General features: G+C 59.0%; 49 protein-coding genes, 2 tRNA genes and 1 pseudogene (1 of these 52 cut by a window edge). 19 read left to right on the top strand and 33 right to left on the bottom strand.

Annotated elements, in window-relative coordinates:
• Positions 1-185 precede the first annotated feature (185 nt).
• Both ACQ4OB_RS17830 and ACQ4OB_RS17835 read right to left on the bottom strand, forming a co-directional pair.
• Positions 186-491 (bottom strand): chaperone modulator CbpM, encoded by a 306-nt coding sequence (locus ACQ4OB_RS17830; protein ID WP_074873330.1) that lies wholly within the window; start codon positions 489-491, stop codon positions 186-188.
• Between the two features lie 23 nt (positions 492-514).
• A complete protein-coding gene (locus ACQ4OB_RS17835; RefSeq protein ID WP_074873327.1) occupies positions 515-1,462 on the bottom strand; it encodes a DnaJ C-terminal domain-containing protein in 948 nt (315 codons plus the stop codon).
• Between the two features lie 289 nt (positions 1,463-1,751).
• On the opposite strand from ACQ4OB_RS17835, the gene ACQ4OB_RS17840 reads away from it, so the two are divergent.
• Complete coding sequence (locus ACQ4OB_RS17840) at positions 1,752-3,026, top strand: Hsp70 family protein (RefSeq protein ID WP_430956143.1); 1,275 nt, start codon at positions 1,752-1,754, stop codon at positions 3,024-3,026.
• Positions 3,027-3,165: 139 nt separating this feature from the next.
• Here ACQ4OB_RS17840 and ACQ4OB_RS17845 read toward each other — a convergent pair whose 3' ends face one another.
• The 3 genes from ACQ4OB_RS17845 to ACQ4OB_RS17855 all read right to left on the bottom strand — a co-directional run bounded on the left by ACQ4OB_RS17845 (position 3,166) and on the right by ACQ4OB_RS17855 (position 5,579).
• Entirely contained in the window at positions 3,166-4,179 is a 1,014-nt protein-coding gene (locus ACQ4OB_RS17845; protein WP_074873320.1) for an AI-2E family transporter, read from the bottom strand.
• Between the two features lie 235 nt (positions 4,180-4,414).
• Entirely contained in the window at positions 4,415-4,720 is a 306-nt protein-coding gene (locus ACQ4OB_RS17850) for a PsiF family protein (protein ID WP_074873318.1), read from the bottom strand.
• A gap of 64 nt (positions 4,721-4,784) precedes the next feature.
• On the bottom strand, positions 4,785-5,579 hold the full coding sequence (locus ACQ4OB_RS17855; RefSeq protein ID WP_174553763.1) for an AraC family transcriptional regulator: 795 nt from the start codon (positions 5,577-5,579) through the stop codon (positions 4,785-4,787).
• Between the two features lie 96 nt (positions 5,580-5,675).
• On the opposite strand from ACQ4OB_RS17855, the gene ACQ4OB_RS17860 reads away from it, so the two are divergent.
• Entirely contained in the window at positions 5,676-6,551 is an 876-nt protein-coding gene (locus ACQ4OB_RS17860) for a DMT family transporter (protein WP_430956144.1), read from the top strand.
• A gap of 116 nt (positions 6,552-6,667) precedes the next feature.
• Here ACQ4OB_RS17860 and ACQ4OB_RS17865 read toward each other — a convergent pair whose 3' ends face one another.
• From ACQ4OB_RS17865 to ACQ4OB_RS17875, 3 genes are all read right to left on the bottom strand, one after another.
• Positions 6,668-7,558: an esterase/lipase family protein gene (locus ACQ4OB_RS17865; protein ID WP_430956145.1), complete on the bottom strand. Its 891-nt coding sequence runs from the start codon at positions 7,556-7,558 to the stop codon at positions 6,668-6,670.
• A 110-nt stretch (positions 7,559-7,668) separates the two neighbouring features.
• The gene (locus ACQ4OB_RS17870; RefSeq protein ID WP_008157366.1) at positions 7,669-7,974 is read right to left on the bottom strand and encodes a DMT family transporter; all 306 of its coding nucleotides are present in this window, start codon (positions 7,972-7,974) and stop codon (positions 7,669-7,671) included.
• A complete protein-coding gene (locus tag ACQ4OB_RS17875; RefSeq protein ID WP_074873310.1) occupies positions 7,975-8,613 on the bottom strand; it encodes an FMN-dependent NADH-azoreductase in 639 nt (212 codons plus the stop codon).
• A 123-nt stretch (positions 8,614-8,736) separates the two neighbouring features.
• On the opposite strand from ACQ4OB_RS17875, the gene ACQ4OB_RS17880 reads away from it, so the two are divergent.
• Entirely contained in the window at positions 8,737-9,660 is a 924-nt protein-coding gene (locus tag ACQ4OB_RS17880; RefSeq protein WP_430956146.1) for a LysR substrate-binding domain-containing protein, read from the top strand.
• 113 nt (positions 9,661-9,773) lie between these two features.
• On the opposite strand, the gene ACQ4OB_RS17885 is transcribed toward ACQ4OB_RS17880, so the two are convergent.
• On the bottom strand, positions 9,774-11,849 hold the full coding sequence (locus ACQ4OB_RS17885) for an AsmA family protein (protein WP_430956147.1): 2,076 nt from the start codon (positions 11,847-11,849) through the stop codon (positions 9,774-9,776).
• A gap of 387 nt (positions 11,850-12,236) precedes the next feature.
• Between ACQ4OB_RS17885 and ACQ4OB_RS17890 the strand changes: the two genes are divergently transcribed.
• The 7 genes from ACQ4OB_RS17890 (at position 12,237) to ACQ4OB_RS17920 (ending at position 17,475) form a co-directional block, all read left to right on the top strand.
• Positions 12,237-12,707 carry a hypothetical protein gene (locus tag ACQ4OB_RS17890; RefSeq protein WP_008157373.1) on the top strand — a complete coding sequence of 157 codons (471 nt, stop codon included), beginning with the start codon at positions 12,237-12,239 and terminating at the stop codon, positions 12,705-12,707.
• A 156-nt stretch (positions 12,708-12,863) separates the two neighbouring features.
• On the top strand, positions 12,864-13,496 hold the full coding sequence (locus tag ACQ4OB_RS17895) for a TetR family transcriptional regulator (protein ID WP_074873302.1): 633 nt from the start codon (positions 12,864-12,866) through the stop codon (positions 13,494-13,496).
• Positions 13,497-13,739: 243 nt separating this feature from the next.
• A complete protein-coding gene (ureE, locus tag ACQ4OB_RS17900; protein WP_430956148.1) occupies positions 13,740-14,240 on the top strand; it encodes an urease accessory protein UreE in 501 nt (166 codons plus the stop codon).
• Positions 14,237-14,911, top strand: a complete 675-nt coding sequence (locus ACQ4OB_RS17905) for an urease accessory protein UreF (RefSeq protein WP_430956149.1) — start codon at positions 14,237-14,239, stop codon at positions 14,909-14,911. The genes ureE and ACQ4OB_RS17905 overlap by 4 nt, the downstream gene beginning before the upstream one ends.
• Positions 14,912-14,948: 37 nt before the next feature.
• Positions 14,949-15,563 carry an urease accessory protein UreG gene (gene ureG, locus ACQ4OB_RS17910; RefSeq protein WP_430956150.1) on the top strand — a complete coding sequence of 205 codons (615 nt, stop codon included), beginning with the start codon at positions 14,949-14,951 and terminating at the stop codon, positions 15,561-15,563.
• A gap of 35 nt (positions 15,564-15,598) precedes the next feature.
• On the top strand, positions 15,599-16,171 hold the full coding sequence (locus tag ACQ4OB_RS17915) for a HupE/UreJ family protein (RefSeq protein ID WP_074873290.1): 573 nt from the start codon (positions 15,599-15,601) through the stop codon (positions 16,169-16,171).
• A gap of 176 nt (positions 16,172-16,347) precedes the next feature.
• Positions 16,348-17,475, top strand: a complete 1,128-nt coding sequence (locus tag ACQ4OB_RS17920) for an AGE family epimerase/isomerase (RefSeq protein WP_430956151.1) — start codon at positions 16,348-16,350, stop codon at positions 17,473-17,475.
• A 36-nt stretch (positions 17,476-17,511) separates the two neighbouring features.
• Here ACQ4OB_RS17920 and ACQ4OB_RS17925 read toward each other — a convergent pair whose 3' ends face one another.
• The 9 genes from ACQ4OB_RS17925 to amaB all read right to left on the bottom strand — a co-directional run bounded on the left by ACQ4OB_RS17925 (position 17,512) and on the right by amaB (position 28,621).
• On the bottom strand, positions 17,512-18,417 hold the full coding sequence (locus tag ACQ4OB_RS17925; protein ID WP_074873282.1) for a cation diffusion facilitator family transporter: 906 nt from the start codon (positions 18,415-18,417) through the stop codon (positions 17,512-17,514).
• A 194-nt stretch (positions 18,418-18,611) separates the two neighbouring features.
• Entirely contained in the window at positions 18,612-19,379 is a 768-nt protein-coding gene (locus ACQ4OB_RS17930) for an SDR family oxidoreductase (RefSeq protein WP_430956152.1), read from the bottom strand.
• An 853-nt stretch (positions 19,380-20,232) separates the two neighbouring features.
• Positions 20,233-20,949, bottom strand: coding sequence for an ABC transporter ATP-binding protein (locus ACQ4OB_RS17935; RefSeq protein WP_074873278.1), 717 nt, complete (start codon positions 20,947-20,949; stop codon positions 20,233-20,235).
• A complete protein-coding gene (locus ACQ4OB_RS17940; protein ID WP_074873276.1) occupies positions 20,946-21,821 on the bottom strand; it encodes an ATP-binding cassette domain-containing protein in 876 nt (291 codons plus the stop codon). The genes ACQ4OB_RS17935 and ACQ4OB_RS17940 overlap by 4 nt, the downstream gene beginning before the upstream one ends.
• Entirely contained in the window at positions 21,818-23,101 is a 1,284-nt protein-coding gene (gene livM / locus ACQ4OB_RS17945; RefSeq protein WP_074873274.1) for a high-affinity branched-chain amino acid ABC transporter permease LivM, read from the bottom strand. Before livM ends, ACQ4OB_RS17940 begins: the two co-directional genes overlap by 4 nt.
• A gap of 3 nt (positions 23,102-23,104) precedes the next feature.
• A complete protein-coding gene (locus ACQ4OB_RS17950) occupies positions 23,105-24,019 on the bottom strand; it encodes an ABC transporter permease subunit (RefSeq protein WP_074873272.1) in 915 nt (304 codons plus the stop codon).
• 170 nt (positions 24,020-24,189) lie between these two features.
• The gene (locus ACQ4OB_RS17955) at positions 24,190-25,323 is read right to left on the bottom strand and encodes an ABC transporter substrate-binding protein (protein WP_074873270.1); all 1,134 of its coding nucleotides are present in this window, start codon (positions 25,321-25,323) and stop codon (positions 24,190-24,192) included.
• A gap of 364 nt (positions 25,324-25,687) precedes the next feature.
• Positions 25,688-26,971, bottom strand: a complete 1,284-nt coding sequence (gene amaA / locus ACQ4OB_RS17960) for an L-pipecolate oxidase (RefSeq protein WP_430956153.1) — start codon at positions 26,969-26,971, stop codon at positions 25,688-25,690.
• Positions 26,972-27,130: 159 nt separating this feature from the next.
• Complete coding sequence (gene amaB, locus ACQ4OB_RS17965; RefSeq protein ID WP_076028846.1) at positions 27,131-28,621, bottom strand: L-piperidine-6-carboxylate dehydrogenase; 1,491 nt, start codon at positions 28,619-28,621, stop codon at positions 27,131-27,133.
• Positions 28,622-28,795: 174 nt separating this feature from the next.
• Between amaB and ACQ4OB_RS17970 the strand changes: the two genes are divergently transcribed.
• The 3 genes from ACQ4OB_RS17970 to nadE all read left to right on the top strand — a co-directional run bounded on the left by ACQ4OB_RS17970 (position 28,796) and on the right by nadE (position 31,995).
• A complete protein-coding gene (locus tag ACQ4OB_RS17970) occupies positions 28,796-29,707 on the top strand; it encodes a LysR family transcriptional regulator (protein WP_074873261.1) in 912 nt (303 codons plus the stop codon).
• A 229-nt stretch (positions 29,708-29,936) separates the two neighbouring features.
• On the top strand, positions 29,937-31,163 hold the full coding sequence (pncB, locus tag ACQ4OB_RS17975; RefSeq protein WP_074873257.1) for a nicotinate phosphoribosyltransferase: 1,227 nt from the start codon (positions 29,937-29,939) through the stop codon (positions 31,161-31,163).
• Between the two features lie 4 nt (positions 31,164-31,167).
• Complete coding sequence (gene nadE / locus ACQ4OB_RS17980; RefSeq protein WP_074873254.1) at positions 31,168-31,995, top strand: ammonia-dependent NAD(+) synthetase; 828 nt, start codon at positions 31,168-31,170, stop codon at positions 31,993-31,995.
• A gap of 238 nt (positions 31,996-32,233) precedes the next feature.
• Here nadE and azu read toward each other — a convergent pair whose 3' ends face one another.
• Positions 32,234-32,680 (bottom strand): azurin, encoded by a 447-nt coding sequence (gene azu, locus ACQ4OB_RS17985; protein WP_046054918.1) that lies wholly within the window; start codon positions 32,678-32,680, stop codon positions 32,234-32,236.
• A 343-nt stretch (positions 32,681-33,023) separates the two neighbouring features.
• Between azu and ACQ4OB_RS17990 the strand changes: the two genes are divergently transcribed.
• Together ACQ4OB_RS17990 and ACQ4OB_RS17995 are read left to right on the top strand one after the other, a co-directional pair.
• Positions 33,024-33,611, top strand: a complete 588-nt coding sequence (locus tag ACQ4OB_RS17990) for a TIGR00730 family Rossman fold protein (protein ID WP_074873251.1) — start codon at positions 33,024-33,026, stop codon at positions 33,609-33,611.
• 68 nt (positions 33,612-33,679) lie between these two features.
• Positions 33,680-33,871 carry a hypothetical protein gene (locus ACQ4OB_RS17995; RefSeq protein ID WP_074873247.1) on the top strand — a complete coding sequence of 64 codons (192 nt, stop codon included), beginning with the start codon at positions 33,680-33,682 and terminating at the stop codon, positions 33,869-33,871.
• A 215-nt stretch (positions 33,872-34,086) separates the two neighbouring features.
• Here the strand turns inward: ACQ4OB_RS17995 and ACQ4OB_RS18000 are convergent, their stop codons facing one another.
• The 6 genes from ACQ4OB_RS18000 to ACQ4OB_RS18025 all read right to left on the bottom strand — a co-directional run bounded on the left by ACQ4OB_RS18000 (position 34,087) and on the right by ACQ4OB_RS18025 (position 44,889).
• Entirely contained in the window at positions 34,087-34,977 is an 891-nt protein-coding gene (locus ACQ4OB_RS18000) for a transglutaminase family protein (RefSeq protein WP_074873245.1), read from the bottom strand.
• Positions 34,977-37,463 carry a circularly permuted type 2 ATP-grasp protein gene (locus ACQ4OB_RS18005; protein ID WP_430956154.1) on the bottom strand — a complete coding sequence of 829 codons (2,487 nt, stop codon included), beginning with the start codon at positions 37,461-37,463 and terminating at the stop codon, positions 34,977-34,979. The genes ACQ4OB_RS18000 and ACQ4OB_RS18005 overlap by 1 nt, the downstream gene beginning before the upstream one ends.
• Positions 37,464-37,551: 88 nt before the next feature.
• On the bottom strand, positions 37,552-40,827 hold the full coding sequence (locus ACQ4OB_RS18010; protein WP_430956155.1) for a DUF2126 domain-containing protein: 3,276 nt from the start codon (positions 40,825-40,827) through the stop codon (positions 37,552-37,554).
• Positions 40,828-41,016: 189 nt separating this feature from the next.
• On the bottom strand, positions 41,017-41,466 hold the full coding sequence (locus ACQ4OB_RS18015; RefSeq protein ID WP_074873235.1) for a hypothetical protein: 450 nt from the start codon (positions 41,464-41,466) through the stop codon (positions 41,017-41,019).
• Complete coding sequence (locus ACQ4OB_RS18020) at positions 41,463-42,383, bottom strand: NAD synthetase (RefSeq protein WP_076028853.1); 921 nt, start codon at positions 42,381-42,383, stop codon at positions 41,463-41,465. Before ACQ4OB_RS18020 ends, ACQ4OB_RS18015 begins: the two co-directional genes overlap by 4 nt.
• A gap of 202 nt (positions 42,384-42,585) precedes the next feature.
• Positions 42,586-44,889, bottom strand: coding sequence for a YgiQ family radical SAM protein (locus ACQ4OB_RS18025; protein WP_223431773.1), 2,304 nt, complete (start codon positions 44,887-44,889; stop codon positions 42,586-42,588).
• 227 nt (positions 44,890-45,116) lie between these two features.
• Between ACQ4OB_RS18025 and ACQ4OB_RS18030 the strand changes: the two genes are divergently transcribed.
• On the top strand, positions 45,117-49,082 hold the full coding sequence (locus ACQ4OB_RS18030) for a dermonecrotic toxin domain-containing protein (protein WP_430956156.1): 3,966 nt from the start codon (positions 45,117-45,119) through the stop codon (positions 49,080-49,082).
• Between the two features lie 30 nt (positions 49,083-49,112).
• Here the strand turns inward: ACQ4OB_RS18030 and dnaB are convergent, their stop codons facing one another.
• The 7 genes from dnaB to rnr all read right to left on the bottom strand — a co-directional run bounded on the left by dnaB (position 49,113) and on the right by rnr (position 56,412).
• On the bottom strand, positions 49,113-50,507 hold the full coding sequence (gene dnaB, locus ACQ4OB_RS18035) for a replicative DNA helicase (protein ID WP_033055553.1): 1,395 nt from the start codon (positions 50,505-50,507) through the stop codon (positions 49,113-49,115).
• Between the two features lie 122 nt (positions 50,508-50,629).
• Positions 50,630-51,076: a 50S ribosomal protein L9 gene (rplI, locus tag ACQ4OB_RS18040; protein ID WP_003197251.1), complete on the bottom strand. Its 447-nt coding sequence runs from the start codon at positions 51,074-51,076 to the stop codon at positions 50,630-50,632.
• A 19-nt stretch (positions 51,077-51,095) separates the two neighbouring features.
• Positions 51,096-51,989 (bottom strand): hypothetical protein, encoded by an 894-nt coding sequence (locus ACQ4OB_RS18045; protein ID WP_074873225.1) that lies wholly within the window; start codon positions 51,987-51,989, stop codon positions 51,096-51,098.
• A 36-nt stretch (positions 51,990-52,025) separates the two neighbouring features.
• A complete protein-coding gene (gene rpsR, locus ACQ4OB_RS18050) occupies positions 52,026-52,256 on the bottom strand; it encodes a 30S ribosomal protein S18 (RefSeq protein ID WP_002551829.1) in 231 nt (76 codons plus the stop codon).
• Positions 52,257-52,284: 28 nt separating this feature from the next.
• A complete protein-coding gene (gene rpsF, locus ACQ4OB_RS18055; protein ID WP_003217491.1) occupies positions 52,285-52,707 on the bottom strand; it encodes a 30S ribosomal protein S6 in 423 nt (140 codons plus the stop codon).
• 310 nt (positions 52,708-53,017) lie between these two features.
• A complete protein-coding gene (rlmB, locus tag ACQ4OB_RS18060; RefSeq protein WP_074873222.1) occupies positions 53,018-53,785 on the bottom strand; it encodes a 23S rRNA (guanosine(2251)-2'-O)-methyltransferase RlmB in 768 nt (255 codons plus the stop codon).
• Positions 53,782-56,412: a ribonuclease R gene (gene rnr / locus ACQ4OB_RS18065; protein WP_074873219.1), complete on the bottom strand. Its 2,631-nt coding sequence runs from the start codon at positions 56,410-56,412 to the stop codon at positions 53,782-53,784. Before rnr ends, rlmB begins: the two co-directional genes overlap by 4 nt.
• A 226-nt stretch (positions 56,413-56,638) precedes the next feature.
• On the opposite strand from rnr, the gene ACQ4OB_RS18070 reads away from it, so the two are divergent.
• The 3 genes and pseudogenes from ACQ4OB_RS18070 to ACQ4OB_RS18080 all read left to right on the top strand — a co-directional run.
• Positions 56,639-56,725 (top strand) — tRNA-Leu (locus ACQ4OB_RS18070).
• A gap of 166 nt (positions 56,726-56,891) precedes the next feature.
• A tRNA-Leu gene (locus tag ACQ4OB_RS18075) sits at positions 56,892-56,978 on the top strand.
• 92 nt (positions 56,979-57,070) lie between these two features.
• Positions 57,071-57,293 (top strand): annotated as a pseudogene (locus ACQ4OB_RS18080) (iron ABC transporter permease); the annotation flags it as partial.
• A 95-nt stretch (positions 57,294-57,388) separates the two neighbouring features.
• On the opposite strand, the gene ACQ4OB_RS18085 reads toward ACQ4OB_RS18080, so the two are convergent.
• Positions 57,389-57,442, bottom strand: partial view of a methyl-accepting chemotaxis protein gene (locus tag ACQ4OB_RS18085; protein ID WP_074873216.1) — the 3' end only. 1,881 nt of this gene lie beyond the right edge of the window; only the last 54 of its 1,935 coding nucleotides appear in the window; its start codon lies off the right edge, out of view; it ends in the stop codon at positions 57,389-57,391.

The raw sequence follows: 57,442 nt of genomic DNA on the forward strand, positions 1-57,442 counted from the left end.
AAAGCCCTCAGCTTAAATCCTGCGCAATAAAACAAAAGACTAAAAACCCGCTGAACTTTGCGGGCAATCGTTGAATAATCATTCGAACATTAAAGAGATGGATATATATAAATACCACCACACCTTGCCGATACATCAACTACCAGAGTATCAATCTCAAAAAGGCCAGATCTTTTGATGTTGAACTACTCGATCACCAACCGGGCCAACCGCTGCTTGAGCATGCGGTTCTCGGCCCGCAGTTGCTGGACCTCTTCCAGCAGGTCCAGCGCCAGGGCGACGCCTTCCCATTCCAGCTCAAGGTCGCGCCGCAGCTTGGCGGCACGTTTGGCCAGCACCAACTCATAATCGGTGAAACGCCAATCCTTGGGCTGCTTGCCCTGAGGTTCGAGGATGCCGTGCTCGACGATTTCGATCACGTAGACGTCCGGCAGGTCGGTCGCCTCGCAGAATTCTGCCAGGTCCAGTTGAACGATCAGGGGGTTGCTCATGATGGGCTACTCCGTCTCTTGGATCAGAAGTTTTCTCTGGGGTTGAAAGCCGCTTTTTTCGCCAGTTCCTGCCACAGCGCCTTGACCTCGTCGTCCGAGGTTTTAGGCATGACTGCCTTGAGCTGTACAAACAGATAACCGCGATGACCGGCCTTGTTCAGCAAACCGTGGCCCTTGGCGCGCATGCGCTGGCCGTTCTGGCTGCCGGCCGGGATCTTGAGGTTGATCTTGCCTGTCAGGGTAGGCACTGCCACCTCAGTCCCTAATGCCAACTCCCACGGCGCCAGCGGCAAGGTAATGATCAGGTTCTCGCCTTCGACGTCGAACTTGGGGTGCGGCGCAAAGCGAATGATCAGGAACAAGTCGCCATTGGCCCCGCCACCCGTGCCCGGAGCCCCCTGGCCCTTGAGGCGGATGCGCTCGCCGTCGGCCACGCCGGCCGGGATCTTCACGTTCAGGCTTTTGCTGGTGTTGCTGACATGCTGGCCGGCAGCGTTGTACTGCGGCACCTGGAAAGTAACCTTCTTCGATTCGCTCGAAAGGGTTTCTTCCAGAAAAATCCCGAGTTCCATTTCCACGTCTTGCCCTCGACGTCCGGCGCTGCGGCCCGACTGTCCACCACCAAAACCAGGGCCACGGTTGCCGAAGATCGAACTGAAGAAGTCCGAAAAATCGCCCGTGTCCTGACCACCACCGAAACCACCTGCGCCACGCCCCTGCCAACCCGGCGGGCCCTGGAACGGTTGGCCGTGCTGGCCGTATTTGCGCAAGTCGTCGTATTCGGCGCGCTTGTCGGCGCTTTTCAGCGCTTCATAGGCTTCCGAGGCGTCCTTGAATTTGGACTCGGCGTCCTTTTCCTTGCTGACATCCGGGTGATATTTACGCGCCAGCTTGCGATAGGCGGCCTTGATCGTCTTATCGTCCGCGGTCGGTTCCACACCGAGAATCTTGTAATAGTCTTTGAAGTCCATCTAAGGATCACCATCCGTTATCGATATCGCGCCACTACCGGCAGCATGCGCTCTTTGGCAGCCGCCAGGTTGATCGATCTCAAGGTGGCAGCGCATCAGAAGTTTTTCGGCAGCAGTGGGCGGTTCTTGCGACCGTCCGAGGGCTGCCAGGGCCAATGCAGACAAGTTTGGGGCATCTGGCCGTCTTATCAAGGCGCTAATCGCTGAGATTTAGCGGATAGTCGGCCTTCGAATCTGCGCCGCACTGACATACACTGCGCGGCCGTTTTTTAACCGGAACTCGATAGACATGAAAAACGCATCTCCAGCCCGTGCCTGTGGTATCGACTTCGGCACGTCCAACTCCACCGTCGGCTGGCTGCGCCCCGGCATGGAAACGCTGATCGCGCTGGAGGACGACAAGATCACCCTGCCTTCGGTGGTCTTCTTCAACATGGAAGAACGCCGCCCGGTGTACGGCCGCCTCGCGCTGCAAGAGTACCTGGAAGGTTATGAAGGCCGGCTGATGCGCTCGCTCAAGAGCCTGCTGGGCTCCAAGCTGATCAAGCACGACACCAGCGTCCTCGGCACGGCAATGCCGTTCAAGGATTTGCTTGGGCTGTTTATCGGCCAACTGAAGAAGCGCGCCGAAACCGCCGCCGGTCGCGAGTTCGATGAAGTGGTGCTCGGTCGTCCGGTGTTTTTCGTCGATGACGATGAATTGGCCGACCAGGAAGCCGAAAACACCTTGGTGGACGTGGCCCGCGCCATCGGCTTCAAGGATGTTTCGTTCCAGTACGAACCGATTGCGGCGGCCTTCGACTATGAGTCGACCATCGAAAAAGAAGAGCTGGTGCTGATCGTCGACATCGGCGGTGGTACCTCGGACTTTTCGCTGGTGCGCCTGTCCCCTGAACGCCGTACCCACGACAACCGCCACGATGACATCCTCGCTACCGGCGGCGTGCACATCGGCGGGACCGATTTCGACAAGCAGCTGAGCCTGCAAGGCCTGATGCCGCTGTTCGGCTACGGCAGCCGGATGAAAAGCGGCGCCTACATGCCGACCAGCCACCACATGAACCTGGCGACCTGGCACACCATCAACTCGGTGTACTCGCAAAAGTCGACCCTGGCGCTGGGCAGCATGCGCTACGACATCGAAGACACCGGCGGCATCGATCGCCTGTTCAAGCTGATCGACCAGCGCGCCGGCCATTGGCTGGCCATGGAAGTGGAAGAAACCAAGATCCAGCTGACCCACGCCGACAGCCGCCATGTGCCGCTGGACCGCATCGAACCGGGGTTGAGCGTGGAACTGAGCCGGGCACTGTTCGAATCGGCCATCGACAACCTGCTTGAGCGCGTGCGTAACAGCGTGACCCAGCTGTTGAACGACGCCAATGTACGAGTCGATCAGGTCGATACGGTGTTTTTCACCGGCGGTTCGAGCGGTATTCCGGCACTGCGCAACAGCGTCTCGGCGATGTTGCCGAACGCGCGGCATGTGGAAGGGAACATCTTCGGCAGCATCGGCAGTGGCTTGGCGATTGAAGCGATGAAGCGCTACGGCAACATGGACTGACCCGAACCCGAGCTAGTGATCGTTCCCACGCTCTGCGTGGGAATGCATCCCGTGACGCTCCGCGTCACAGCCTCAACAGCAGACGCAGAGCGTCCATGGCGGCATTCCCACGCAGAGCGTGGGAACGATCGGGTGGTAATCAAACCATCCCCACCTGCTTCAACTCACTCTTCAGGTACGCGTAATAAATCGGCCCTGCCACCACCCCCGGCAGGCCGAACGCGGCCTCGAACACCAGCATCGCCAGCAGCAACTCCCACGACTTGGCACTGATCTGCCCGCCAACGATGCGCGCGTTGAGAAAGTATTCGAGCTTGTGGATAACAATCAGGTACCCCAACGCCGCCACGGCCACCCAGATCGACAGCGACAGACCGACGATGGTGATCAGGGTGTTCGACATCAGGTTGCCGATCACCGGCAACAAGCCGAGCAGGAACGTCAGCACGATCAGGGTTTTGGTCAGGGGCAGCTTGATCCCGAACATCGGCAGGACCACTGCCAGGAAAATCCCGGTGAAGAAGGTGTTGAGCAGGGAAATCTTGATCTGGGCGAACACGATGTTGCGAAACGCCTGGACCAGCAGGTGCAAGCGGTCGAACAGCGCAGCAGCCAATGGCTTGCGCTTGGTCACGTCCGGCACGCGTTGCAAGGCAATGATCGCCCCCAGCACCATGCCGATCAGCAGCGTCACAAACATGTGCGCCGCATCCTTGCCCACCAGTTGCAAATCGCTGAGATGCTTGCTGACCCATTCGCCAATCGCCACGCGGAACTCGGCGGCGCTGGCGGGCAGATAGGCGTCGATGAACGGCGGCAGTTGCCCGCGTGCCCGATCAACCACGACCATGAATTTGTCGAGAGAAGCGCCGGGATTTTCCGCTTCATGCAGCAGAAAGCTGAAGGCACCGGCAAAGATCAGCGTCAACACACTGACCACTAGCGTCCCCAACAACGCCACCGCCAGCCAGCGCGCACGCCGACCTTCAATCAGCCGCTGCAATTGCGGGGTGAGCATGTTGACCAGTTCGAACACCAACAGGCCGGCCAGCAAACTCGGCAGTAATCGCAGCGGGATCACCAGCAACAAACCGCCGAAAATGATGACCCAACTGATGGCTTGCAAGACTTGGCGTTGAGAAAACGTTGGCATACAGCCTCAAAACGAACGGCGTAAAAGGATTGGCAGTCTGCCAGCGTTCCGGTGCAAGCACTAGGGATTGTGCAGGTTGGCCTAAGTGGGGGCACTGGCGGTTTTTTTCAGTGCCCTTGCCGGCCTCATCGCGAGCAAGCTCGCTCCCACAATGGATCTGTGCCCGCAGGACAAATGTGGGAGTGAGCCTGCTCGCGATGAGGCCCTCCCAGCCCCACAACTTGCGGCCCAATGATTATTTTTTCTTCAGGCATTCGCTCATGAAGGCTTTACGCGCATCGCCTTTCAACGCCTGAGTGGCCGCATCGGCATTACAGGTTTTCATCTTCTCTTGCTGAGGGGTAAGGGGTTTGGCGGCATCGGCGGCGGGCGCCGCTTTGAGGCAATTGCTCATGAAAGCTTTGCGTTCGTCTCCCTTGAGGCTTTTCGCGGTAGCGTCAGCATTGCAGGTGGTCATCTTGTTCTGTTGCTCGGTGGCGGCAAAGCCCTGGGCGCAGAACAGCAGACCGATCATCAACAAAGGGACACGCAACATCTTCATGGAGTTTTCTCCTTGTTGCCGCGCCGACGAGCACGGCCTCGCTCAGGAGTGTAGACAACACCTGTTACACCTTCCTGGCCTCAAGGTGACTGCGTCGATACTGTTCCGGCGTGCACTGCGCCTGGCGTTGAAACATCGCGATAAACGCAGAGCCAGTGCTGTAGCCCATGTCGAATGCGATCTCCTGAATGCTGCGGTGACTGTCCAGCGCTTCGATCGCCGCCAGAAACCGCAACCGCTGCCGCCACTCGCCAAAACTCATGCCCAATTCACGCACGAACCGCCGCGCCAGGGTGCGTTCGCTGACATGGATCTGCGCGGCCCACTCCGCCAAAGGTCGGTTATCACCGGGCTCGGCCTGCAAGGCTTCGAGTATCCCGAACAAGCCAGGGCTGCTGGCGTAGGGCAAATAACACTCCTGCACTGGCGCCTGCTGCAGTTGGTCCACCAACACCTGGGCCAGACGTTGGTCGGCTTCGCGCTCGGGAATCTTCACATCGCGGCTGGCGAAGTCTTTGAGGATCGCTTTAAGGATGTCGCTGATGGCCAGGGTGCAGGCCTGTTGCGGCAGGTCCTGGCACATCGGCGGAGCCAGGCAGACCGCGCGATAGTTGATCGGCTGATGGCTATAGAAGCTGTGTTCGGTCTGCGGCGGCACCCACACCGCGTATTGCGGCGGTGACATGAAGCGGCTGCCACCGATTTCCATGTGCAATACGCCGTGGGCCGAATACTCCAGCGTGCCCCATGGATGACGGTGCGCCGAGGCATAACGATGCGCATCAAAGTCGGCGTAACGGAAGTACACCGGGGCAGGCAGTTCGCTGAAGTCGAGCAGATCGATGTGTTTACTGTTCATGCTGTCCGTCATCAGGGGCAGGTTGTCTGGATCGAAGTATAGGCTGATATCCAGACAGGTGATAATCACCCCTCATTAACGCTCTGGTTTTCTCTGATGCAATACGCTTATCCCCTGCTGGCCATTTTCATTTGGGCCGGCAACACCGTGATCACCAAGATGTCGGCCGGGGCGATCTTCCCCGCCGAGATCGGCTTCTACCGCTGGCTGCTTGCCGGACTGCTGTTCACCCCCTTCATGCTCAAACCGGTGATCGCCCATTGGCCAGCGATCCGCCCGAACCTGGGCAAGATCTTTGTCCTCGGCGTGCTCGGCATGGCGGTTTACCAAAGCCTGGCGTACTTCGCGGCGAGCCTGACCTCGGCCACCAACATGGGCATCATCCTGTCGCTGATGCCTCTGATGTCGCTGGCCATGGCGATCATCAGCCTCGGCCAGCGCCTGACTATCGGCGCACTGGCCGGTGCGGTGCTGTCGTTCGCGGGGGTTTTGGTGGTCGTCTCGTCCGGCAGCCTGGGTGCGTTGCTCGAACACGGGGTGAACCTGGGTGACGCGATGATGCTGATCGCCACCCTGGCCTATGCGATCTACAGCACGCTGCTGAAAAAGTGGCAGCTGCGTTTGCCGCCGCTGGTGTTGCTGTACTTGCAGGTATGGGTGGCGGTGGTGGTGCTGTTTCCGCTGTTTGTCGCCTCGCCAAAGATTGGCCCGACCTTGCAGAATATTCCGCTGGTGCTTTACGCCTGCCTGCTGGCCTCGATGGTTGCGCCATTGGCGTGGATGCAGGCCGTGATCCGCCTGGGGCCGAGCCGGACCACGCTGTTTTTCAATCTGCTACCGTTGATTACTGCGCTAATTGCGGCGGTGGTGCTGCATGAGCAGTTGGCGATGTATCACCTGGTGGGCGGGATGTTGACGTTGGGTGGGGTGATTCTTTCGGAGCGCTGGACCACGGTTCTCGGCCGCGCCTAATCCTTTGTGGCGAGGGAGCTTGCTCCCGCTCGAGCGCGAAGCGGTCGCAATTCGGGGCCGCTTCGCAGCCCAACGGGACGGTGCGGCGTTCCGACAAGCCCCCTCACCACAGGGGTCTAAACCCCAGCCGCTTTCAGCCGCGCCGCATGCTCGACAAACAACCGCACCGGGTCAGCCCCTTTGCCCACCAAACCCAGCGACTGATTGACGATATCGAAGTGATCCATCGGGTACTCATCGCCAATCACCGTCCCCAGATGGGAGCTGTAGCGCCCGACCATCCCGTCGCAATGCCCGACCTCTCGAACGAAGGTCCTGGCAAACAACCGACAACTGCGGTTGGTCCCATCAAACCGGTTTCGCCCGCCATCGGTCTTGCCCGGCTGCAAGGTCCCGGACCAGGAGTAATACCGCACGCCATTGACCTCTTCCGGCCCATGCCCACCCCAGGTTTCAGGCAGGCCCTGTGGATAACGCTGATTGAACAGCGCCACCCCTTCGGTCGTCAGGGAATGATGGGAGGCAGGGATATCCACCGGCAATTTCGGTCCGCGATACCCGGTTTCCAGCAGGCACATCAGCGCACTGATCCAGCGCAGCAAAACGCTGAGCAAACGCCCCTTGGCGCTGTCTCCCGGATAGTGTTTGTGCAGGTAATCCGCCAGTTCCGAACCGTGATTGGGCCCGGCCACCGACGTCACCGACGCCACCTGATCCGGACGCTTGGCAGCGGCGTAACGGGCGGTGAGCGAGCCTTGGCTATGGCCGATCAGGTTGACTTTCTCGGCCCCGGTTTCCCGCAGGATTTCCTCGATCCGCGCCAGCAGCTGCTCGCCACGCACTTCGCTGGAGTTGAGCGGAGAAACCTGTACCGCAAATACCGTCGCCCCACCCCGGCGCAGCGCAGAAATGATCCCGTACCAATACGGATAGATCAGCAGACGGATAAACCCGAGCATTCCCGGGACCAGCACCAACGGATAACGCGTGGCGGAACCTTGCGACATGGGCGAACGTCCTTGTGATCGGTGAGGTGAAGCAAGGCTTGAATGCAAGACATCAGCCAAGCATCGGTATTGAAGATGACAACTCGACGACCAGTCTATGACATCCCGCCCTACTTGAGCCCCACCACCCCCGCAACGATCAATCCGACCGATACCAGTTTGACCGCCGTCAGGCTTTCACCGAGCAACGCAAACCCGAGAAACACCGTGCCCAGCGAGCCGATGGCGGTCCAGATCGGGTAAGCGATGCTCACCGGCAACTCGCGCATGGCCAGGGTCAGGAAGTAGATCCCGCCCACCGCGGCCACCACGGTGATCATCGACGGCCAGAGCCGGGTGAAGCCCTCGGCGTACTTCATGCCCATGGCAAAGGTGACTTCGAAGCCGGCGGCGATCAGCAAAAACAGCCAGGCCATCTAGAACACCCTGGCCAACGCCAGCAAGCGCTGCTCGGCCTCGGCCGCGGAGATCTGGAAGGTGCGTTCCTCGGACTCTTCGCCTTCGGCGGCCACGACCGTGATGTCGGTGATGCCGATGAAGCCCAACGCCGTTCGCAACAACGGATCGGCATGGTTCATCGCCTCAAGTTCCCCACCGGGCCCGAAACCGAACCCGCCGCGACTGGTGACGATCAACGCCTTTTTGCCCTGCACCAGCGGCTCGTATTGAGCGATGCCATTGTCCAGGGTGTGATTGAAGGTCAGCCCCAGCCGCACAATCTGATCGATCCAGGCCTTGAGGCCGCTGGGCACGCTGAAGTTGTGCATCGGCGTGGAAATCACCAACAAATCGTGACCGAGTAACTCGCCCACCAGTTCATCGCTGAACGCCAGGTCGGCCTGCATCGACAGTGGTCGCGCATCGGGTTCGGGGTAAAACGCGGCGGCCACAAACGCCTCGTTGACCGGCGGAATCAACGCCCGACCGACTTCGCGACGGGTCAGGTGCGACTGCGGATTGGCCGCCTGCCAGGCTGAAAGGAACACCTCGGCCAAGCGCCGGGAGTGAGAACGCTCGCCACGGGGGCTGGCATGTACGGCAAGAATTGTGCTCATCTGTATCTCCTGAAGAACTAAACTCAAACTGCTGGTGACTTGCAGCTTGAAGCGCATCGCAGTCTTTCTTCAAATGAGAAAAAATCAGTTTGGATGAATTGATTTCATCCATGGAGCTTTCAAATGTTTGCCTCGCTGCCGCTGACCGCCTTGCGCGCCTTTGAGTCCGCCTCGCGCCTGCTGAGCTTCAAGGCGGCCGCCGAAGAACTCGCGGTGACGCCGACGGCGGTTTCCCATCAGATCCGTTCGCTGGAGACCTGGCTCGGCGTGCCGCTGTTCGAGCGACTGCCGCGGCAAGTGCGCCTGACGGACTGCGGTGAATGGCTGTTCCACAGCTTGCACGGTGCCTTGCTGGAAGTGGCGCAAAGTGTCGATACCTTGCGCCCGCAACGTAGCGGCGCGAGCCTGACAATCTCCACCACCGCCGCTTTCGCCGCGTTGTGGCTGGTGCCACGACTGGGCCGGTTCTACGCCCGGCACCCGAACATCAGCCTGCGGCTCGACACCCATTGTGAAGTCATCGATCTGCATCAGGACGCCAGCGTCGATCTGGTGGTGCGCTACAGCCTCGATGACTACCCGAACCTTTATGGGCTGTGCCTGTTCGACGAATCCTTCGGCGTCTATGGCTCGCCGGAGCAAGTCGCCTTGGCCGCCAGCCGGGCGCCGACGCTGATCAGCGTGCGCTGGCACAACTCCAAGCTGTACGCTCACGGCTGGGAGGCCTGGTGCGCAAAATCCGGCGAAAACTGGCTTGCCGGGCAACCCGCGGTTCGCGAATACGACGAAGAGCACTACGCCCTGCAAGCGGCAATTGCCGGGCAAGGCCTGGTGCTGGCGAGCAATATTCTGGTGTCCGAGAGCGTGGCCAATGGTTTGCTGGTGGCTTACAAGGGTGAAGTTCAGGTCGATGGCGCCGGTTACGCTGCACTGTGCGTGCCGGGGCGCGAACGGCACCCACCGGTGCGGGCATTTTTTGCCTGGTTGCAGGAAGAAGCAGCGTTGTCAGGGTTATTGCCAAGGTCGCAGCTTTCGGCAACTGACTGATCGCTCCCACGCTCTGCGTGGGAATGCAGCCCGGGACGCTCTGCGTCCCATAAAGGCCGAACGCGGAGCGTCCGTAGAGGCATTCCCACGCAGAGCGTGGGAACGATCTGTGGCTACCGGGTGGGTTTGACGGTGACCGGCGCCTTGCCGGCCTTCATCTGTTCCAGCAACGGAGCGCACTGATTCGGTTCGCCAGCGCTCGGCGCTATCAGCGCCAGCAAGCCCGCCGCCGGCGCGGCAAGCACACCCAACGCCACCATTCCCGCCCCACGCAGCATTAGCGGTACAGCCTTCACACCGGCATCAGGCTTGATGAACTTGCCCCGCACATACAGTGGGGAACGCAGCGAAATCACGCGCCAGCCCTTGGATTCCGGGGTGATGGTCAGGTCCAGTTGCTCAGTCGCCATGTTGGCGGTGCCATCAATGTAGACGATCGCGTTTTCGGTATCGAAGACGAACAGGAGCGTAGTCGCCAGACCCGCCTGGATGTCGAAGTCGGCGGCAGCGCAGTTGATCTTCACTTCCTTGTCGCCAAAGATCTTGCCGACCACATAGTTGCCGACGTTCAGCCCGGCCAGCTCCATCAACTCACGGCTGATGGCCCCATCGTTAATCAGCAACTTCAGATTGCCATTGGCAGAGCCCAGCAGTTTGGCCACCGAGTTGCCACGACCGGTGATGTCGGCGTCACCGTTGAGCTCGCCGAAACTGGTTTTCATCAGCTCAAAGGTCGGAAACAACTGCTTGAGTTTGAACTTGCGTGCGGTGAGTTTGGCGCGGCCTTCCAACGGTTCGGTTCGGCCATTGAGGCGAATCTGAGCGTCCAGGTTGCCGCCAGCCACCCCGAAGCGCAGGGGTTCCAGACTGAGTACGCCGTCAGTGAGTATCAGGTGGGTGTAGAGATCGTTGAACGGCAGTTTTTCGCTGTGGACGATGCGCTTGCCGGTGAACTCGACGTCCGCATCCATAACCCGCCAGCGCTCGGTTTTGAACTCTTCGACCGGCAACACCTTGTCGGTCGGCTGCTTGCTTTCGCCGCCACGAGCCTTTTGTTCGGCGTTGGAATCGGCACCGATCAGCGGGGCGAGGTCGGCAAACAGCAATTGGTTGGAAACCAGCGATCCACTCAGTTTCGGGCGCGGCTGACTGGCGACATACACCAGGCTGCCATGGATATCGCTCTGACCGATCTTGCCGTTGAATTCTTCGTAACGAAACACTGCACCGCCCGCTTCCTGCAACTTGGCGATCAAGTGCCCGTCAGTTTCGTACGGCGGTGTGTCCGGCAGGGTTACGCCGATCAGCGGGTAGAGATTGCCCAGGCTGGTACCCGCCAGTTTCAGGCGCAAATCCAGGGCGCCGAGGTTCAGTGGATCGGTGAGGGTGCCCGCCAGTTCCACGCGGGTGTCAGCGATTTTCACCTGTGCCTGAAGCGGGAGCGGTCTGGACGCATCCTGCAACGCCAGCAAGCCGCCGACCTTGCCTTCGCCCGCGAGTGTCTGGCCGTGGTACTGACCTTTGACCTTCAGCGCGAACGCGTAATCCTGCGGCGCGGCGCCCTTTTCCGCGGCGGTTTTCGCGGCTTTGTCACCGACGATGTCACTGAACGGAATCGGTTTACCCAGCGGGTCGATGATCAAGTCGAGCTGAGTCTTGAGGTTCTGGTCGTCGAGGATGACATGGCCTTTGTCGAAGCCGATCGCACCGATGTCCACCACCCAGTTTGAAGGCTCGGCGTTCGGGTCCTTGGGGTCGAACTTGAAGGTCCAGTTAGCACGACCGTCGGCCAGGCGCTGGAGGTCGGCATTCGGTTCGATCAGGTCAATGCGCGGAATGACCAGGCGCTGCGCCAGCAAGGCCAGGGGCGAGATGCGCAGCTCGACGCGTTTGAGGGTGACCATCTGCGGTTTCTTCGACCAGTCCGGGTTACCCAGGCTCAAGTCTTGCGCCACGACATGCGGCCACGGCACCCAGGCGCGCCAGCCGCCCTCCTCGGGCTCACGCTGCCAGATCACCGCCAGGTTGCCGTTGATGGCGAACGGGCGGTGCAGCTCTTCGGAAACCTTGGCGTTAAGCGATGGTTTGATCCGGTTCCAATCGAAGAACGCAATGATCACAACCAATGCAGCCAGCAGGACAACAAGGCTGGCGAGGGTCCAGATAAATGCTTTACGAGTGCGCGTCATTGCACAGGGCTCCTGATACGACTGAGCGCCCTGACTGCGACGCACGTTTGAAACGTTAGGCCAGAACCGGCCTGCCGTTGAGTTTAGGACTTGGAAATGGTGCGCAGGTTTAACCGAAATTCCGCTTAACGTTCAAATAATCGGTCGGCGAGAGGATGCGCCCCGAGTCCAGCGTTACCGGCCCCGCACTTTTGCAATGCGCAGATGAGTGGAAAATACCCATCCCAGCGCAAAAACATCCGCCGGAAACGCCCGATTTAGAGCTGTCTCACGGAACAATCAATTCCGTTGATTATTACCATTGCGTTTATGAACTTTTGTATCGACTTATCGAGAGTAGCATTGCCCTCGTACCCACTTTACCGCCCTCCTACGGAGCACCCGATCATGAAACGCCAATTACTGCTTAGCCTTACCCTCTCGATGCTGGCCAGCACTGCTTTCGCCCTGCCAGCGGCTGACCAAGCAACCCCACAAGTCAAATCCACCCACTCGGTGTTCAGCCAAACCGTTGCCGAAGGTGGCAATGATCGCCTGAAAGAAAAAGGCCTGATCACCCAGGATGGCTCGGACCGCACTCCACAAGGCCAGACCCTGGCTGCTGATGGTTCCGACCGTACCCCACAAGGCCAAACCCTCGCTGCTGACGGTTCCGATCGTACTCCACAAGGTCAGACCCTGGCTGCTGACGGTTCCGATCGCACTCCACAAGGTCAAACCCTTGCTGCTGACGGTTCCGATCGCACTCCACAAGGCCAGACCCTGGCGGCTGACGGTTCCGACCGCACTCCACAAGGTCAGACCCTGGCCGAAGGTGGTGGTGACCGTGTCATCGAACGCAACAGCGCCTTGAGCTGAGCCCATGGCGGCCCTGAAAAAAAGCCCAATCCCCGGATTGGGCTTTTGACGTTATAGAGGCCTCACTTCCCCGCTTGATTCCCTGATAGTCATTCGACGCCGGCAAAGCCGATTTGCTAGAGTGCGCCGCTGTCTTATCCAGAAAACACCCTTGCGATGCTGCCCCGCGCCGAACAGAAACAACAGACCCGCAACGCCCTGATGGACGCTGCCCGCCACTTGATGGAATGCGGCCGAGGATTCGGCAGCCTGAGCCTGCGCGAAGTCGCCAGAACCGCCGGCATCGTGCCCACCGGTTTCTACCGGCATTTTGCCGATATGGATGAACTGGGCCTGGTGCTGGTAAGTGAAGTCGGCCAGACCTTCCGCGAAACCATTCGCCTGGTGCGCCACAACGAGTTCGTCATGGGCGGCATCATCGACGCCTCGGTGCGGATCTTTCTCGACGTGGTCAGCGCCAATCGCTCGCAGTTCCTGTTCCTCGCTCGCGAGCAGTACGGCGGTTCGCTGCCCGTGCGCCAGGCCATTGGCCGATTGCGTGAAGACATCAGCTCGGACCTGGCGGCCGACTTGTCCTTGATGCCGAAGCTGCAACACCTGGACCTCGCCGGCCTGAGTGTCATGGCTGACCTGATTGTCAAAAGCGTGTTCGCGACCTTGCCGGACATCATTGATCCGCCTGCCGAGGCGCTGCCCGAACATCTGACCCCGCAGGCAAAAATCACCCAGCAGTTGCGCTTTATCTTTATCGGCCTCAAACACTGGCAAGGCCTCGGCAGCACCGAGTAAATACCCCCCTGTGGGAGTGAGCCTGCTCGCGATAGCGTCGCAACAGTCAACACTTGATGTGACTGATACTCCGCCATCGCGAGCAGGCTCGCTCCCACATTGGTGCGCGAAAACCCCGCACGCACCAACATGATCCAAAATTCTGAAACATCCACTGAGCTCCGACAGGCATTTCCTACGCATCACCCGATTGGCAAGCCCCTTGCTCTAGCCTAAGCATTGTCCATTGCTGGAAGCCTTCCGATGTTGGTGATTCATCGCAGAATCGACCCTCAACCCGTCTGGGCCGCCGAGTTGCACCTCAACTTCGAAGCCCGGAGCAAAAGCCGTTTGCGCTGTTTCAGTGCCGAGGGTGAAGACGTCGGGCTGTTTTTGGAGCGCGGTCAGCCGCCGCTGCATGACGGTGAATGCCTGCAAGCCGAAGACGGGCGCATCGTGCGCATCTGCGCCCGGGCCGAACAACTGCTGCACGTCACCTGCGCCAATGCTTTCGAACTGACTCGCGCCGCCTATCACCTCGGCAACCGCCACGTCGCCCTGCAAGTCGGCGATGGCTGGTTGCGCCTGCTCGACGACTACGTACTCAAGGCCATGCTCGAGCAGCTTAATGCCAAGGTCGAGAACATCGAAGCGCCGTTCCAGCCGGAACACGGTGCTTATGGCGGCGGCCACCACCATTCCCGTCACGGCGATGAAGACTTCAACTACCCGCCGAAATTGCATCAGTTCGGCGTGCGGCTATGAACCCGGCCTGGGCGTTGTTGCGCCTGGCCAGTCCGCAGTTGCCGATTGGCGGTTACAGCTATTCCCAAGGTCTGGAAATGGCGGTGGATAACGGCCGAGTGAATGATCCTGACAGCGCACGTCGCTGGATCAGCGATCAGTTACTGCTGAACCTGGCGCGTTTCGAAGCGCCGTTGCTGCTCGCCCATTGCGTGGCCGCAGCAGAAGAAAACTGGGGTGAACTGCTGCAACGCTGCGAAGAACATCGCGCCAGTCGGGAAACCCGCGAGCTGCATCAGGAAAGTCGGCAGATGGGTTATTCGTTGCAGCAACTGCTCAACGGTTTGCCAGAACTCGATGTGCCCGCCCGTGCTTTTCTCGAACAACGTCCCGAGCCGCACCTGGCCCTCGGCTGGGCACTGGCCGCTCGCGCCTGGAATATCAGCCCGCAAGACGCCCTGGCCGCATGGCTCTGGAGCTGGCTGGAAAACCAACTGGCAGTACTGATGAAAACCCTGCCGCTGGGCCAGCAAGCCGCGCAACGCCTGACCAGCGAACTGCTGCCGCTGCTGCAACAAGCCCAGCAGAACGCCAGCCGAATCAACCCCGAACACTGTGGCAGCGCCGCTTTCGGCCTGTCCCTGGCGTGCATGGCCCATGAGCGCCAGTACAGTCGTCTATTCCGTTCCTAGGGCCTGTAATTTTGGCCCTGTTATTTTGGAGAAGCACATGAACACACAACCTCTGCGCGTCGGCATCGGCGGCCCGGTCGGTTCCGGCAAAACCGCTTTGACGTTGGCCCTGTGCCTGGCGCTGCGCGACCGCTACAAACTGGCGGTGGTCACCAACGACATCTACACCCGCGAAGACGCCGACTTCCTGGTGCGCAACGAAGCCCTGGCGCCGGAGCGAATCATCGGCGTGGAAACCGGCGGCTGCCCGCACACGGCGATTCGCGAAGACGCCTCGATCAACCTCGAAGCCGTGGACCAATTGAACCGCCGCTTTCCGGGGCTTGACCTGATCCTTGTGGAGTCCGGTGGTGACAACCTGTCCGCCACCTTCAGCCCGGAACTGTCCGACCTGACCATCTACGTGATCGACGTCTCGGCCGGCGACAAGCTGCCGCGCAAGGGTGGGCCAGGGATCTGCAAATCGGATCTGCTGGTGATCAACAAAATCGACCTCGCGCCCTTGGTGGGTGCGTCGCTGGAGCTGATGGACAGCGATACCAAACGCATGCGCAACGGCAAACCGTTCGTTTTCAGCAACCAGAAAACCGGACTCGGCCTGGAAGAAATCATCGCCTTCATCGAACGCCAGGGCCTGCTGATAGCGGCGTGAACACGATCAACTTTTATCAACAAGGAAGCTTATCCATGACACTTAAACGCATTCTGGGCGCCATGGCCCTGCTGCTGGCCCCAGCTATCGCCTTCGCCCACCCGGGGCATGACGATAATGGTTTGATCGCCGGGATCAGCCACCCGATCGGCGGCCTCGACCACTTGTTGGCGATGCTTGCAGTCGGTTTGTGGGCGGCACAACAGAAAGGCGCTGCACGCTGGGCGCTGCCATGCACGTTCGTCGGCATCATGCTGATCGGCGGGTTGCTGGGGTTTGAAGGTCTGAACCTGCCGGCACTTGAGAGCGGCATTGCGGCGTCGGTGCTGGCGCTGGGTCTGGCGGTGGCTTTGGCCGTGCGTCCGCCGTTGAGCCTCGCCGTTGCGGCAACCGCTTTGTTTGCGCTGTTCCATGGGGTGGCGCACGGACTGGAGTTGCCGCAGATGTCGAGCCCTTGGCCGTACGCGGCGGGTTTTGTAGCAGCGACGGCTGCGTTGCATGGATTGGGTTACGCCGTAGTGCGGGTGTTGCCGCAAGCGGCGGCGCCGTTGGTTCGGTTGGCGGGAGCGGCTTCGGCGGCGACTGGCGTGTGGTTGCTGGCGGGCTAGCCGACCATGATCGTTCCCACGCTCCGCGTGGGAATGCCTCATTGGACGCTCCGCGTCCGCTTCGAAAGGGACGCGGAGCGTCCCGGGCTGCATTCCCACGCAGAGCATGGGAACGATCGATGCGTTCACTCTGATAACATGTCGCGCAATCAACCCTGCCGTGACGACGCCAGCCAATGCCGCCTGTTTCCCGCTCCGCCTCCCAGCCTGAATTGACCGCTCTGTTTGCCTCGGTGCAACAGCACTTTTTGGACGTGATCGTGCCGCTCTGGCAAGGGCCCGGCTGGAATGCCGACATGGCGCTGCCCTATGAAGCGCTGGACGCCGAGCATCAACCCTTGCAGCCCCAACGCTACCGGGCCATGGCCTGCGCGCGTCAGCTCTATCTGTTTTCCAGCCTGATCGGCCAGGTACCCGCCGCCGAAGAGCGCGCCGCAGCGCTGTTCCGCTCCTTGCAGCAGTATTTCCACGATGCCGAGCATGGCGGCTGGTTCTACAGCGTCGATCCGCAAGGTGCGCCGCTGGATCAGCGCAAAGACCTCTACACCCACGCCTTCATCCTGTTCGCTTGCGCCCATTATTGGGACAAAGTCCGCGAGCCGCGGGTGGAATCGGTGCTCAACGCCGCATTGGAAGTGGTTGCGCAGCGCTTTGCCACGGGCGACGGCCTGTATGAAGCCAGCCTCGACCGCGACTGGTCCTCGCTAAAATCCGGCCCACTGCAAAATCCCCTGATGCACCTGGCTGAAGCCTTCCTCGCCACGCTGTCGGTGCGCGATGACGTCGCAGTGCAACACGCGCTGGTCGAGTTATGCACAGCCCTGCAGCAACGCTTTATCGATCCGCAATACGGTGTGTTGATGGAACAGCCGTTGGAGGCTGTGGATAACTGGTTTGAACCAGGGCATCAGTTCGAATGGTATTTCCTCCTGGAATCGTCGCCGTTGCTGCGCGGCTCGGCACTGCACACGTCACTGGAACGCGCGTTCGCGTTCACTGAACAACGGGGCGTCGATCCACAGACCGGTGCTGTTCGGGCGATGCTCAAACCGGGTGGCCCTACGAAAGACGCCACCCAACGAATCTGGGCTCAAGCCGAATACCTGCGGGCGCTGACCTTGCGACCCGATAGCGAGGACGCGGTACTGCGCCAACTGCGGGCGTTGCAGCAGCGTTTCCTGCATTCGGGCGGCTGGTATGAGTGCAGGGATCAGAACGGTGACGTGAGCCGACAGGACATGCCGTCGACCACGCCTTATCACTTGGCGACTTGTTATCGCAGCTTGGTCGACTATCTCGGTTGACTGCTCGCGAAGGACCTCAAAGAGGTCACAGGCTGATCACGCAATCCATTTTCGATCACCGGTAAAGCTGATGGTCAGCCATCGCGCCGCATCCGGCTTGCCGAGCTTCGTGGAAATCTCTTCCCGCAGGCTGTCCAGCTGCCCCACGCTCTTCAGCGGATACTCCACCGGCAATACCACATGAATCTCGATAAAACGGGCACGTCCGTGCTTCTGCACGTAGGAAACGTAGTCGTCGAAGCCATGCTCAAGTTTCGCCGCGTCCATCACCTGGCGCACCTTGTCGTCCAGTTGATCCGGCGCAATCCCCAGCACGTCGCGCAAGGCCGGGCCGAGGATTTTGAAGGCCGGTGCAAGCATGCTCAGGGCCAAAAGAATCAGGATCAGCGGGTCGACGTACACCGCCCATTGGCCATAACCCTGCGCCTTGAGCAGCAGCGCGGCGAGAAAACTCACCAGCAAGCCCACCGACAGCATCGCGTCCACCAGCCAGCTGATGTTGTCGAACTGGATCAGCGTTGATTTGAGCCGCCGATTACGGTGGCGGATGTAGAAGAAATACGCGAACTCGACAACGGTAAACACCGCCGCGTAGATGATCACCAGTCCAAGTTCAATCTCGCGTCCGCCATTGATGATGCCGAACACACCGTTGAGAAAGGCGTAGATCGCAATCAAGAACAGAAAGCTGCCTTCGATCAGCAGCACCATCGGCTCCAGGTGCCAGAAGCCGAACTGGAAGCGCTGGTTGCTTTCCTTGGCGATCAGCTTGGCGGTGATCAGCATCAGGACTTTGATAAAGGTCGCGATCAACGAAAAAAAGCCATCGAACAGGATGGATTGGGCACCCGAAACAAAACCGGTGACGATCCCGGCAATCGCCACGGCGAGCATCAGGAGGGTCGATTGTTTGAGCAGCGACTGCTCACCTCGGTTACTCACATAACCTCCTCTGAAAACCTTGAAACCGCGGGGTGCGGTGGGGTTATTGGACGAGGAGTCTAGCTTATGTGTTGTTTTGCCTGTGCCGGCCTCTTCGCGAGCAAGCCCGCTCTCACACTGGAATGCGTTCCCTGTGGGTTCAAAATGCGTTCCCTGTGGGAGTGAGCCTGCTCGCGATTGGCCGTTACGCGGTCTTACGCCTTGGCATTACGCTCAATCGCAAACCCGCTCCACGTCTGGCTCACCGGCATCAGCTCAAGGCTGTTGATGTTGATGTGAGCCGGGGCATTGAGCACCCAGAAAATGGTGTCGGCGATGTCTTGCGGCTGGATCGGCTCGGCACCTGCGTAAGTCGCGTTGAAACGCTCCTGGTCACCGGCGAAACGCACCAGCGAAAACTCGCTTTCGCACAGGCCCGGTTCGATGTTGCTGACCCGCACGCCCGTACCTTGCAGGTCGCAGCGCAGGTTCAGGGAGAACTGTTTGACGAATGCCTTGCTCGCGCCATACACATGGCTGCCCGGGTACGGGTAGTTGCCGGCGATGGAGCCGAGGTTGACGATGCCGGCACCGCGACCGTGAGCAATCAGGCGGGGCAACAACAGACGAGTGCTGTACATCAGGCCTTTGATGTTGGTGTCGACCATGGTGTCCCAGTCGTCGAGGTCGCACTTGGGCGCCGGGTCAACACCCAGGGCCAGGCCAGCGTTGTTGATCAGCCCGCGCAGTTTGGCGAAGGACGGCGGCAGGTTGGCAATCGCCTCCTCCATGGCCTTGCGATCACGCACGTCGAGCACCAGGCCATGGACCTCGGTCTGCTTCGACAACTCGGCGCACAACGCATTGAGGCGCTCTTCACGACGGCCGGTCAGCACCAGTTTCCAGCCGGCTTCGGCAAAACGACGGGCGCAGGCTTCACCAAAACCGGAGGTCGCGCCGGTAATAAACAGGGTGTTGGACATCGTGTTCTCCTTGCTTCGGCTGATCGGCAGCCACGGGAATAGAAAATCAGCAGCCAGCATGCCCGGCCTTGCCCACAGCAGCAACTACCGCAGAAGCTGTACAAAAAACGATCAAACGTCGCAGCGCCTTACCGGCCGTGGCTTCCAGCCATGTGCGCGCACCTTATCCACAGGCCGGTCCACAGTTTCCGGGGGCAAGTGAAAAAGCTGAAAGCCGCTGTGCACAAGGCTTTGCGGGCAAATTGGAAATTTATTTGCTTGACCGTGGAACGCGCGGTGTGTAGCCCATGGCATTTTGCACGATTGACCGGTCATACCGACGATGGCGCCAAGCCAGTAACTACGGCCTTCAGCCGAGTCTTTCCAGAGTTTAACCACAGACTTATCCACAGGCAGCCTGGCCCGGTTTCAGCCCGGTTTCATCGCCAACAAAAAGGTTGACAAAGCCCGCTCGACGCCGCGTAAAAACCCCTGATCAAAAAACAACCACAACTCTGCAAGCCACGGTTTCAAAGGCTTTCAGCCAGCTACTCCCACGTTATTCACAGCCAGCTCCACAGCAAACGGGGACAAGTCAAAACCGTGACAAAACAACTATTTGCAGCGGCTTTATGTCGCGGTTTCAGAGCTTGTGAATATTGTTTTCCACAATTTCCCGAAAGCACACAGAGACACCTGTGGAAGATCCCTGTGGGAGTGAGCCTGCTCGCGATAGCGATAGGTCAGTCGACGTTGAAGTGACTGATCCACCGCTATCGCGAGCAGGCTCACTCCCACATTGATTTGTGATGTTTTGAAGGTGTAAAAAAGCCCCGGCGATTGCGCGCCGGGGCTTGGTGCTACAACAGCGAACTCAGTGCCCGCCGAGATAGGCGTTGCGCACTTCCTCGTTAACCAGCAGCTCCTTGCCGGTGCCCGTGAGGCGGATCTCACCGTTGACCATCACGTACGCCCGATCGGACAGTTTGAGGGCGTGGTTGGCGTTCTGCTCCACCAGGAAGATGGTCATGCCGGTTTTCGCCAGCTCCCGCAGGGTCGCGAAGATCTGTTTCACCACAATCGGCGCCAGACCCAGGCTCGGCTCATCGAGCAATAGCAGTTTCGGCCGGCTCATCAACGCTCGTGCGATGGCGAGCATTTGCTGCTCGCCGCCGGACATGGTCATCGCCCGCTGATTGCGCCGCTCTTCGAGTCGCGGGAACAACTCGAACATGCGTTGCATGTCTTCCTTGGCGTACTTGTCACCGATAGGAATGGTGCCCATTTGCAGGTTTTCCTCGACAGTCATGTCAGGGAACACCCGCCGACCTTCCGGCGATTGAGCGATGCCGTTGGACGCGATGTAGTGGGACGACTTGTGGGTGATATCCACACCCTGATAGATGATCTGCCCGTCCGCCGCCCGTGGCTGACCGAAAATCGACATCAGCAGGGTCGACTTGCCGGCGCCGTTGGAGCCGATCAGACTGACGGTTTCTCCTTCATTGATGTGCAGCGAGACATTCTTCAAGGCCTGGATCGGCCCGTAAAACACATCCAGATCCTTCAGTTCGAGGATGGGTTGGCTCATAGCACCACTTCCTCTTCATCGGCGCCCAGATAGGCCGCAATCACTTTCGGATCGTTACGAATCGCATCAGGCCCGCCCTCGGCGATGACGATGCCGTGGTCCAGCACCACGATGTGGTCGGAAATGCTCATTACCATGCCCATGTCGTGTTCGATCAGCACCACGGTCAGATCGTGCTCGTCGCGCAGCAGCCGGATCATCGCGCTCAGCGCTTCGGTTTCCTGAGGGTTGAGGCCGGCGGCCGGTTCGTCGAGACAGATGATCTGCGGCCGGGTGCACATGGCCCGGGCGATTTCCAGACGACGTTGCTGACCGTAGGACAATTCACCGGCCAGACGGTTGGCGCAGTCCACCAGATCCACCACTTCCAGCCAGTAGAACGCATGGTCCAGCGCATCGCTTTCGGCCTTGCGATACCCCTTGGTGTTGAGAATGCCGGCCAGCAGGTTGCGGTTGACCCACATGTGCTGGGCGACCAGCAGGTTTTCCAGCACCGACATTTCCTTGAACAGGCGAATGTTCTGGAACGTCCGCGCCAGGCCGGCCCGGTTCACCAGGTGGGTGCCGCCGAACATCTTGTAGAACATCCGACTGGCGAAGGATTTCGGCGAAACGAAATCGACCGGTTTGAACGATTCGCCCAGCAGCTTGATGACGTTGGTCTGCTCGCCGCGGATGTTGAGTTCGATCTTGCCGCCCGAGGCCTTGTAGAACCCGGTCAGGCAGTTGAACACGGTGGTCTTGCCAGCGCCGTTGGGGCCGATCAGGGCGAAGATCGAGTTGCGCTTGACCTTCAGGCTGACATCGTTCAACGCCTTGATGCCGCCGAAGTGCATCATCAGCTTCTCGACCGAAAGTACGACTTCGCTCATGGCGCTACTCCTTTACGCGGGGTCACACCGGTACGGCTGATCCGAATCAGGCCGCGCGGTCGCCAGATCATCATCAACACCATCAGGATGCCGAACAGCAGCACGCGGTATTCCGCGAACCCCCGCAGCAGTTCCGGGGCGACGGTCAGCACGAAAGCCGCAATCACCACACCGATGGTCGAGCCCATCCCGCCGAGTACCACGATGGCGAGGATCAATGCCGATTCGAAGAAGGTGAACGAGGTCGGGTTGACGAAACCTTGATAGGTGGCGAAGAACACGCCAGCCAGACCGGCCGTCGAGGCACCGATGGTGAACGCCGAAAGCTTGACCAGTACGTGGTTCAGGCCCATGGAGCGGCAAGCGATTTCGTCTTCACGCAAGGCTTCCCAGGCGCGACCAACCGGCATCTTGACCAGACGATGCTTGATGTACAGCACGGCCAGTACCACCAGGAACAACACCGCGTAGATGAAGTAGTACTTCACGTCCGGGTTATAGGCGATACCGAAAAACTCATGGAACGGAACCCCACCCTCCTTCGCCCGTTTACCGAACTCGAGGCCGAAGAACGTTGGCAATGGAGCCGCCATGCCATTCGGGCCGCCAGTCAGGGACAGCCAGTTATTGAGGATCAACCGGATGATTTCACCGAAGCCCAGAGTCACGATCGCCAGGTAGTCCCCGTGCAGGCGCAGCACCGGAAAACCGAGGATGCAACCAGCAAGTCCCGCGGTGATCGCCGCCAGCGGCAGCACCGTCCAGAAGCCCAGACCGAGGTATTGGTAACCGAGCGCCAGGCCGTAGGCACCGATGGCGTAGAACGCCACGTAACCCAGGTCGAGCAGACCGGCCAGACCGACCACGATGTTCAGCCCCAGGCCCAGCAGCACGTAGATCAGCCCGAGGATGACCACGCCCAGCAGGTAGGAGTTGGAGAAAAACGGGAACACCACGGCAATGACGATCACTAGCGGGATGATCCAGCGCAACCGTGTTTTGTAATCAGGCGGCAGTACATGAACCCCGGAGCCGGTGCTTTCAAAGCCTTCGAGAATTCTCAGACCCTTGGGGGTTTGCAGGAACAGGCTCAAGGCAAAGCGGCCGGCCATGACGATGGCGACAATCCATGCCACCCGGGTCGTTTCCAGGTTGAAGCCGTAGCCGTCGAGGACCACGCCGACAATCGGGCCGAACACAATCAGGGCGACAAGGCCGGCAAGAATCGCGTCAACCAGGCTTCTTTTGAGATCAATGGTTTTTTTAGTGGTTGAAGACATCGCTTACACCTTCGACACAAGAGGACGGCCGAGCAGGCCTTGGGGCCGAAAGACCAGAACGAGAACGAGCAGCGAGAAGCTGAAAACGTCTTTGTAGTCCGAGTTCACCAGACCAGAGAAGAGCGATTCGGAAATCCCCAGAATGATCCCGCCGAGCATGGCACCAGGTAATGAGCCGATTCCGCCGAGTACCGCTGCGGTGAACGCTTTGATCCCGATGATGAAGCCCGCGTAGAAGTCGAATGTGCCGTAGTTCATGGTGATCAGCACGCCGGCCAGGGCCGCCATCGCTGCACCGATGATGAACACGTAGGAAATCACCCGATCGGTGTTGATCCCCAGAATCGAGGCCATCTTGCGATCTTGCTGAGTGGCGCGGCACATGCGGCCGAGCTTGGTGTACTTGATGATGTAGGTCAGCAGGGCCATCCCGGCAAACGCTGCGACCAGAATGAAGATCTTGGTGTAGGTCAACTGCACAAAACCTGTACCGATTTCGACGCGCCAGGCCCCCGTGAGCAAGGTGGGAACACCTTGCTGCTTCGCGCCCTGGGCGATCTGTGCATAGTTTTGCAGGATCAGCGAAATACCGATGGCGCTGATCAGCGGTGCCAGTCGGGTGGAGTTACGCAGGGGTTTATAGGCAACCCGTTCGATGACCCAGCCATACACCGCCGTGACGATGATGGTGAAGATCAGTGTGCCAAGCATCAGCAGAGGGAAGGATTCAATACCGAAGTATGCCAGCAGAGCCAGACTGATCGCCGCGAGGTAAGCAGAGATCATGTAAACCTCGCCGTGGGCGAAGTTGATCATGCCGATGATGCCATAGACCATTGTGTAGCCGATGGCGATCAGGCCATAGACCGACCCGAGGGTCAGGCCGTTGACCAGTTGCTGCAGGAAAATACCATCCATAACGCAATCTCACGCATTTGAGAGACTGCACAGAAGCCGGATGCGACGGACCGGGGTTCAGCCACCGGCGCAACACGGTTGTGTGCAGCTCTACGAGAAAAGACAGGTACTGCACGGACATGTTGATTGATGGCCCGGCGCACGAGGGGCCGAGCCATCAGCAGTTCATATCACTTCTGTTTTTCCAGTTGGTGGTATTTGCCGTCCTTGTCCCACTGGTAAACCACGTAGTCGGAGACTTTCAGGTCGCCCTTGGCGTCCCAGGTCTTCTCGCCCATCACGGTTTTGACCGGGTTCTTCTTCAGCCACGCGGCAGCCTCTTCGCCCTTGTTGGACTTGGCGCCATTGAAAGCAGCTGCCAGGGTCTGAACCGAAGCGTAGGCGTACAGGGTGTAGCCTTCAGGCTCGGTGCCTTTCTTGCGGAACTCGTCCACTACGGTCTTGCTGTCTGGCAGCAGTCGCGGGTCGGCGCCGAAAGTCATCAGCACGCCGTCGACGAATTGCGGACCGCCAGCAGTGGTCACCAGTTCATCGGTCACGATGCCATCATCGGACATGAACTTGACGTCTTTGAGGCCTTGTTCACGAAGTTGACGAACCAGAGGACCGGCTTCCGGGTGCAGACCACCGAAATAGACGACGTCGGCACCAGCGCCGCGGATTTTGGTCACGATGGTGCTGAAGTCTTTTTCACCACGAGTCAGGCCTTCGTACAGCACCGGCTTCACGCCGCGTTTTTCCAGCTGGGCCTTGGTAGCGTCCGCCAGGCCTTGGCCGTAGGTGTCCTTGTCATGCAGGACAACGACTTTTTTGCCCTTGAGCACATCGACGATGTAATCACCGGCCACGATGCCTTGCTGGTCGTCACGCCCGCACATACGGAACATGGCGCTCAGGCCACGCTCGGTAACGGCCGGGTTGGTGGAACCTGGAGTGATCGCGATGATGCCCGCTTCGTCGTAGATCTCCGAAGCCGGGATGGTCGAGGAGGAGCAGAAGTGACCGACTACCCCAGCGACTTTCTGGTTGGTCAGGTCCTTGGCGACCGTCACAGCCTGTTTCGGTTCGCAGGCGTCATCGCCTTTGACCAGTACGATTTTTTCCCCGTTTACGCCGCCCGCTGCGTTGACCGCATCGGCCGCAGCCTGTGCACCCTTCATGTACTGCTCGCCAAATGCCGCGTTGGCGCCTGTCATCGGTCCCGCCACACCGATTTTCACATCAGCCTGTGCAAACGCAGAAACACCCAACGCAGTTGCCACTGCGAGGGCCAAAAAGCCTTTTTTGTAAAACGTCTGGGACATGAGGTGGTGCTCCAAGGTTTTTTTTTAGTTGGCACTGCGACTTCCTGAATGCTCAGAGCAAGGGCCGTGCCATCGGTTTTTTATTCTGAAAAAAGTCGCTGCTTTATTGTTATTTCGACTGTTTCGATCCCATTTTCATTGGGCGTGCAACCGTCTAAACCGCGGAAGGTGAAACCATTTATTTTTAAAGGCGCAACCCGAGCGCGCCATCATTGCAACCGCAGCGCCAAACGACGTGCAACCAGCCTGTAACAACGTGCGTCACCGAAGTGCACACTGCTGGTGCGGAACTGCTACAACCCGCACCTTTTACAGGCTAGCCGCTGCGCGAAAAAGCGCCGCTTTCAGCAACAAATTTCAACAATCAAATAACGATCCGCAAGCACTGGCCTGCGTGATACAGCGAGAATCCGGCCTCGTACAGGCAGCTGCGCAATCCCACGCCCGCCAATGGCTGCATGGGCGCGAAGGGAATCGGCAGCGCCTGAGGATTCCCGTGACACAGATAATCGGCAAAGGCTTTGCCGACGACAGTGCCAGTCGTGACGCCCCGGCCGTTGTAACCGGTGACTGCCACTAAACCGGGCGCCGGCTCGAACAAACGCATCAAATGATCGGGGGTAAAGGCAATGCAACCGGTCCAGGTGCACTCCCATTCCACCGGTTTGAGGTAAGGGAAATAGTGCTGCTGAACCCGATCGGCCCAGGCTTTGAGAAACCAGGTTGGTTTCTGATTGCCATTACCGAGACTGCCGAGCAGCAGACGACCGTCCTTGTCGCGACGAACACTGCTGAGAACCTGGCGGGTGTCCCAGGAACCCTGGCCACCGGGGAGAATTTGCTGCGCCGCCTCTTCGGTCAGTGGGACCGAGGCCACTTGATAGTAATAGCCGGGGAAGAAGTTACGCCGCAATTCCGTCCAGTCACCTTCGGTGTAGGCGTTGGAGGCAATCACGACTTGCTCGGCAAGCACCGAACCCTCAGCGGTTTGTACCGACCAGCGCTGGCCCTGGCGTTCGAGCCGGGTTACCGGGGAATGATCGAACAACTGACCGCCCAGACCGATGGCCGCTTTGGCCAGCCCCGTCGTGTAAGCCATTGGGTTGATCGTGCCGGCTCGACGATCGAGCAACGCAGCGGCGATCTTTTTGGTGCCCGTTGCTTGTTCGCAGGCTTGACCGGTCAGCAGTTCCACCGGCGCGCCGCGACGTTTCCATTGTTCTTCACGGCTGCGCAAGTCCGCTTCGCCACGGGCGTTGTGCGCCATGTGCAGCGTACCTTCGCGACGCAGTTGGCAATCGATCTTGTACTTGTCCACAAGGCTGAACACCAGGGACGGTGCCGCACCGAGCATGCGATTGAGCTGACTGCCGACCGCTTCGCCAAAACCGGCTTCGATCTCGTCCGGTGGAATCCACATCCCGGCGTTGACCAGCCCGACGTTGCGCCCCGATCCGCCATGACCGGCGCGATGGGCTTCCAGCACACAGACGCTTTTGCCTTTTTCCAGCAGATGCACCGCCGCCGACAGACCGGTAAAACCGGCGCCGATGACGCAGACATCCACCGTCACCTCCCCCTTGAGCGCCGCGTTGTCAGGCCTTTGCGGCGTCAGTTTTTCCCACAGACACTCTTCGCGTAACGGCATTGCCAGACTCCAACAGAAACCTAACCAACACACACCATTCATTGTGGGAGCGAGCCTGCTCGCGATTGCTATCTGTCAGCCACATTGATGTCGGCTGACAGGCCCTCATCGCGAGCAAGCTCGCTCCCACAGGGTTCTTTATGGGTTCAAGAACTGTGTTTAATCGAAGGTAATACCCTGAGCCAACGGCAACTCCAGCGAGTAGTTCACGGTGTTGGTCTGACGGCGCATGTAGCCGCGCCATGCATCGGAACCGGACTCACGACCGCCGCCCGTTTCTTTCTCACCGCCAAACGCCCCGCCGATTTCCGCGCCGCTCGGGCCGATGTTGACGTTGGCGATGCCGCAGTCGCTGCCCACCGCCGACATGAACTGTTCGGCTTCACGCACGTCAGTGGTGAAGATGCACGACGACAGGCCTTGTGGCACGGCGTTGTTCAGGCGCAACGCTTCGTCGAAATCCTTGTAACCGACCACGTACAAAATCGGCGCGAAGGTTTCGTTGCAGACCACGTCGCTCTGCTCCGGCATTTCAACGATGGCCGGCGAGACGTAATAAGCATTAGGGAATTTGTCTTCCAGTTGGCGCTTGCCACCGAACACCCGGCCGCCTTCGCTCAAGGCCTGCTCAAGCGCGTCCTGCATGTTTTCGAAGCTGTGTTTATCGATCAACGGACCGATCAGATTGCCTTCCAGTGGATTGCCGATGCGCACTTTGGAGTACGCGGCTTTCAGGCGGGTGACGATTTCTTCTTTCACCGATTCATGGGCAATCAGGCGACGCAACGTGGTGCAACGCTGACCGGCAGTGCCGACGGCGCTGAACAGGATGGCTCTTACGGCCATGTCCAGGTCGGCGCTTGGACCGAGGATCATCGCGTTGTTGCCGCCCAGTTCCAGAATGCTGCGAGCGAAACGTGCGGCGATTTTCGGCGCCACTTCACGGCCCATGCGGGTGCTGCCGGTGGCGCTGATCAGCGCGACACGTGGGTCATCGACCAGGGCTTCACCGGCATCGCGACCGCCGATGATGACTTGGCTCAGGTGTGGCGGCGCATCGCTGAAATTCTTCAGTACACGGTCGAACAGTGCCTGGCAGGCCAGTGCGGTCAGGGGCGTTTTTTCCGATGGCTTCCAGATCACCGGGTTGCCGCAGACCAGCGCCAGCGCAGTGTTCCAGGCCCAAACCGCAACCGGGAAGTTGAACGCGCTGATCACGCCAACGACGCCCAGCGGGTGCCAGGTTTCGCGCATGTGGTGGCCCGGACGCTCGGAAGCGATGGTCAAACCGTACAACTGACGGGACAGGCCGACGGCGAAATCACAGATGTCGATCATTTCCTGAACTTCACCCAGGCCTTCCTGAGTGATCTTGCCGGCTTCCCAGGACACCAGCTCGCCGAGGTCGGCCTTGTATTCACGCAGGATATCGCCCAGTTGGCGGACCAGTTCGCCACGGCGCGGGGCCGGGACCTTGCGCCACAATTCGAACGCATGATCTGCACGACTGATGTGCTGCTCGACTTCAGCGGCGCCTTCCCAGTTCACGGCGGCGATCCGGCTGCCATCGATCGGCGAATGCACCGGCACTTTGCCGTTCTGGTACAGGGCCGGGTTCACACCAAGACGATCAAGCAATGCGGCAACCATGGGTCACTCCTCAAGCGAAAAACAGAAAACGTGCAGCCGGATTGATTCGGCTGGTGAGGCCTGTAGTTTTAGCGCTCCCGACGTTACCCAACAAACGACCTTTAAGAGAGATATCATTCCGTTTATTCATGCTGCGAACTGCTGGTAGAAAGAAACAAGAAAAAAGGACAACCAATGCTGAATAAACGCTACTTGCCGTCGATCACCGCGCTGCAGTGTTTTGAGGCCGTCACCCGGCATTTGAGCTTCACCCGGGCGGCTGAAGAGCTGAACCTGACCCAGAGCGCTGTCAGCAAACAGGTCGCGCAACTCGAAGAATTGCTGCAGCACCTGCTGTTCCGCCGGGTGCGCCGACGCCTGCAAATGACCCCGGCCGGTGACTTGTACCTGGTGGAGGTCAGAAAAATCCTCACGCAGGTCGAGATGTCGACCCACTACCTTCGCTCCTACGGCGGTGAAACCGAAGTCCTGCGCGTCTCGACGCCTCCGACCTTCGGCGCGCGCTGGCTGGTGCCACGCTTGAAAGGCTGGCGCCTGCGCCATCCGTCGATCCATCTCGACTTGTGCAGCGAACAGGAAGCCGACGATCTGTTGCAAGGTCGCAGCGACCTGGCGTTTTATTTCGGCCAGGGCTCTCGGCCCGGCACCGAATGCCTGAAGCTGTTCGGCGAAGAACTGGTGCCGGTCTGCGCACCGGGCAGCCTGCCGGACACGCCGTTCACCGATCCTACGCAGCTCACCGACCTGGTCCTGTTGCAAAACGCCTCCCGGCCCCAGGCCTGGCACGACTGGTTTGACAGTCAGGGCTACCACACCGAACACAGCTACCATGGTCCGCGTTTCGAAACCTTTTATATGTGCATCCGCGCCGCCCAGGTCGGCTGCGGCGTGGCGCTGTTGCCGCGGTTTCTGGTGGAAGAGGAATTGGCCGACGGCAAACTGGTCATACCCTGGCAGCACGCGATGCCCAGCACCGACGCCTATTACCTGGCGTATCCGGAGCACTCGGCGGAAGTGCCGAAGGTGCGCGATTTTGTGAAGTGGATGCTGGAGCAGATTGATAGCCCGGAGACAGCACAAATTTAGGGTTACACCACAATACCTGTGGGAGCGAGCCTGCTCGCGAAGACGGCGGCACATTCAACATAGATGTGACTGAAAGACCGCGTTCGCGAGCAGGCTCGCTCCCACAGTAAACCGTGGCGGTTTAAAAAATCACTGGCAATACCTGCCGTTGATATGCGCCACTAGCCCCATTCATTGAAACAGCTGCAACGTCGCTGCCACAGGCCGCGGCCAGCCGGAGAACCCCGTTATGAGCGAGAGCGTGTTTGGCGATCGCATCGTGCAGAACCTGCTCGACACCGACTTCTACAAACTGACGATGATGCAGGCGGTGCTGCACAACTACCCGAACGTGGAAGTCGAATGGGAGTTTCGTTGCCGCAACAGTGAAGATTTGCGCCCGTACCTGGCGGAAATCCGCTTCCAGATCGAGCGCCTCGCTGAGTTGAGCCTGAGCGCCGACCAGTTGAGTTTCATGGAGCGCATCAGCTTCATGAAGCCGGATTTCCTGCGCTTTCTCGGGTTGTTCCGCTTCAATCTGCGCTACGTCCACACCGGTATCGAAAACGGCGAGCTGTTCATCCGCCTGCGCGGGCCATGGCTGCACGTGATTCTGTTTGAAGTGCCGCTGCTGTCCATCGTTAGCGAGGTGCGCAACCGCTATCGCTACCGTGAAGTCGTCCTGGAACAGGCGCGCGAGCAGCTCTACCGCAAGTTCGACTGGCTCACCACCAACGCCAGCGTGGAGGAATTGTCCGAATTGCAGGTAGCCGATTTCGGCACTCGTCGTCGCTTCTCGTACCGCGTGCAGGAAGAAGTGGTGAACGTGCTCAAGCACGATTTCCCCGGGCGTTTTGTCGGCACCAGCAACGTGCACCTTTCACGGGAGCTGGACATGAAACCGTTGGGCACCATGGCCCACGAATGGATCATGGCCCATCAGCAACTCGGCCCGCGGTTGATCGACAGTCAGATTGCCGCCCTCGATTGCTGGGTCCGCGAGTACCGTGGCCTTTTGGGGATCGCCCTCACCGACTGCATCACCACCGATGCCTTTCTCAGCGATTTCGACCTGTATTTCGCCAAGCTGTTTGACGGCCTGCGCCATGATTCCGGGGACCCGGTGCTCTGGGCAGAAAAGGCCATCGCGCACTATCACAAACTGGGCATCGACCCGATGAGCAAGACGCTGGTGTTCTCCGATAGCCTGACGCTGCCAAAATCCCTGGAGATTTTTCGGGCGTTGCGCGGTCGGATCAATGTCAGCTTCGGTATCGGCACCAACCTGACGTGCGATATTCCGGGTGTCGAACCGATGAGCATCGTGCTTAAAATGGCCGCCTGCAACGGCCAGCCCGTGGCAAAGATTTCCGATGAGCCTGGCAAGACTCACTGCAAAGACCCGAATTTCGTCGCCTATTTGCGACACGTTTTCAAAGTACCTGCTGCCATTTCCAGCACATCAAGCAAGGAGTGAATTCATGCAAGCCGAACAGCGTGAGATTGCTGAACAGCTCAAGGTCCAGCCGCCGTTCGCTGACCAGGCCGCCCTCGAGGCTGAAGTCGCCCGGCGGATTACCTTCATCCAGGATTGCCTGGTCAATTCCGGGCTCAAGACCCTGGTGCTCGGTATCAGCGGCGGCGTCGACTCCCTGACCGCCGGCCTGCTGGCCCAGCGTGCCATGCGCGAACTTCGCGAGCGCAGCGGTGACGACAGCTACAAGTTCATCGCCGTGCGCCTGCCGTACGAAACCCAGTTCGACGAACACGACGCCCAGGCCTCGGTGGATTTCATCGCCCCGGACGAGCGCCACACCGTGAACATCGGTCCGGCGGTCAAATCCCTGGCCAGTGAAGTCGCAGCCTTCGAAGGCAAGCACGCAGTCTCGGTGGATTTCGTGCTCGGCAACACCAAGGCGCGGATGCGCATGGTCGCCCAGTACACCATCGCCGGCGCAGCCCACGGCCTGGTGATCGGCACTGATCACGCGGCGGAAGCGGTGATGGGTTTCTTCACCAAGTTCGGTGATGGCGCCTGCGATCTGGCACCGCTGAGCGGCCTGGTGAAAAACCAGGTCCGGGACATCGCCCGCAGCTTCGGCGCACCGGAATCATTGGTGGAAAAAATCCCGACGGCGGACCTTGAAGACCTCTCGCCCGGCAAGCCGGATGAAGCGTCCCACGGCGTGACCTATGCCGAGATCGACGCGTTTTTGCACGGCGAGCCAGTGCGTGAGGAAGCGTTCAAGATCATTTGTGACACGTATAAAAAGACTCATCACAAGCGAGTGATGCCGTTTGCGCCTTGATTTCACCCCATAGGCGCCTGTAGGCGCCTGTAGGAGCCTGTAGGAGCCTGTAGGAGCTGTCGAGTGAAACGAGGCTGCGATCTTTGGACTTTGATTTTTAAGATCAAGATCAAAAGATCGCAGCCTCGTTTCACTCGACAGCTCCTACAGAGATTGGCGTTGACGGGATTTGCGTTGGCCAATAAGTAAACAAAAAAAAGCGTCCCAAGTGGACGCTTTTTTTATGCGTTCGATTCGATTACTTAAGCACAACAGTGCCTTTCATCATCGAGATGTGGCCAGGGAACGAGCAGAAGAAGCCGTACTTCTCGGCAGCATCGAGCTTCGACACGTCGAAGGTCACCGAGTCGGTTTCCTTGGCGCCGATGATTTTGGTGTGGGCGATGATGCGCGCGTCACCTTCCGGCAGGTAGTTCTTTTCGATGCCTGCGGCCAGACCCGCGGTGGCGATCGGCTGCATATCAGCTTCTTTACTCAGCACCCAGTTATGGCCCATGACGTTTTTAGGCAGGTTGCCGGAGTGTTTCAGCTCCACGGTGAACGTCTTGCAGCTCTTGTCGATGCTGATTTCCTTGGTATCGAAGGACATCTGGTCAGTCGAGTCGACAGTGACCTTGCACTCGGCAGCCATCAATTGGCTGCTGGCCAGAGTCAGCAGGGATACTGCAACAAGTTTGGCAAACATGGTGAATCTCCAAGGCAGGGTTAATAAAAGTGCGAGTGGACAGAAGACTGCCTGAAAACTTCGCAAGTTCCTATGACCTGAATCAAAAATTGTATACAACTTTAGAGCTATGACACCTATCGAAACAATCTACCAGCCAGACGTCTGGGACGGCCCTATCATCAGCGCGTCCTCACCCATCTGGAGCGTCAGTCATGTCCCTTAACAGCCTGTTGCGCAGTTTGCTCGCCGCCTACGCCTGTGGCGCCAGCGGAACCTGTGGAACACCTGAAAGCGAAGTGTAGACCTTGGAACGCCGCGTGCCTGCCTTTACTCTGTGGCCATCCTGACCATGGAGTAAGGCATGTCTTTAGCGTCCGTTTGTGTATTTTGCGGTGCCAGCACTGGCACCAACCCGGCTTATCGTGAAGCGGCTGTCGCCTTGGGGCGAGCATTGGCCGAGCGTAAGCTGACCCTAATTTATGGCGGCGGCGCGGTCGGACTGATGGGCATCGTCGCCGATGCTGCGCTGGCGGCCGGCGGTGAAGTGATCGGGATCATCCCGCAAAGCCTCAAGGACAAGGAAATCGGCCACAGCGGCCTGACTCGTCTGGAAGTGGTCGACGGCATGCACGCACGCAAGGCGCGAATGGCCGAACTCAGTGACGCCTTTATCGCCCTGCCCGGCGGCCTGGGCACGCTGGAAGAACTGTTCGAAGTCTGGACCTGGGGCCAGCTCGGCTACCACGGAAAACCACTGGGGCTGCTGGAAGTGAACGGTTTCTATAGCAAATTGACGTCTTTTCTCGATCATATCGTCGGCGAAGGCTTCGTTCGCGAACCGCACCGTGACATGCTGCAAGTGAGCGAATCGCCGCAAACCCTGCTTGATGAACTCGATGCCTGGCAGCCGACAGTGGTGCCAAAGTGGATCGAGCAAAAACCCAGCTAACGGCTGGGCATCGATACAGGGCAGAATACGCGCCGCTCAACCTCACCTTCGACCCCAGAGGATCGCCCATGGCTAAACCCAATTATTCCTTCGCCAAACGTCAGAGAGACTTGGCCAAGGAGCAGAAGAAAGAGGAAAAGCTTCAGCGCAAGAAAGCTACAGCTGAAGAAGAAGCCGCCGCACTGAACCCGGATGCAGAAGGTGAAGTGGCCGCAGAAGACGCAGTTGAAACACCGAAAGATCAGGCGCCCGACGCCTGAGACCCTCAGGGCCCGATGATCTGATCAGGCCCACCGGATCTGTGTCCAGGGTCAGCAGTCTCTTTGCTGACCCTCACAGTCCCATCTGAAATGCCCCCTCCAGAACTGACTTGCCCATTCCCTTGTGGGAGCGAGCCTGCTCGCGATGACGGCGGCACGCTTGGGGACTGATGCACCGCTATCGCGAGCAGGCTCGCTCCTGCAGTGGATCGTGGTCACTCCAGTGGCATTACGGTGACGCGGACTTCCGGGTCATGATTACCCCCTCCCAGAATCACCCCGCGCAACGGCGATACATCGGAAAAATCCCGGCCCCAGGCCAAGGTGATGTGTTCCAGCGCTGGCTGCACGTTGTTGGTCGGGTCGAAATCCACCCACCCGAGCACCGGGCAAAACACTGAAACCCAGGCATGTGACGCATCGGCGCCGATCAGTCGCGGCTGGCCCGGTGGTGGCTGGGTCAGCAGGTAGCCACTGATGTACCGCGCCGCCAACCCACGGGAGCGTACGCAGGCGAGCATCAGGTGAGCGAAGTCCTGACAAACACCGCGCCGGCGCTCCAGCACTTCCACCAGCGGCGTCGCCACTTGGGTCGCCTCGGCATCGAAGGTGAACTCGCTGAAGATCTTCTCCATCAGCGCCTGAACACCCAACAGCAGCGGCCGACCCGGTGGAAAACAGCTTTCGGAAAACTCGACGAAGTTGCGTTTCAAATGCACGTAGGGCGATTCGAACCGGTAACGACACGCTTCCAGCAATTGGGGGGAAAGCGGCTGACTGCTGTAGGTCAACGCGTTGCGGGTTTCTTCCCACGCGGGGGATTGATTGAAAACCAGCGCGGGCCGGGCCAGCACTTCGACGGTGAGCCGGGCATTGACCAGCAATTCATCATGCGGCCGTTCGAACGCCAACCGGGTCAGCGGATTACCGAACACATCCAGTTCATCGCGGCGGCTCGTCGGGTCGGGACTGATCTGCAGTTGCTGCTCGGTGCAGCGCTGCCAGGCACACGCCCGTGGCCACAGGTGCGCAAGTTGCTGCGCCAGAGAGACCGGGCTGTCGTAGTGATAATGGGTGTCGTGGAGAATCTGGTAACGGGCGCTCATCAGACGGACACCGTGCGCTGGCTGACGTCATCGACGTGGGCGAAATGGCGCAACGCCAGACGATCCGACACTTGTCCGCTGGCGTCGGCGATCTCTTGTAACAGGTCGGCCAGCCCCTCGATGGCTGCCCGCACGCTGGCTTCGCCGAACAGCGAGTTCTCCAGGCATCCCAGATCGAACTGTGCCAGGCGTTCCACCAACTGCGGCAACCCCACTTCGCGAGGCACGCCGAAGTCGTCATTCAAGCGTTTCAAGGTACGAGTCACCAGTTTCAATTGAAACAGCACGGCATGAGGGTTCTGCTCGTCGAGCAGTAACAGGTCAAGCACCGGAATCAGTTGCGCCACCGCCAGATACCGCGAACGGTAGGTGATGCTGCTGTTGCCCAGCTCCAGCAGCCACTCCAGTCCGGCCTGATCGAAAGCACCGGAACCGCGCAGAAATGCCGCCAGGCTGGCGCTGAGAAATTGCAGCCGTTCGATCCGGCGGCCGATCATCAAGAAGCGCCAGCCTTCGTCCCGGGTCATATCGTCGAGGGCAAACCCGGATAACGCCGCCAGGGACATCACCAAACGGTTGAGGAAATCCAGCAATTCGCCGAAATCCGGCGCTTCGGCTTCCAGCTCCAGGGCCTCGCGCTGCAGCTCCACCAGCGCTTGCCAGTTTTCCCGTGAGAGCTTGCCGCGCACCTGCGAGGCCGCCCACTGCAAACGCTGCAGGTTGGAGCGCAGGCTGAACGACCAGTCATCGCCGAGCAATGCCGCCAGCAAACGCTCCGGCAACTCGCCTTCATCGGGCAACAACATCAACCGTTCGCCCAGATCGACTGCCGCCTCAAGGGCTTGAGGGTCGTCGCCATCGACATACCGCGCCAGCATGATTCGCAGCAGCCGCGCGCTGTCATCACAGCGTTCACAATAACGGCCGAACCAGAACAGGTTTTCCACCACCCGCGAAGGCAGATACGGATCCCGTCGCACCAAATCGTGTACGCCGATTGTGCGCTGGGTTTTCCATTGCTCACCGCTCGGCGGGCGATCGCCCAACACCCAGGTGTCCTTGCTCGCGCCACCGCGTTGCATCGACACCACTTCGGCGTCAGCCTCGGCGGCAACCCGGGTAAGGCCGCCGGGCAAAACCCGATAGCCCTCACGGCTGGCCACTGCGTACACGCGCATGCCAATGGCCCGAGGTTGCAGGTGACCGTCTTCAGCCTGCCAGATCGGCGCTTGAGAGAGCTGAGCCAATTCTTGCGCGACATAGGCGTAAGGCCGGGCCTGCATGCGCTCAGCCAGCTCCTGACGCTGTTTTTCACTCAAATCGCGGCCAAAAACCGGAGTAAAGCTCTGTGAGGGGAAAGCCGGTTTGATCAACAACTCCGGCAATTTTTCCAGGGCCTGGGCCAGCACCGGCGCTTCACCGCACCACCAGGTGGCGATGGAGGGCAGGATCAATTCTTCGCCGAACAGGAATTGATTGATCCTCGGCAGAAAGCCTAACAACCCCGGCGACTCCAGCACACCGCTGCCGAGGGCGTTGGCCACCAGCACCCGCCCTCGGCGTACCGCTTCCAGCAATCCCGGCACGCCAAGGGCCGAGTCAGTGCGCAGCTCCAGCGGATCGCAGAAGTCATCGTCGAGTCGCCGCATGATCGCGTGAACCCGGCGCAATCCGCTCAAGGTTTTCAGGTAGACCGTGGCATCCCGGACGGTCAGGTCGCCGCCCTCTACCAGCGGATAACCGAGCTGGCGCGCCAGATAGAGGTGCTCGAAATAGCTTTCGTTGAAACGTCCCGGCGTCAGCAGCACGATCAGCGGCGCGTCATTATCACTGGGCGCCTGACGGGCCAGGGTTTCCTGAAGCGTGCGAAAGAACCCGGCCAGGTGCTGCACTTTCAGATCGCGATACAGCTCGGGAAAGGCGCGGGACACGATCGTGCGGTTTTCCAGCGCATAACCGGCACCGGATGGCGCTTGCGTCCGATCCGCCGTGACCCACCAGCGACCGTCAGGCGTACGCGCCAGATCCACGGCGTACAGATGCAGAAAAGCCCCGTCGGGGGGCGTAATGCCCTGACAGGGCCAGAGGAAATTGTTGTGACCGAAGACCAGTTCAGCAGGCAGCAGACCCTCAGCGATCAGCCGTTGCGGGCCGTACAAATCTGCCAGCACAGCATTGAGCAAGCGTGCCCGCTGGGCGATCCCCGCCGATAACTGCTGCCATTCATCAGCCGCAATCACGTGCGGCAGCAGATCAAGTTCCCAAGGTCGATCCGCCCCCTTGGGATCGGCGTAGACGTTATAGGTCACGCCGTTTTCCTGGATCTGCCGAGTCAGCAGCGCCTGACGCTGCACCAATTGTGTTGGCGTGCTGCGCTGCAATTGATCGAACAACCGACGCCAATGCGGGCGTACCGCGCCGTTGTCGTCGAGCAGTTCGTGATAAGTGCCCGCCGTCAGCGGGTAGCGGTCAAGCAGGTCAGGCATGGAAAGCTCGGCAGACAGCTAGGAACGGTCAGACTAACGCAGGCTCATGACGCCCGGATATACGAAAAATCCGAGCGTCGCGTACGGTTTAGAAACGTCGTAAATCGAGAGTCATCGGTAGCTCGTCGTTAATTTCCATATTGGGTATAGGAAGTTTCCCCGGCGTATGTCCGATGCGGAAAAAACGCGCCATTCGACGGCTCTCCGCCTCATTGGCGTTCACTGGCAAGCTGTCGTAGTTGCGCCCGCCCGGATGGGCAACGTGGTACTGACAACCACCCAGCGAGCGCTGCATCCAGGTGTCGAGCAGGTCGAACACCAACGGCGCATGGACCGGGATAGTCGGTTGCAGGCAGTTGGCCGGTTGCCAGGCGCGAAAACGCACCCCGGCGACAAACTCGCCGACCCGCCCGGTGGGTTGCAATGGCACTGGAATGCCATTGCAGGTCAGCACGTAACGCTGTGGTGGCAGGCCCGTGAGCTTGACCTGCAAGCGTTCCAGCGACGAATCCACATAACGCACCGTGCCGCCGACCGCGCCCTCTTCGCCCAGCACATGCCAGGGCTCCAGCGCTTGACGTAATTCCAGTTCGATCCCGCTGACCGCGTAATCGCCGACCTTGGGAAAACGAAACTCAAGATGCGCCGCAAACCACTCGGCGCGCACCGGATAACCGGCGGCATTGAGGTCGACGATGACGTCGGCGAAATCCTGTTCGATAAAGTGTGGCAACAGGAATCGGTCGTGCAACTCCGTGCCCCAGCGCGCCAGCTTCGGTGGCGCATAAGGCTCGCGCCAGAATCGAGCCACCAGCGCCCGTAGCAACAACTGTTGTGCCAGGCTCATGCGCGCATGGGGCGGCATCTCAAAGGCGCGTAATTCGAGCAACCCCAGGCGTCCCGTCGCGCCATCCGGTGAATAAAGCTTGTCGATGCAGAACTCGGCGCGGTGTGTGTTGCCGGTCACGTCGATCAGCAGGTTGCGCAGCAGCCGATCCACCAGCCACGGCGCGCACTCCTCACCCGGCTCAGGCATTTGGGCAAAGGCGATTTCCAATTCATACAACGCATCATTGCGCGCTTCATCAACCCGTGGCGCCTGAGATGTCGGGCCGATGAATAATCCGGAAAAGAGGTAGGACAAGGACGGGTGGTTATGCCAGTAGCTGATCAGGCTGCGCAGCAGATCGGGGCGGCGTAGAAACGGTGAGTCAGCCGGTGTCGCGCCGCCCAGTACGAAATGGTTACCGCCGCCGGTGCCGGTGTGCCGGCCGTCGATCATGAATTTCTCGGTGGTCAGTCGGGTCTGGCGCGCTTCTTCGTACAGAAATTCGGTGCGCTCGACCAGTTCATCCCAGGTGGCGGACGGCTGCACGTTGACCTCGATCACACCCGGATCGGGGGTGATCCGGAAGTTGCTCAGGCGCGGGTCGCTCGGCGGCTCATAGCCTTCCAGCAACACCGGGCAATGCAATTCCTCGGCGGTGGCTTCGATGGCGCTGACCAGTTCCAGATAATCCTCGACCCGCTCCAGCGGCGGCATGAACAGGTACAACCGGCCTTCTCGCGCCTCCGCGCAGAACGCGGTGCGGGTCAGCCAATCGGCGGACTCGTCGATCTTTGGCGTGCGTTCTTCAGCCACCGCAGGCTCGCCCTGGCTCTGAAGTTGGGCAGTGTCGGGCAGCGCGGGGAAATCCTGATTCGGGTCCACAGGATGAATGAACGGGTATTCCGCCGCTTTCACCCATGGCTGCGAGCCGAGCGGCAAGCGATAGCCCAGCGGCGAATCCCCTGGCACCAGTCGGCAATGCTCGTCGCGCAGATACCAAGGGCCGCTTTGCCATTGATCGCCCTTGGCGGTGCGCGCCAGCGGCAGGACCTGGCCGATGACCTTGTCCAGGCCCTGGCTGAAGACTTTGCGCAGGCGCGCCCGCTCCAGCGGCTCTTCCAGACGCGAGTCTTCGGCGCTGACGTTCTGCGGCAAAGTGCCTTCGCGCCAGAGGTAATAGAAATTGTCTTCGTAGGCTGGAAACACAAAACGTGTCGGAATTTTCAGACGCTCAGCGACACTCGCCAGAAAACGCCCGGCCAACTCGCCATCGGCACCGTAGTCTTGCTGCTCATCGGCAATCAGCGCGCTGTTGCGCCAGATCGGTACGTTGTCGCGGCGCCAATAGCAGTTCAACGACCAGCGCGGCAATTGCTCGCCGGGGTACCACTTGCCCTGGCCGAAATGCACCAGACCATTGGGCGCGTAGTGCTTGCGCATGCGTTGGAACAATTCGGCGGACAGACGCCGCTTGTCTGGCCCCAGTGCCGCCGTGTTCCACTCGGCGCCGTCTGGATCGTCGATGGAAACAAACGTCGGTTCGCCGCCCATGGTCAGGCGTACGTCACCCTCCAACAGGTCGGCATCGATCTGCCGACCCAACGCCTGGATCGCCAGCCACTGGTCTTCGGTGTAGGGCTTTGTTACCCGTGGTGCTTCCCAAATCCGTTCCACCGACATTTCGTGGGTGAATTCGCACTCGCACGGTTCAACCAAGCCACTGATCGGTGCCGCAGAGCCCGGATCGGGACTACAGGCCAACGGAATGTGTCCTTCACCGGCAAACAGCCCAGAGGTCGCGTCCAGGCCGATCCAGCCGGCACCGGGCAAATAGACCTCACACCAGGCATGCAGGTCGGTGAAGTCCACGTCAGTGCCCGACGGGCCGTCGAGGCTTTTGACGTCGGCGGTCAGTTGAATCAGGTAACCGGAGACGAAACGCGCCGCCAGACCGAGGTTGCGCAACAGCTGCACCAGCAACCACGCGGAGTCGCGGCAGGAACCGGAGGCATGTTCCAGGGTGTGTTCGGGCGTTTGCACACCCGGCTCCATGCGGATCAGGTAGCCAATGTCTTCGCTCAGGCGCTGGTTGAGTGCGACCAGAAAATCCACACTGGGCAGCGGCGTGCGGTCGATGCCATCCAGATACGCCTTGAATTTCGGCGTCAGGGGCAAGGTTTCCAGATACGGCGCCAGCTCCTTGCGCTCATCCGCGGCGTAGGCGAAAGGGATCTTTTCCGCGTAGGGCTCAAGGAAGAAGTCGAACGGATTGAAGACTGCCATCTCCGCCAGCAGATCAACTTCAATGCGCAGCTCTTGGGTTTTCTCCGGGAACACCAACCGCGCCAGGTAATTGCCCTGGGGGTCCTGCTGCCAGTTAATGAAGTGCTGCTCGGGAGAGACTTTCAACGCATAGGACAATATCCGCGTGCGGCTGTGGGCAGCCGGGCGCAGGCGAACGATCTGCGGACCGAGTTCGACGGCGCGGTCGTATCGGTAATGCGTGACGTGATGCAATGCGACATGAATCGACACGGCGTGCCTCCTGCGAGCCTGGACGTTATCGAAAGCGGCGCAAGACTTATGCCAGAGCGGCGGTCATTGCGCTTTATCAACAGACCCGGTGCAGTACAGCACCAAAACGGCGCCGCAGCTGCGGTTATAGTGCGAGGGCTGCACATATTTGTGGCGCACGTGTGAGGCGCGGGTGCTGAATCTATCCAACTAACGGGCTTTGTGCTTTGCAATAAAAGCTTGGCGCAAGTGACGTACTTCAAGCAGCTTCTGGCGCATCTCGCGGTGACGTTTGCTGTTGAGCAGCAATAGCGCCAGCAGTGGGAACAGCAACGTCACAGCATAAACCAGGGGATGCACCTCATATGCAATGGTGGGCAATACCCCAAGAAAACAAAGGGCCAGGAGCACAACCAGAGGCCGCACCCATTGCGGGCGACCGCGCGCGACCATGAAATGGCAGTGCACGACAATGAGGGTCAGCGCGATCCCCCCGAAAAAAGAGTACTTGGCGTTGTCAGCCAACGGAAGGTTTCGAAAATAGCTTTCGAAAAACAAAGGCACCGCAAAGACCAGGGTAAAAATTGACGCGAATATTGCCCCCATGAAGACCGGGAAATACTTCGATAGAAAATGGCGAATGCTGGGCAGCTCATTCATTGCTCAGCCTCCTCGTACAGGCCTACGGCAATGGTGCGGACATTCCCCGAAATTGCACTGCCGGTAAAACCGATAGCGGCGCCCAAGGCGTCTTTTATCTGAGTGACCGTTGCATGCTTGACCTCGGTGGGTGTGAAACGCTTGGGCAATTCACCCGACAACTGCTTCAACTTGATCATCTTCGACGTCAAGCGCGGGTCGTTGATGCTCAATAGTTCTTTGGTCAATTTGGCACGTTCCTGTCGATTCAGCCCCCTGAGCACTTCCCTCACACTTTTCCCGGTCGTGGCCTTATTCAGCCTGACCAGTTTGAGTGTTGTCAGCGCGGATGCGCCTACCCCGACCAAGGACGCAGCATCCAGCGCAATCATGGTGTACTGGTACCACTCTTCGCTGTCGAGCTCATCGTTACGGGCAGGGTTGACGATCTCATTGCGGGTCCGATAGCCGCTGGCAAAACACTGCACTGAGCTGGCAGCCGCAGCGGTATAACCGAGCGCAGCGACCACCGTACTTGCCCCTGCCGAAAACGGAATAGCCACGGAACCACTGAGCACTACGATCCAGCCGATCACTGCACCCACGCACGATAAGCTGGTGTTGACTGCCTCACCCACCAGGCGCGATTCACGCGGATTGTCCCGCACCTGCTGGGCGAATTGAGCAGGCGCAATGTACTTCTGCGCCTCGCGCAAAATGATTCGCTTGGGCCTGATACTACAAATCGGCTTGAACTCGCGCAGGGTCACTACGTTGAATTCGGCATCGATGTACACCACGCCCGCGCCAACGATTCCGGGATCGGCGTCGATGGCGGCGAACAGGCGTGGCAGGTTGATCTGGCTTTCGATGCGTTGGCGGGCCATGAACTGGGAGGGGCTGTAGTCCATGCCGATACCCGGTAAGGGGTTGCTCATGTGAATCGTCCTTGAAGATCGCGGGTTAGATCTTTAATGCCTGCGCAGGCGATTTCCGGCTCTCACAGGGTTTGGCGTTGCACGGAAAATCGATTTTCCGGGCAGCCATTGAAGCGGGCGTCACCTTAGCAAACGGGCCGCTGCCTCGCTAGAAAGCAAAACGCCAGCACTCAGGCTGGCGTTTTGCGATATCGCGGGCAGATTAACGCGGCACGACTGGCTTGCGGGCCGGTTTGGGCCCCTTGCCTTTGGCCGCATCCTTGCGATCCTTGGCCGCCTGCTGGTTGCGGGCGAATGCCGCAGCCTTGGCCTGTTCACGCTTGTCCCACGGGTTGCCGCCATCGCTGGCGCGCGGTGGCAAGCCAGTGTGCTGGGTCAGGATCTTGGTGGTCTTCTCACCCGCAACTTTATGGCTGCCGGCCGGCGTCGAGTTCTTGCGACGGGCGCTCTGGTAGCTATCGGTCGCCGGTTGGTGCAGCGGGATCAACTGGTTCTTGCCCGGCCCGATCAGGTCGGCGCGGCCCATGCGGGTCAGCGCTTCACGCAGCATCGGCCAGCCTTTGGGGTCGTGATAACGCAAGAACGCCTTGTGCAGACGACGCTGCTCTTCGCTCTTGACGATGGTCACGGCGTCGCTCTTGTAAGTGACTTTGCGCAGCGGGTTCTTGCCCGAGTGGTACATCGCGGTGGCGGTGGCCATCGGTGACGGGTAGAACGCCTGCACCTGGTCGGCACGGAAGCCGTTGCCCTTGAGCCACAGGGCCAGGTTCATCATGTCTTCGTCGGTGGTACCCGGGTGAGCGGCGATGAAGTACGGAATCAGGTACTGCTCTTTCCCGGCTTCCTTGGAGTACTTCTCGAACATGCGCTTGAACTTGTCATAGCTGCCGATGCCCGGTTTCATCATCTGATTGAGCGGACCTTCCTCGGTGTGTTCCGGGGCGATCTTCAGGTAACCACCGACGTGGTGGGTCACCAGCTCTTTGACGTATTCCGGTGACTCGACTGCGAGGTCGTAGCGCAGACCGGAAGCGATCAGGATCTTCTTCACACCCGGCAAGGCACGGGCGCTGCGGTACAGCTGAATCAGCGACGAGTGATCGGTGTTCAGGTTCGGGCAAATGCCGGGGAACACGCACGAAGGCTTGCGGCACGCGGATTCGATTTCCGGCGTCTTGCAGGCGATGCGGTACATGTTCGCGGTCGGGCCGCCGAGGTCGGAAATGACGCCGGTGAAACCGGGGACCTTGTCGCGGATCTCTTCGATTTCGCGAATGATCGACTCTTCGGAACGGTTCTGGATGATCCGGCCCTCGTGCTCGGTGATCGAGCAGAAAGTGCAGCCACCGAAGCAGCCACGCATGATGTTCACCGAGAAGCGGATCATGTCGTAGGCAGGGATCTTTTCCTTGCCGTACGCCGGGTGCGGAATGCGCGCATAGGGCATGCCGAACACGTAGTCCATTTCTTCGGTGGTCATCGGAATCGGAGGCGGGTTGAACCAGACGTCGACTTCGCCGTGCTTCTGCACCAGCGCACGGGCGTTGCCCGGGTTGGTTTCCAGGTGAAGCACGCGGTTGGCGTGAGCATAAAGAACTGCGTCACCGCGGACTTTCTCAACCGACGGCAAACGAATCACGGTCTTGTCGCGAGTCATCTTGGGGCTGGCCAGAATCTGCACGACCTTGGCTTCGCTCGGATCTTCAACCGGACCTTTTTCCTGCTCGATGGCGCAGGCCTGGGTGTCCTGGGTGTTCACGTACGGGTTGATGATCTTGTCGATCTTGCCCGGACGGTCGATGCGCGTGGAATCGACTTCGTACCAGTCTTTCGGCGTGTCGCGACGAATGAACGCGGTACCGCGCACGTCGGTGATGTCTTCGATCTTGTGACCGTAGGACAGACGCTGGGCAACTTCGACGATCGCACGCTCGGCGTTGCCGTAGAGCAGGATGTCGGCGCAGGCGTCGATCAGGATCGAGTTGCGCACCCGGTCCTGCCAGTAATCGTAGTGGGCGATGCGGCGCAGGGAAGCTTCGATGCCACCGAGAACGATCGGCACGTTCTTGTAGGCTTCCTTGCAACGCTGGCTGTAAACCAGGCTCGCGCGATCCGGACGTTTGCCCGCCATGCCGCCAGGGGTATAGGCGTCATCGGAGCGGATTTTCTTGTCGGCGGTGTAGCGGTTGATCATCGAGTCCATGTTGCCGGCCGCGACACCGAAGAACAGGTTCGGCTCGCCGAGCTTCATGAAGTCGTCTTTGGACTGCCAGTCTGGCTGGGCAATGATCCCGACGCGGAAGCCTTGCGACTCCAGCAGCCGGCCAATGATTGCCATGCCGAACGACGGATGGTCAACGTACGCATCACCGGTGACGATGATGATGTCGCATGAATCCCAGCCAAGCTGATCCATCTCCTCCCTGCTCATCGGCAGGAATGGCGCTGGACCGAAACATTCGGCCCAGTACTTGGGATAGTCAAATAACGGCTTGGCTGTTTGCATGACGATGACCGGTGTTGAGATGAAAAATCGCGGGCGCGGAATATAGCACAAAAAATAACCAATTCCGACAACAGCGGTCGGCTTTTACCCTCAGGCCTGCCCCCCTGACCGATACAGCACATTTCGCTGGGCAAAGGTCACTACATAGAGATTCTTCAAGCAAAAAACCCGCGAGTAATCTGGCGCTTCAATTATCAGACTGGCTTATCCAGAGCCACGGAGCGCCCTTGAACGATTCGACTTTACACAATACGGCCCCCGCACCTACCCCTGCGGCCCTATCTGCTCACGCAAGTTTCATCCAGAGCAAGCTGCCTGGCTGGCTAGTCGAGGGATCCGCCGAACAACGCAAAACGTTTCGCGCTTGCCTGCTCAAAAGCAATGCCGCCAGGCAGGCGCTGGCCTCAGTCTTCGAGGATCTGAAAAACCCCGTGAACTTTGCCCGATCCTTGTTGAGTGAAAAGCTTACAGGGCACCTGGGATCGCTGGACGCTGAAAAATCCACATTGCTGCGCGAGTGGAAGAACTCCCATCTCCTGGGCCTGATCAAAACACATCATAAAACCACCGAACAAACGCTTGTAGACGCCGCTCTGCAGAACTTCGAACCTTCCGAAGCCCTGAGCGGTGGTTTTGAAGCGGGATCGGCCATCTATTTGTCCGGGTACGTCGAAAAGAAAAAAAGCGCTGTCAGCCCAGAAAACTTCGCCGGGGTTTGCCGCGAGCTGGACATTGGCATGCAGTACCAGAGACACATCAGCGAAATACTGGAACCTTCCGCGACTGCGGGAACAACCGTCACTCACTCGGCAAACCAGATAAAGGCCCTGATCAGGAACGACGATCAAAATACTTTTGAGGCGGCGATCCACATCGCCCTGATGAAGAAATCCATCAACAACGATCTTTACACGCTATTACTCGAACTGAAACACGCCGGCAGCCACAAGGACTTGATCTGCTCACAGCTGACACTGGACGGCATAGCCCTTCCGGGCATCCTGATACTTCGGGATAAATGGCCTCAGATCAAACACGTCCTTTACATTCCCGATGACCCCGATCACGCGATCAAACGATATGACTCATATAACGAGCTTCAAAAAGCCTTGGCAATCAAGCTGGACACACCCTCTTACCGCAAGTTCTTCAATCGCTTCATTCCGTTCGAGCGCCAGGGAACGCCGCTGACCACAGGCACTTTGTGGTCAGGCGAATCCCGCCTGAGTAATCCGTCTTTTGCCAAACCCTTAGTGCGTGTCGATATTGCCGGTGACATCTATGAAACGGCCTTCAAGCAACGCATTGCCCACCTGAAAGCTGATGCACGTGTGCTGGCGGTCCCCACGGCAGATGCCAACACCGCCGGCAGTTTGAAAAAACGTCAGGAGCTCGAGGCCGCAGGAGAGTCGCTGTTGGTTTTCGCCGCGTCCTTCATACCGGTCATCGGTGAAGTGATGCTGGCGGTAACAGCCTTGCAGTTACTCCACTCGGTCTATCACGGCGTCGCCGCCTGGAGTCGTGGCGATACCGATGAAGCGTTGAATGATCTGCTCGACGCCGCAGACGCCGCAGCCCTGGGCATCATCACGGCCGGCGCAATAAAAACCACCGGGATCGCCACTCACCTGGTGAAAATCAGGTTGAGCGACAATAGCGAACGACTCTGGCACCCCGATCTGACGCCCTACCGGAATACACTTCAACTTCCTGAAAACATCCATCCCAACGCTCAAGGCTTGTACAAACACAACGCAAAAACCTATGTAGCACTGGAAGACCATTTCTATGAAGTAAAGGTCGACATCGCCACCCAAAAGTGGGAGCTGCAACACCCTTCTGACCCAAACGGGTATGCACCACAGATGGTACAAAACGATGCCGCCGGATGGCGCCATCTACACGAGGACCCGCGCGCCTGGGATGGGTTGAAACTGATCAGGCGTCTTGGCCCTGTCGCACGCAATATCCGCCAAGAAGCCGTCGAGCCCATTCTGCTGGTCAGCGGACTAGACCGATTGGCTCTCATTGAACTTCATCTGAACACCCAACGTCCGCCGCCCCTGCTGACCGATGTGTTGAAGCGCTTTGATTTGAGGCAGGAAATAAATGATTTCAAGATAGAACGCAGCAAAGGCACTAAAACCGGCACTTACTCACCGTTCATCTTGATGCACCTGCTCACCACACTGAGCGGCTGGCCAACCACTCGATACCTGACCGTAGTCGACGGGACTGAAACGCTCTTTGCTTTTGGTGACTCCGCCAATGCAACACTGCCAGAACTTAGATTGACCTACGCCCAAATCAGAAACGGCGAACTGACAGACGCTGTTGTCGAGAAGTTGGAAGCTGAAGAGCTCAGTGAGCTGTTCAAAGGGCTGGCACCCTCCACTGCCTCTAACGCAGAGCGCCTGGCGCAGTGTCTCGAGATCAAACTTGCGGCAACAAAAGATCTGCTGTTTCCAAAAATTTATGCGCTGACCGATCAACCGGAAAACTCGATACAGGAACACATTCGCACCCAGTATCCAGCGCTGCCAAAAAGCTATCTGCAACAAATGACACTCAGCCTCAGCACACTGGAAAAACAACAAATCGTGCGGGAACGGCAGTTGCTGCCACTCATGGAAAAGGAAGCAGCCGAATATTCCAAGGAAGTTGAAACAGCACGTACTTATGAGGGGCTTTATCTTGATTCGGCTCGCCCTCTCGACACCGACAAACTCATCCTCACGAACCTCAAGCACTTGCCTGACTGGGCCGACTCGGTGCACATCGAAATGCGTGATGCAACCCTCAACGGCACATTGCTGAGCAGCGTCGGCAGTGACACAGCCGTTCATCGCAGGGTTCTGGTTCGAGTAGGCGCGCAGTACAGGGCTTACGATGCTGCGGGAAATTCGCTTAATGGATTGGCCGACCTCTATACCTCGATCAAAGCGGCCCTGCCTGAAGCCGAGCGCTTTGCCATCGCCAATCGCTGGACTGACCGTGTCAAAACCGCGCTCAACAACGTTATTGAGCATTTACACAAACAACCTTTGGCTATTCGGGAAGCTGATGCGTCATGGGCTACCGAGCCCGTAACCCCAGGCTTGCCTCTTGATACCTATTTTGCCCGGCAAGAAACACCGACGAACCTGTCGCTGCGCGCAGATGGCGTTTATGAACAGCGCCCCGGACAAGGTGGCACGCACACGTATTACGTGCAGGAAAACCGCCTGTACTATCAAGTGCAATACGCCAAACCGGGCTGGCAAGTCATCGATGCGCGCAGCCCCTATCGAGCGTACAAGCCTTATGTGCGGAAAAAGGTTGGGGGTGGTTGGGAGATCGATACCGATAGCGGATTACCGGGCGGCACCCCGGGCGTTGGCTCGTCAAGGCACCTCGATATTCCGGAGGAGGCGAGCGGCAGCTATCACAGCGCCACCGAATACATCATGCCTGTGCCATTCACTGCCGCCGAACGCGACCGAATGTCCAGCATCAGATCCTTTCAACAGGCCATCAACACACGCGGCAACTATGATCGCGCCAACAACGGCCGTTACCCCCTCAGGGACTTGAAAGGGCAACCGTTACGCATCAAAAAAATTCAGCAGCAGGCCAGATCGGCCGATGGCGGTACCCGCTACCAGGCCGCGGCAATCAAACCTTACATTCAATGGGAGGGCTTCGAAGACGTAGCCAACCTGTACGAAGAGAAACTGGCGCTACGTACATTCACCGCTGCCGACTGCAAGATGCCTGAGGAAAGGACCTTGATCGGACAAGACATGGTGAGCAACAAAAAGCCGCTGGTTAAAGGGGAGATTCTTGGGGTCTATGGGGGAGGATTGATACCCGGTTATGTCGGTGTCGCCAGAAAGGACCCGTTCCTCATCGATGTACTGCCCGGGAAGCTGTTCACCCACGCCCGACCTTCTACCGTTCTATTGTCTGGAGACAATGTGCTGTCCCGAATGAATACGCTCTTCGAGTATGAACAGGGCAAGCCGGCACGACAGGCAACAACGGGTTACAACGTCGAAGCCGTGCCGTTCGATGTGGTGGTTCAAGCCCAAGGCGCAGGCACGGAAAAATACTTGCTGTACGCCTTCTTTGCCACCGACGACATTCCCGTCGATAACGAGCTGCGTTGGAACTATGGCTACACCGAGCAAGCGATCAGAGCCCTGTTCGCCTGAAACACAGCTATCAACCGGACATCCTTGACGTTACTCGTCGTCGAAGTTGTAGCTACCCGGCGCCAGGTTTTCGAAGCGGGTGTACTTACCGATGAACGCCAGTCTTGACGTGCCGATCGGGCCGTTCCGCTGTTTGCCGATGATGATCTCGGCGATGCCTTTGTGCTCGGTTTCCGGGTGATACACCTCGTCCCGGTACACGAACATGATCACGTCGGCATCCTGCTCGATCGCTCCGGATTCCCGGAGGTCGGAGTTGATCGGGCGTTTGTTCGGTCGTTGCTCCAGGGAGCGGTTGAGCTGGGACAGCGCCACCACCGGGCAGTTGAATTCCTTGGCCAGGGCCTTCAAGGAACGGGAGATTTCAGAAATCTCGTTGGTTCGGTTGTCGCCGCCAGAACCCGGGATCTGCATCAATTGCAGGTAGTCGATCATGATCAGGGCGATGTCGCCGTGTTCACGCACCAGACGCCGGGTCCGTGCGCGCATTTCCGACGGGCTGATACCGGCCGTATCGTCAATGAACAGCTTGCGATCGTTGAGCAAGTTGACCGCCGATGTCAGGCGCGGCCAATCGTCGTCTTCCAGGCGACCGGCACGAACCTTGGTCTGGTCGATCCGGCCGAGGGACGACAACATACGCATGATCAGCGATTCGCCTGGCATCTCCAGCGAGTAGACCAATACGCATTTGTCACTGCGCAGCACGGCGTTTTCCACCAGGTTCATCGCAAAGGTGGTTTTACCCATGGATGGACGGCCGGCAACGATGATCAGGTCAGACGGTTGCAGGCCGCTGGTCATACCGTCGAGATCGGTATAACCGGTGGACAGGCCGGTAATCGCGTTGTCGGTGTTGAACAAGGTGTCGATGCGGTCGATGGCCTTGGTCAACAGGTCATTCACGCTCACCGGGCCGCCGGTTTTTGGCCGGGCCTCGGCGATCTGGAAAATCTGCCGTTCGGCTTCGTCGAGAATCTCTTCAGCCGAGCGGCCTTCCGGGTTGAAAGCGCTGTCGGCGATTTCTGTGGCGATGCCGATCAACTGTCGCAACGTTGCCCGTGCACGGACGATCTGGGCATAAGCCTTGATGTTGGCGACGGACGGCGTGTTTTTTGCCAGTTCGCCAAGGTATCCGAGACCACCGACTTGCGAGGTCTGACCTTCCTTGTCCAATTGCTCGGCAAGGGTCACGACATCGATCGGGGAGTTCTGGTCGGCGAGCTTGGCGATCGCGCGGAAGATCAGGCGGTGGTCATGTCGATAGAAATCACCGTCCGACACTTGATCGAGCACGCGTTCCCAGGCGTTGTTGTCCAGCATCAAACCACCGAGCACGGCCTGTTCGGCCTCGATGGAATGCGGCGGCACCTTCAGGGCAGCGGTTTGCAGATCGTATTGCTCAGGAGCGGAGATATCGTTCATGGCCACTTGAAATAGTTTTGTGAAAATCAGGAACTGCAGAAAGACAAAGGGCACGACCTGTAAACAGGATCGTGCCCGATGTTACCGGCAAGTACCCGAGGGTACCAGCCGACAAGTGCTGCTTAAGCTGCTACCACGACAACGCGTACGGTGGCTTCAACTTCGGCGTGCAGGTGCACGGCTACGTCGAATTCGCCTACGTTGCGGATAGTGCCGTTCGGCAGACGAACTTCGCTTTTTGCAACTTCAACGCCAGAGGCGGTCAGTGCATCAGCGATGTCGTGAGTACCGATCGAACCGAACAGCTTGCCTTCGTCGCCAGCGGTGGCAGTGATAGTCACTTCCAGCTCAGCCAGTTGGGCAGCGCGGCTTTCAGCCGAAGTTTTACGATCTGCTGCGGCTTTTTCCAGCTCAGCGCGACGCTCTTCGAACGCAGCCAGGTTGGCAGCGGTCGCAGCGGTAGCTTTGCCGTAAGGCAGCAGGTAGTTACGACCGTAGCCAGCCTTAACGTTCACTTTGTCACCCAGGTTGCCCAGGTTGGTGACTTTTTCCAGAAGGATCAGTTGCATGTGAAAATCCTCTTAACTTTTAACCTTCACCGTTCGCGCTATCGACGTCTTTCGGCGTCGAACGACCGCGAAAATCAATCAGGCTGTCGACGATGGCCAAGACCACCAGCAACGGATAGATCAGCTGCATGAACAGCAACAGCGTGACGTACAACCCCACCAGCCAGAACCTGGCCAGTCGCTTTTGCGCCACCAGCCCATGAATCAGGGCCAGCCCGGCGAACACCAGCGGTACACTGCACAACGGCGTCAACATGGCCATCTGCGGACCGATGTTCGGCCCCAGAAGCATGAACGCCAGCAGTAACATCGCCAGCCCCAGCGGGAATCGGATGGCGCGAAACTCGCGACCAAAACCACCCGGGTTGTACAACAACGCCTGCCAGTAGCGCCCGACAAGCAGGCTCAGCACACTGACGATTTGCAACAAAGCCGCAATCAGGCCGGTCAGGACCGGTGCGATCAGGGACGCAAATTGCGCTTGCTCGTCTACCGACAACTTCTGGTAGACATCACCGAGTAGCGACGGCATGACTTTTATCAAAGCCTGCGCCAGCATCTCGATTTGGGGAGCAAAAACTGTCCCCAGCACCACTGAAAACACCACTCCCATCGCTATGCTGACCAGCAGCACGCGGTTCCAGGACTCGCTTGCGCGCAAAACCAACGCAAGGCTCCAAGACCCCAGCAGCACCAGAAGTGCCCGTGGGTCATCGGAATAAAACCACCAGATCAACGCCGGCAGCAGTCCCAGAGCAAGAACGCCCAGGGCGTCCTTCAATCCGCGCCGCAGGAGCACAAGGCAACCCGCGGCAGCACCCAACCAATACAACAACGGCAACGTTGCGCATCCGGCCACTACCAGAGTGGCCTGCATACGGCCGCGCATGATGAACTCAGCTATGGCACGCATGCTTTCAATCCTTTGCTACGTGTCGACTGCCCGGTCTCAGCGGCCGTGGCTGTCGGTGTAGGCCAGCAGGGCCAGGAAGCGGGCGCGCTTGATAGCGGTGGCCAGCTGACGCTGATAACGTGCTTTGGTACCGGTGATGCGGCTTGGAACGATTTTGCCGGTCTCGGATACATAAGCTTTCAGAGTGTTGAGATCTTTGTAATCGATCTCTTTCACGTCTTCAGCGGTGAAGCGGCAGAATTTACGACGACGGAAGAAACGTGCCATGTAATAGGCTCCTCAAAAGGTCCGTGGATTACTCGTCAGCGTTATCGCTGTTGTCGCTGTCATCACTATCAGCGCTTTCAGCGCCTTCGTGCTCAGGACGGTCGCGACGCTCACGGCGCTCACTGCGGTTTTCTTCAGCCTTGAGCATCTCGGATTGGCCGGTAACGGCTTCTTCGCGACGGATGACCAGGTTACGGATCACTGCATCGTTGTAGCGGAAGTTGTCTTCCAGCTCGGCCAGGGCCTTGCCAGTGCACTCAACGTTCAGCATCACGTAGTGAGCCTTGTGAACATTGTTGATTGCGTAGGCCAGTTGACGACGGCCCCAATCTTCCAGACGGTGGATTTTGCCGCCGTCTTCTTCGATCAGCTTGGTGTAACGCTCTACCATGCCGCCGACTTGCTCGCTTTGATCCGGGTGGACCAAAAAGATGATTTCGTAATGACGCATGAATGCTCCTTACGGGTTGTAGCCTGCCGCTCAAAAGCGGTCAGACAAGGAGTGAATGACACTTATGGACTTGCTTGCGATAGACACATGCGTGCCTGCCGTCACAGCAAGGGGCGCAATTGTAGAGAAGGGACGGAAGAGGCGCAAGGCAATTGGTGATTATTTGAACAACCACGACTATTTGCCCAAAACACAAACCACTGTGGGAGCTAGCCTGCTAGCGATGAGGAAATAACATTCAATATTGATGTTGAATGTGACTCCGCCATCGCTAGCAGGCTAGCTCCCACAGGAGGGGTTTACCGCTGGATCAGGACTTCTTGGCCGTTCCGGCAGCCTTGACGCTGCGCTGGCGCCGGGCTTCGAACAGGCAGACGCCGGTCGCCACGGAAACGTTGAGACTGCTGACGCTACCCGCCATCGGCAGGTGCACCAGGTAGTCGCAAAGATCGCGGGTCAGGCGACGCATGCCGCTGCCTTCAGCCCCCATGATCAGGATGGTCGGGCCGGTCATGTCTTGCTGATACAGACTCTGCTCAGCTTCGCCCGCCGTACCGACGACCCACAAGCCGCGCTGCTTGAGCTTTTCCAGGGTGCGCGCCAGATTGGTCACCGCAACCAACGGAATCACTTCCGCCGCGCCGCAGGCCACTTTACGCACCGTCGGAGTCAACGTCGCCGACTTGTCCTTTGGAACGATCACCGCCAGTGCGCCCGCCGCATCGGCAGAACGCAGACAAGCGCCAAGGTTGTGCGGATCGGTCACGCCGTCGAGCACCAGCAACAGCGGTGCGCCTTCGGTGCGATCGAGCAGCTCGTCGAGCATCGCCTCGCCCCAGACCTGGCTCGGACTCACCTCTGCCACCACGCCCTGGTGCACGCCTTCAACCCAGGCATCCAGCTCACGGCGCTCGGCATTGCCGACGGCCACGCGATTTTCGCTCGCCAACTCGATCAGCGTTTGAACACGCGGATCACTGCGGCCTTCGGCCAGCCAGATCTGCTTGACGCGTTTTGGGTGGTGACGCAGCAACGCTTCTACAGCGTGCACGCCGTAGATCTTTTCCAACTGACTCATGACTTGGCCTTCGGTTTACGCGCCCCGCCGCTTTTGGCGGCTGGAGCAGAACCCGCTTTTGGCGGGCCTTTACGGTGTTTGCTCGGTTTGGCTGGCTTGCCGCCGGGAGCCTTGTCAGGCGCCGACCGTCCGGTCTTTCCCCCAGACGCCGCTTTACCGCCGCTTTTCGCTTCAGACAGCAACGCCTGCTTCAATTCGCGGCTTTTGCGCAGCTCGGCATTTTTCGCCGCGGCATCGCTTGGGCGATAGGCTTCGACAGCCTTTTCCTTGGCAGGACGACGACCGGTTTTCGCCGGGGCCGGTTCTGCAGCCGTTTTGGCAGCCGGTGCAGCCGTTTCAGTCCCGCGCTTCTTGCGACCGATCGGCGCACTGATGGTCTTTTCAGCCATCTCGAAGTCGATCTTGCGTTCGTCGAGATCGACGCGCATGACCCGCACTTCAACGGTATCGCCAAGACGGAAGCTGCGACCGGTACGCTCACCGGCCAGGCGATGGTGCACAGGATCGAAGTGGTAGTAATCGCCCGGCAGCGCGGTGACGTGCACCAGGCCTTCGACGTAGATATCAGTCAACTCGACGAACAGGCCAAAACCGGTCACGGCAGTGATCACACCCGGGAACGACTCGCCCACACGGTCTTTCATAAACTCGCACTTGAGCCAGTTCACGACGTCGCGGGTCGCTTCGTCGGCACGGCGCTCGCTCATCGAGCACTGCTCGCCGAGCTGCTCCAGGATCGCTTCGTCGTACGGGTAGATGCGCGCTTTCGGAATGGTCATCGCGCCAGCACGGCGAACGTGCGGGGTGTCCATTTTCGAATGGATGACGCTGCGAATCGCCCGGTGCGTGAGCAAGTCCGGGTAGCGACGGATCGGCGAGGTGAAGTGGGTATAGGCTTCGTAATTCAGGCCGAAGTGGCCCTGGTTATCGGCGCTGTACACCGCCTGGCTCAACGAACGCAGCATGACAGTCTGGATCAGATGGAAATCCGGACGGTCCTTGATGCTCGCCAGCAATGCCTGGTAGTCCTTCGGCGACGGGCCGTCCTTGCCTTTGTGCAGGGACAGGCCGAGCTCGCCAAGGAAGGCGCGCAGCTTTTCCAGACGCTCCGGTGGCGGGCCATCGTGGACGCGGTACAGCGCAGGAATTTCGTGCTTTTTCAGGAATTCGGCGGTGGCCACGTTGGCCGCCAGCATGCATTCCTCGATCAGCTTGTGCGCATCGTTACGAACGGTCGGACGGATTTCGGCAATCTTGCGCTCGGTCCCGAAGATGATCCGGGTTTCCTGCGTTTCGAAATCGATCGCGCCACGCACGTGACGAGCGGCCAGCAGCACTTTGTACAGTGCGTAAAGCTGCTTGAGGTGCGGCAGAACGTCGTTGTACTCGCCACGGAGCTCACGCGCCTCGGTGAGTTTCGGCGTTTCCAGCATCGCGCTGACTTTGTTGTAGGTCAGGCGAGCGTGGGAGTGAATCACCGCTTCGTAGAAGCAGTAGTCGGTCATCTCACCGGATTTGGAGATGGTCATCTCGCAAACCATGGCCAGGCGATCGACGTGCGGGTTCAGCGAGCACAGGCCGTTGGACAGCTGCTCAGGCAGCATCGGCACGACGCGCTCGGGGAAGTACACCGAGTTGCCACGAACCTGGGACTCGTTGTCCAGCGCCGAACCGATTTTCACGTAGCTGGAAACGTCGGCGATCGCCACGTACAACTTCCAGCCGCCGGAGAACAGGCGCAGCTTGCCCGGCTTGGCTTCGCAATAGACCGCATCATCGAAGTCACGCGCATCTTCGCCGTCAATGGTCACGAACGGCAGATGGCGCAGGTCGATGCGCTTCTCTTTGTCTTTCTCTTCGACTTCCGGCTTGAGCTTGGCGGCTTCTTTCAGCACAGCCTCAGGCCAGACGTGGGGAATATCGTACGTGCGCAGGGCAACGTCGATTTCCATGCCCGGCGCCATGTAGTTACCCACGACTTCGACCACGTCGCCTTGCGGCTGGAAGCGTGGCGTCGGCCAGTGAGTGATCTTCACTTCGACGAACTGACCGATCTGGGCGTTGGCGTTACGGCCTGGAGTCACCAGCACTTCCTGCTGGATCTTCGGATTGTCCGCAACGACGAAGCCAATACCGCCCTCTTCGAAGTAACGGCCAACGATGGTCTCGTGGGCACGGGACACCACTTCGACGATCATGCCTTCGCGGCGACCGCGACGGTCGAGGCCGGAAACACGGGCAAGGGCACGATCGCCATCGAACACCAGACGCATTTGCGCCGGGCTCATGAACAGGTCGTCACTGCCGTCGTCCGGGACCAGGAAGCCGAAACCGTCACGGTGACCGCTGATGCGGCCCAGGATCAGGTCGAGCTTGTCCACCGGCGCATAGGTGCCGCGACGGGTATAGATGAGTTGAGCGTCGCGCTCCATGGCGCGCAGGCGGCGGCGCAGGGCTTCGATCTGGTCTTCTGTGGTCAGACCAAACTCTTCAACCAACTGCTCGCGGTTAGCAGGCGAACCCCGATCAGCAAGATGCTGAAGGATCAGTTCGCGGCTAGGGATAGGGTTATCATATTTTTCCGCTTCACGAGCGGCCTCGGGATCGAGGGACTGCCAATCGGCCATTAGAGAGTTTTCACCTTGTCTATATGCGGGTTAGTTTGGCATAGGCGTAATGAAACGGGAAATTTCAGGCTGTGACAGCCCATCTAAAGCCCTATATCGACACCGAGAAGCTGAATTAAATGCCACTGGTAAAATTTTCCAGGTTTTTTCGACCTCAGGGGTTTACAGTTAAAAAGACGCTCCGTATAGTGCGCGCCATCGACGACGCAGACGCATTGCCGATAATGCCCAGATGGTGAAATTGGTAGACACGCCAGCTTCAGGTGCTGGTGACCGCAAGGTCGTGGAAGTTCGAGTCTTCTTCTGGGCACCAATTTCGAGCTTGAGATTAGATCAATTTCAAGGCTCATACAAAAACCCGCGAAAGCGGGTTTTTTGCATTCCAGGCCCCTGGATTATTAAAACTAAATCAGGGGTTTACAGATCAAAAAGCTCTCCGTATAGTGCGCCACATCAACAGCGGCGACGCTGAAGATAATGCCCAGATGGTGAAATTGGTAGACACGCCAGCTTCAGGTGCTGGTGACCGCAAGGTCGTGGAAGTTCGAGTCTTCTTCTGGGCACCAATTCAAATTTCAGAGTCGATCTGAAATTTCACAAAAACCCGCGAAAGCGGGTTTTTGCGTTTCTGGCTTTCGAAAAACCAGAGGCCGCACGTACGCTGGGCGCGGCGTTTGCGCTGGTGTTTCTGGAGCGATGAGGGAACTGACGGCGACGCTGCTGCTGAATCCAACCGGGCTCAATACGCTGGCGACGGAAGTCTGGGCACATACCGCGAATGTGGAGTTTGCGGCGGCTGCGCCTTATGCGGCGTTGTTGATTTTGGTGTCGGGTTTGCCGGTTTATCTACTTAAACTACCCGGGTGTATTTGAGCCGCTGAGATTGCCATCGCGAGCAGGCTCGCCCCCACAGGGAAATGCATTCCCATGCGGGAGCGAGCCTGCTCGTGAAGAGGCCAGCCCAATCAATACACATTTAAGCCCTGAACTGCCCCAGGCTGGCCTTCAATTGCGCCGCCAACCCATCCAG

Origin of the sequence: Pseudomonas sp. ES4 (genome assembly GCF_050586665.1) — a bacterium.
Lineage (GTDB): Bacteria > Pseudomonadota > Gammaproteobacteria > Pseudomonadales > Pseudomonadaceae > Aquipseudomonas > Aquipseudomonas frederiksbergensis.

What these genes read in the sequence shown, in the direction of transcription:
- ureG (WP_430956150.1), top strand. Translation starts at nt 14,949, where the DNA reads ATGAACACACAACCTCTGCGCGTCGGCATCGGCGGCCCGGTCGGTTCC.
- rpsF (WP_003217491.1), bottom strand. Translation starts at nt 52,707, where the DNA reads ATGCGTCATTACGAAATCATCTTTTTGGTCCACCCGGATCAAAGCGAG.
- ACQ4OB_RS17885 (WP_430956147.1), bottom strand. Translation starts at nt 11,849, where the DNA reads ATGACGCGCACTCGTAAAGCATTTATCTGGACCCTCGCCAGCCTTGTT.
- ACQ4OB_RS17920 (WP_430956151.1), top strand. Translation starts at nt 16,348, where the DNA reads ATGCCGCCTGTTTCCCGCTCCGCCTCCCAGCCTGAATTGACCGCTCTG.
- dnaB (WP_033055553.1), bottom strand. Translation starts at nt 50,507, where the DNA reads ATGAACGATATCTCCGCTCCTGAGCAATACGATCTGCAAACCGCTGCC.
- ACQ4OB_RS18015 (WP_074873235.1), bottom strand. Translation starts at nt 41,466, where the DNA reads ATGAATGAGCTGCCCAGCATTCGCCATTTTCTATCGAAGTATTTCCCG.
- ACQ4OB_RS18045 (WP_074873225.1), bottom strand. Translation starts at nt 51,989, where the DNA reads ATGCGTGCCATAGCTGAGTTCATCATGCGCGGCCGTATGCAGGCCACT.
- ureE (WP_430956148.1), top strand. Translation starts at nt 13,740, where the DNA reads ATGTTGGTGATTCATCGCAGAATCGACCCTCAACCCGTCTGGGCCGCC.
- ACQ4OB_RS17875 (WP_074873310.1), bottom strand. Translation starts at nt 8,613, where the DNA reads ATGAGCACAATTCTTGCCGTACATGCCAGCCCCCGTGGCGAGCGTTCT.
- ACQ4OB_RS18020 (WP_076028853.1), bottom strand. Translation starts at nt 42,383, where the DNA reads ATGAGCAACCCCTTACCGGGTATCGGCATGGACTACAGCCCCTCCCAG.
- ACQ4OB_RS17840 (WP_430956143.1), top strand. Translation starts at nt 1,752, where the DNA reads ATGAAAAACGCATCTCCAGCCCGTGCCTGTGGTATCGACTTCGGCACG.
- ACQ4OB_RS17850 (WP_074873318.1), bottom strand. Translation starts at nt 4,720, where the DNA reads ATGAAGATGTTGCGTGTCCCTTTGTTGATGATCGGTCTGCTGTTCTGC.
- ACQ4OB_RS17865 (WP_430956145.1), bottom strand. Translation starts at nt 7,558, where the DNA reads ATGTCGCAAGGTTCCGCCACGCGTTATCCGTTGGTGCTGGTCCCGGGA.
- ACQ4OB_RS17855 (WP_174553763.1), bottom strand. Translation starts at nt 5,579, where the DNA reads ATGAACAGTAAACACATCGATCTGCTCGACTTCAGCGAACTGCCTGCC.
- rplI (WP_003197251.1), bottom strand. Translation starts at nt 51,076, where the DNA reads ATGCAACTGATCCTTCTGGAAAAAGTCACCAACCTGGGCAACCTGGGT.
- ACQ4OB_RS17880 (WP_430956146.1), top strand. Translation starts at nt 8,737, where the DNA reads ATGTTTGCCTCGCTGCCGCTGACCGCCTTGCGCGCCTTTGAGTCCGCC.
- ACQ4OB_RS17915 (WP_074873290.1), top strand. Translation starts at nt 15,599, where the DNA reads ATGACACTTAAACGCATTCTGGGCGCCATGGCCCTGCTGCTGGCCCCA.
- rpsR (WP_002551829.1), bottom strand. Translation starts at nt 52,256, where the DNA reads ATGGCACGTTTCTTCCGTCGTCGTAAATTCTGCCGCTTCACCGCTGAA.
- ACQ4OB_RS18025 (WP_223431773.1), bottom strand. Translation starts at nt 44,889, where the DNA reads ATGCAAACAGCCAAGCCGTTATTTGACTATCCCAAGTACTGGGCCGAA.
- pncB (WP_074873257.1), top strand. Translation starts at nt 29,937, where the DNA reads ATGAGCGAGAGCGTGTTTGGCGATCGCATCGTGCAGAACCTGCTCGAC.
- livM (WP_074873274.1), bottom strand. Translation starts at nt 23,101, where the DNA reads ATGTCTTCAACCACTAAAAAAACCATTGATCTCAAAAGAAGCCTGGTT.
- amaB (WP_076028846.1), bottom strand. Translation starts at nt 28,621, where the DNA reads ATGGTTGCCGCATTGCTTGATCGTCTTGGTGTGAACCCGGCCCTGTAC.
- rlmB (WP_074873222.1), bottom strand. Translation starts at nt 53,785, where the DNA reads ATGAGTCAGTTGGAAAAGATCTACGGCGTGCACGCTGTAGAAGCGTTG.
- ACQ4OB_RS17895 (WP_074873302.1), top strand. Translation starts at nt 12,864, where the DNA reads ATGCTGCCCCGCGCCGAACAGAAACAACAGACCCGCAACGCCCTGATG.
- azu (WP_046054918.1), bottom strand. Translation starts at nt 32,680, where the DNA reads ATGTTTGCCAAACTTGTTGCAGTATCCCTGCTGACTCTGGCCAGCAGC.
- ACQ4OB_RS17935 (WP_074873278.1), bottom strand. Translation starts at nt 20,949, where the DNA reads ATGAGCCAACCCATCCTCGAACTGAAGGATCTGGATGTGTTTTACGGG.
- ACQ4OB_RS17950 (WP_074873272.1), bottom strand. Translation starts at nt 24,019, where the DNA reads ATGGATGGTATTTTCCTGCAGCAACTGGTCAACGGCCTGACCCTCGGG.
- ACQ4OB_RS17860 (WP_430956144.1), top strand. Translation starts at nt 5,676, where the DNA reads ATGCAATACGCTTATCCCCTGCTGGCCATTTTCATTTGGGCCGGCAAC.
- ACQ4OB_RS17940 (WP_074873276.1), bottom strand. Translation starts at nt 21,821, where the DNA reads ATGAGCGAAGTCGTACTTTCGGTCGAGAAGCTGATGATGCACTTCGGC.
- ACQ4OB_RS17905 (WP_430956149.1), top strand. Translation starts at nt 14,237, where the DNA reads ATGAACCCGGCCTGGGCGTTGTTGCGCCTGGCCAGTCCGCAGTTGCCG.
- rnr (WP_074873219.1), bottom strand. Translation starts at nt 56,412, where the DNA reads ATGGCCGATTGGCAGTCCCTCGATCCCGAGGCCGCTCGTGAAGCGGAA.
- ACQ4OB_RS17845 (WP_074873320.1), bottom strand. Translation starts at nt 4,179, where the DNA reads ATGCCAACGTTTTCTCAACGCCAAGTCTTGCAAGCCATCAGTTGGGTC.
- ACQ4OB_RS17835 (WP_074873327.1), bottom strand. Translation starts at nt 1,462, where the DNA reads ATGGACTTCAAAGACTATTACAAGATTCTCGGTGTGGAACCGACCGCG.
- nadE (WP_074873254.1), top strand. Translation starts at nt 31,168, where the DNA reads ATGCAAGCCGAACAGCGTGAGATTGCTGAACAGCTCAAGGTCCAGCCG.
- ACQ4OB_RS17870 (WP_008157366.1), bottom strand. Translation starts at nt 7,974, where the DNA reads ATGGCCTGGCTGTTTTTGCTGATCGCCGCCGGCTTCGAAGTCACCTTT.
- amaA (WP_430956153.1), bottom strand. Translation starts at nt 26,971, where the DNA reads ATGCCGTTACGCGAAGAGTGTCTGTGGGAAAAACTGACGCCGCAAAGG.
- ACQ4OB_RS18005 (WP_430956154.1), bottom strand. Translation starts at nt 37,463, where the DNA reads ATGCCTGACCTGCTTGACCGCTACCCGCTGACGGCGGGCACTTATCAC.
- ACQ4OB_RS17955 (WP_074873270.1), bottom strand. Translation starts at nt 25,323, where the DNA reads ATGTCCCAGACGTTTTACAAAAAAGGCTTTTTGGCCCTCGCAGTGGCA.
- ACQ4OB_RS18000 (WP_074873245.1), bottom strand. Translation starts at nt 34,977, where the DNA reads ATGAGCGCCCGTTACCAGATTCTCCACGACACCCATTATCACTACGAC.
- ACQ4OB_RS17995 (WP_074873247.1), top strand. Translation starts at nt 33,680, where the DNA reads ATGGCTAAACCCAATTATTCCTTCGCCAAACGTCAGAGAGACTTGGCC.
- ACQ4OB_RS17970 (WP_074873261.1), top strand. Translation starts at nt 28,796, where the DNA reads ATGCTGAATAAACGCTACTTGCCGTCGATCACCGCGCTGCAGTGTTTT.
- ACQ4OB_RS17830 (WP_074873330.1), bottom strand. Translation starts at nt 491, where the DNA reads ATGAGCAACCCCCTGATCGTTCAACTGGACCTGGCAGAATTCTGCGAG.
- ACQ4OB_RS17890 (WP_008157373.1), top strand. Translation starts at nt 12,237, where the DNA reads ATGAAACGCCAATTACTGCTTAGCCTTACCCTCTCGATGCTGGCCAGC.
- ACQ4OB_RS17930 (WP_430956152.1), bottom strand. Translation starts at nt 19,379, where the DNA reads ATGTCCAACACCCTGTTTATTACCGGCGCGACCTCCGGTTTTGGTGAA.
- ACQ4OB_RS17990 (WP_074873251.1), top strand. Translation starts at nt 33,024, where the DNA reads ATGTCTTTAGCGTCCGTTTGTGTATTTTGCGGTGCCAGCACTGGCACC.